Origin of the sequence: Vogesella alkaliphila, assembly GCF_014652475.1 — a bacterium.
Taxonomy (GTDB): domain Bacteria; phylum Pseudomonadota; class Gammaproteobacteria; order Burkholderiales; family Chromobacteriaceae; genus Vogesella; species Vogesella alkaliphila.
On sequence record NZ_BMYW01000003.1, the window covers coordinates 147,648 to 203,459 of the forward strand.

A 55,812-nucleotide genomic window follows, 5' to 3' on the forward strand; every position below is an offset into this window, starting at 1 on the left:
AAGGTTGGCCGCAACGCGCCGGGCGCTACCTTATGGCGGCGGTTGACGCATGAAAAAACGGCCGTGACGGCCGTTGTCTGCGGGGGCTGGGCTGTGCCGCCTCAGGCGACTTCGTGGCCCTGCGCCGCCTGCAGCAGCGCGAACCAGTCCTCGCGTGCCAGCGTCAGCCGGCAGGCGGTGGCCGCGTCGTCCAGCGCGGTCAGCTTGCGCGAGCCGACGATGGGCAGCGGCCGGCACGGGTGGCGCAGCAGCCAGGCCAGCGCGACGGTGGCGGCGCTGACCGCGTACACCCCGGCCAGCCGTGCCAGTTCCGCCGCCAGCGCCGGCTTGGCCGCCGCATCGAACAGGCGGCCGCCGGCCAGCGGCGACCACAGCATCGGGCGCACGCCGGCTTGCTGGCACTGGTCGAACGTGCCGTCGATGAGCGGATCGAGATGCAGCAGTGAGGCTTCGATCTGGTTGGTCACCAGCGTGGTGCGCGACGCCAGCAGCGCGTACTGCGCCGGGCTGAAGTTGGACACGCCGAAGTGCAGTACCTTGCCGGCCGCCCGCAGGCGGGCGAAGGTTTCCGCCACCTCGTCGGCGTCCAGCAGCGGGTCCGGGCGGTGGATCAGCAACAGGTCCAGGTGGTCGGTGCCCAGGTTCTGCAGCGAGGCGTGCACGCTGGCGGTGATGTGCTCGGCGCTGGTGTCGTAATGCTTCACCCGCCAGCCGCGCGCCGCATCCGGCGGCTTGATGCCGCACTTGCTGACCAGCTGGATGGCGTCGCGCCGCGACGGGTTGGCCTTCAGCCAGCGGCCGAACAGCGCCTCGCAGCGAAAGCCGCCGTACAGGTCGGCGTGGTCGAAGCTGGTGACGCCGAGACTGATGGCATGCTCCACCCACGCCGCCAGCGCCGCATCGTCAAAACCCCACTCGTCCAGGCGCCAGACGCCGGCCGCCACCGGCGACAGCAGCGGCCCGTCCGCGGCCAACCCTTGCAAGGTCAGCCGGCTCATTAAACGATCCTCGCCTCGGTTTTAGGGTCGAACAGCACCGCCTTGGACACGTCGAACACCAGTTCCATGCTCTCGCCCGGGTACTTGGCCTCGGTCGGGTGGGTGCGGCAGCACACCTTGGTGTTGTTCAGCGACACGAACACCAGGGTGTCGGGGCCGGTCGGCTCGATCACGTCGATGTGGCAGGCCATCACCGGCAGGCCATCGCGGTAGGCGGTGCGCGCGTCGGTGATCTGTTCCGGGCGGATGCCGAAGATCACCTCCTTGCCCACCCAGTTCGCGAGTTTCGCCTGGTCGTGCGGCAGCGGCAGCACCACGCAGCCCCGGTCGTCGCACACCTTCACGCCGATGTCGTTGCCGGACTGCACCACGGTGGCCGGGATGAAGTTCATCGACGGCGAGCCGATGAAGCCGGCGACGAACAGGTTGGCCGGGTTGTCGTAGATCTCCTGCGGGCTACCGAACTGCTGCACGATGCCGTCCTTCATCACCGCGATCTTGTCGCCCAGCGTCATCGCTTCAATTTGATCGTGGGTCACGTAGACGATGGTGGACTTCAGGCGCTGGTGCATCAGCTTGATCTCGGTGCGCATCTCCACGCGCAGCTTGGCGTCGAGGTTGGACAGCGGCTCGTCGAACAGGAAGATCGCGGGGTTGCGCGCCAGCGCGCGCCCCATCGCCACCCGCTGGCGCTGGCCGCCGGACATCTGCCCCGGCTTGCGCTCCAGGAGGTGGGTGATCTGCAGCATCTCGGCCACGCGCTTGACGGTGGCGTCGATCTCGGCCCTGGGCGTCTTGCGGATTTCCAGGCCGAAGCTGATGTTCTCGCGCACGGTCATCGACGGGTACAGCGCGTAGCTCTGGAACACCATCGCGATGTCGCGGTCCTTGGGCGACAGCTCGTTCACCCGCTTGTTGCCGATGGCGATGTCGCCGCTGGAGATGTCGTCCAGGCCGGCGATCATGTTCAGGAGCGTGGACTTGCCGCAGCCGGACGGGCCGACCAGGATCAGGAACTCGCCGTCCTCGATCGCGATGTTGATGCCTTTCAGCACGTCGGTGCCGTTGGCGTAGGTCTTGCACACGTTATTGATGGAAAGCGCTGCCATTTCTTAACCTTTCACGGCACCGGCTGTCAGGCCACGCACGAAGTAGCGGCCGGCAACCATGTAAACGAACAGGGTAGGCAGCGCGGCGATGATCGCCGCGGCCATGTCCACGTTGTATTCCTTCACCCCGGTGGAGGTGTTGACCAGATTGTTCAGCGCCACCGTGATCGGCTGCGATTCGCCGGCGGCGAACACCACGCCGAACAGGAAGTCGTTCCAGATCTGGGTGAACTGCCAGATGATGCAGACCACGAAGATCGGGCCGGAGATCGGCAGCAGGATGCGGAAGAAGATGGTCCAGAAGCCGGCGCCGTCGATGCGCGCCGCCTTCACCAGCTCGTCCGGCACCGTGATGTAGAAGTTGCGGAAGAACAGGGTGGTGAACGCGGTGCCGTACACCACGTGCACCAGCACCAGGCCGGCGGTGGTGTTGGCGAGGCCGAGGTAGCCCAGCAGTTGCGCCATCGGCAGCAGCACCACCTGGAACGGGATGAAACAACCCACCAGCAGCATGGTGAACAGCGCGTCCGAGCCCTTGAAGCGCCACATCGACACCACGTAGCCGTTCACCGCCCCCAGCAGGGTGGAGATCGCCACCGCCGGCAGCGTCATCTTGATCGAGTTCCAGAAGAAGCCCTGCATGCCGTTGCACTCGACGCCGGTGCAGGCTTCCGCCCACGCCTTGCTCCAGGCGCCGCCCTGCCACAGCTGCGGCAGCGCCAGCATATTGCCCTCGCGGATGTCGTCCAGCGACTTGAACGAGGTGGTCAGCATCACGTACAGCGGCAGCAGGTAGTAGATGGCCATCAGGAGCAGCGCGGCGTACACCAGCGCGCGGCCAACGGTGAGGTTCTTAAACACGTTTGGCACTCCTTGTTTCCATATACATCAGCGGTACCAGCACGGCGACGATGGTGAACAGCATCATCATGGCGGAGGCGGCACCGACCCCCAGCTGGCCACGGGTAAAGGCGAACTGGTACATGAAGATCGCCGGCACGTCGGACGAGTTGCCGGGGCCGCCGCCGGTCAGCGCCATCACCAGGTCGAAGCTCTTGATGGCGATGTGCGACAGGATCAAGAGCACACTGAAGAACACCGGGCGCAGGCTGGGGATCAGGATGCGGCGGTAAATGGTGGGCAGGCTGGCGCCGTCGACCTGCGCCGCCTTGATGATGGAGTCGTCGATGCCGCGCAGGCCGGCCAGGAACAGCGCCATCACGAAGCCGGAGCTCTGCCACACGCCGGCAATCACCACGGTGTAGATGGACATGTCCGGATTGACCAGCCAGTCGAAGGTGAAGTCGGTGAAGCCGAGGTCGACCACCACCTTCTGCAGCCCCATATCGGGGTTGAGCATCCACTTCCACGCGGTGCCGGTGACCACGAAGGACAGCGCCATCGGGTACAGGTACACGGTGCGCAGTGCGCCTTCGGCGCGGATTTTCTGGTCCAGCAGCACCGCCATCAAGAGGCCGACCAGCAGGCAGAACAGGATGAACAGGCCGCCGAAGAGGCCAAGGTTGGCCGCAGCGGTCCACCAGCGCTCGTTTTCGAACAGCGCCTGGTATTGCACGACGCCGGCCCACTCGTAGCGCGGCATCAGGCGGGACTCGGTAAACGAGAGCCAGCCGGTCCAGGCGATGAAGCCGTAGACGAAGATCAGGCTGGCCGCCAGCGTCGGCGACAGCACCAGCTTGGGCAGCCAGCGGTCGGCCAGCGCACTGAGGCGGCCTCGGGATGAAGATCCGGACATGATGATTCCTTGCTGTCTCGGTACAAAAACACGGGGCCGGTCCGCCCGCCAGGGGCGGACCGGTCAGACCGGCGGCAGGGGCCGCCGGTGCCGCGGATCACACGCTGCTTAGCGCACGGCGCCGGCACGGGCCAGACGCTCGGTGGCCTGTTGCGCGGTCATGCTCGAGTTCATGAACTGCGAGATCACGTCCACCATCGCGCCTTCGGTGGCGGACGGCATCGCCATCTTGTGGGCGAAGCTCGGTACCAGCTTGTTGCCCTTGGAGGCGGCGCTCATGTCGAAGCTGGACTTCTTCGCGCAGTCGTCGAACTTGGCCATCGGCGTGTCGAGACGGGCAGGGATCGAGCCCTTGTTGAGGTTGAACACTTCCTGGAACGCCGGGCTCATCACGGTGGCGGCCAGCTTGGCCTGGGCCTGTACCGCGGCCGGGTTTTTCTGCTGGAACATGGCCAGGCTGTCGATGTTGAAGGTGAACGCGTTCTGGGTGCCCGGTGCGTCGGTGCAGATGAAGTCCTTGCCCGGCACCTTGCCGGCGGCGGTGAATTCACCCTTCGCCCAGTCGCCCATGAACTGCATGCCGGCCTTGCCGTTGATCACCATGGCGGTGGCCAGGTTCCAGTCGCGGCCGGCGGCGCCCTTGTCGATGTAGGTCTTCACCTTGCCCAGGGTCTCGAACACCTTGACGGTGGTCGGGCCGGCGAGGGTGGCCTTGTCCAGCTTCACGAACGCCTTGTTGTAGTAGTCGGCACCGCCAACGCCCAGCGCCACCGATTCGAACAGGGTGGCGTCCTGCCACGGCTGGCCGCCGTGGGCGATAGGCTGGATGCCGGCCTTCTTCAGCTTGTCGGCGGCGGCAAAGAACTCCGGCCAGGTCTTCGGCACCGTGGCGCCGGCCTTCTTGAACGCTTCCGGGTTGGCCCACAGCCAGTTCACGCGGTGCACGTTGACCGGCGCGGCCACGTACTTGCCCTTGTACTTCATCACGCGGCTGACCACCGGCGGCAACTGCTTGTCCCAGTTGCCAGCCTTGGCCACGGCGTCGATATCGGCCAGCACGCCTTCGGCACCCCACTCCTGGATTGCCGGGCCCTTGATCTGGGCGGCGGTCGGCGGGTTGCCGGACACCACGCGCGTCTTCAGCGCGGTCATCGCGTTGTCGCCGCCGCCACCGGCGACGGCAAAGTCCTTCCAGGTCACGCCCTGGGCGCTCATCATCTTCTTCAGTTCGGCGACGGATTTGGCTTCGCCACCGGAGGTCCACCAGTGCAGGACTTCCACGTCGGCGGCCTGGGCGGCAACAGGGAACAGGCTGGCTGCCAGCACGGCCGCGCTCAGACGTTTCAGTTTCATAACTCTCTCCTTCTGTAGTTGTGATGTCCGCAGGGATTTTTTTGTGATGCGGATGATCGTGTCCCGGCTGCCGCGCACCCAAAGCGGGGCGGCGCGCAGGATTGCTTGCACTATAGCGGGGAGTTAGTAAGTTTTGTGTAAGGATTGCGGGGGAATGGCGTAAGGAAACGGGGCGCGGATCGTGCACCGCGTCATGACATCGGCGAAAGGCTTGCCTTTGCTGGCAGGAGGGTTTGCTGCGATGCACCAAAAAACGGCGTTGTAGTGTGTCAACTACACACGCGGCCAATTGGCGGCGCCGTTTTAGTGCGGCAACAACGTGAAATCGACGCTGGCGACCAGGCCGTGCGGCGGGTTGTCGGACAGCACGATGCGGGTGTGATGGCGGCGCGCGATCTCCTGCACGATGGCGAGACCGAGGCCGCAGCCCTTGCCCTGGCCTTCGGCGCGGCCGCGGTAGAAGCGGGCGAACACCTGCTCGCGCTCGCTCTCGGGAATGCCGGGGCCGTTGTCGCACACCTGCAGCGTCACCGTGCCGGCACCGCGCCGCAGCCTGACGGTGACCTCGCCGCCGGGCGGCGTGTACTGGATGGCGTTGTCGATCAGGTTGGCCAGCAGCTCGCGCAGCAGGCCGCCGTGGCCGGCGACCGGCAGCGGGGCGTCTTCCGCCTCCAGCCCGAGGTCGATGTCGCGCGCCAGCGCCTGCGGCACCGCCTCGCTGGTGACCTCGCGCGCCAGCTGGCGCAGGTCCAGCGCCGCCAGCTGCAGCCCGGCCTCCGGCTCGGCGCGCGCCAGCGCCAAGAGCTGGTTGATCAGGCGGATGGAGCGCGCGACGCTGGTCTCCACCTGCTGCAGCTGGCGGCTGGCGCTGCTGACATCCGGCGGCGTGGCGGCCAGCTCGGCGCGCACCAGCTCGCTCTGCGACTTCAGCCCCGCCAGCGGCGTGCGCAGCTGGTGGGCGGCGTCGGCGATGAAGCGGCGCTGCTGCGCCACCTGGCCGTCGACCTCGTGCAGCAGCTCGTTGATGGCGCGCGCCAGCGCGCGCACCTCGGACGGCGCGTTGTCGATCTCGATCGGCGCCAGGTCGCGCGGCGAGCGGTTTTCCACGCTGCGGCGCAGGTGGCGCAGCGGCGACAGGCCGCGGCTGATGCCGGCCCACACCAGCACGCTGGTCAAGAGCATCACCGCCAGCAGCGGCAGGCCCATGTCGCGCAGGATCTTGCGCGCCAGCTCGGCGTTCAGCGCCCGGCTCTTCGCCACCTGCACCAGCATCAGCTCCGGCCGGTCCGGGGTGCCGGCCGGCAGGTACAGCGCGGCGACGCGCACCTCCAGCCGCTTGATGCGGCCATCGTAGAAGAAGGTTTCTCCCGCCTTGCGCGGCAAGCCGGCCGGCGGCTGCGGCATCGCCGGCTCACCGAGCAGGAAGGCCTCCGGCGGCGAGCTGACCATGTAGTAGATGCGGTCGTCCGGGTCCTGCTCCAGGATCTCGCGCGCCGCCTGCGGGAAGTCGATGTAGAAACCGTTGCCGAACGGTTTCACCTGCCGCGCCAGCGCACGCGAGGACTTGGCCAGCGAGCGGTCGATCACCTCGCCGGCGTAGCTCATCGCCATGCTGTGCGCGAGGAAGGCGGCGCCCAGCCACAGCACCAGCTGCGGCAGCAGCAGCCACAGCAGCAGCTGGCGGCGCAGCGACAGCTGGCGGGGGCGGGCGGCGGGCGGCGTCAGCATGCGGCCAACCTTCAGGCGCCGGCGTCGCTGACGGCCAGCAGGTAGCCCAGCCCGCGCACCGCGCGGATGCCGACGCCGCTGCCGTCCAGCTTCTTGCGCAGGCGGTGCACGTACACCTCCACCGCGTTGGCGCCGACCTCCTCGCCGTCGCCGGACAGCTCGGCGGCGATCTGCTCCTTGGTCACCACGCGGTCGGCGTGGGCCATCAGGATGTCGAGCAGCTGCAATTCGCGCGCCGACAACTCCAGCGCCTGCTGTCCGGACCACGCGCGCTGCCCGCCGCGGTCCAGCCGCAGGCGGCCGAAGTGCAGCTCGTCGCGCACGTTGTCGGCGACACGGTGGCGGCGCAGCAGCGCGCGGATGCGCGCCTCCAGCTCCGGGAATTCGAAGGGCTTGACCAGGTAGTCGTCGGCACCGGCGTCCAGCCCGGCGACGCGGTCTTCCATGCTGTCCAGCGCGGTCAGCAGCAGGATGGGCAGCGCCGGCTTGTGCACGCGCACGTTGCGCAGCACCTGCAGGCCGCTCTGGCCGGGCAGGCCGATATCGAGGATCACCGCGTCGAACGGCTCGGCTAGCAATTGCCGCTGCGCGGCGAGGCCGTCGGCGGCGTGGCTGACGCTGAAGCCGAGCTGGCCCAGGCGGGTGAGCAGGGCATCGGCGAGGACGGCGTCGTCTTCGGCTAGGAACAGTTTCATGGGGTATCCGGCTACGGACTGGGACAAGCCGTGATGTTAGAAGCTCGCGCCGGCTTTGGCGAGGGGAAAGGTTGGCCGCAAGGGTGGGAGGGGCAGGGCGGGAGGATGGCGGCGGGGTGGCTTGCCGGTGCCGCGGGGCGCGGCACCGGCAAACCGGGTGGGACTTCAGGGCCTTACATCATGCCCAGGGTCCTGGGCAGCCACAGCGAGATCAGCGGCACGTAGGTGACCAGCACCAGGAAGGCCAGCATGGTCAGCAGCCACGGCCACACCGCCACCGTCAGCTCGGTGATGCCCATCTTGGTGATGCCGGAGGCGACGTACAGGTTGAGGCCCACCGGCGGATGGCACATGCCGACTTCCATGTTCACCACGATCAGGATGCCGAAGTGCACCGGATCGATGCCCAGCGCTACCGCCACCGGGAACAGGATGGGCGCGAAGATCAGCACGATGGACGCCGGTTCCATCACGTTGCCCGCCAGCAGCAGGATGATGTTGACCACCAGCAGGAAGGCGATCGGGCCGAGGCCGGCGTCGATCAGCCAGCCGGCCATCGCCTGCGGGATGCCTTCGCTGGTCATCAGGAAGGAGAACAGCACCGCGTTGGTGATGATGTACAGCAGCATCGCCGACATGCTGGCCGAATCGAGCAGCACCTTGGGCACCTGCTTCAGCGTCAGGTCCTTGTACACGAACACGGCGACGATGAAGGCGTACACGGCCGACATCGCGGCGGCTTCGGTCGGGGTGAAGATGCCGGAGTAGATGCCGCCGATCACCACCACGATCAGGAACAGGCCCCACATCGATTCGCGGAACGCGCGCAGGCGCTGGCGGAGCGAAGCCTTGGGCAGGCGCGGATAGCCGAACTTGCGCGCGCGGTACCAGGTGGTGAGACCGAGGAAGGTGGCCAGCATCAGGCCGGGCACCACGCCGGCCATGAACAGCTGGCCGACCGAGGTGTTGGTGGCGACCGAGTACATCACCATCGCAATCGACGGCGGGATCAGGATGCCCAGCGCGCCGGAGGTGGTGATCACGCCGGCGCCGAAGTCACGCGGGAAGCCCTGCTTGACCATCGCCGGCAGCAGGATGGAACCGATGGCCACCACGCAGGCCGGGCTGGAGCCGGATACCGCGGCGAACAGCGCGCAGGCGATCACGCCGGCGAGGCCCAGGCCGCCGTGCCAGTGGCCGACCATGGACGAGGCGAAGTTGATCATGCGCCGCGCCACCCCGCCGTGGGTGAGGAAGTTGCCGGCGAGGATGAAGAACGGGATCGCCATGATCTCGAACTTCTCGATGCCGGTGAACAGCTTCAGCGCCACCGCCTCGATCGGCACCTCGGTCATGGTGAACAAAAAGGTCAGCACGGTGAGGCCGAGCGAGATGGAGATCGGCATGCCGGTCAGCATCAGCACCAGCAGCAGGGTGAAAATGATGAGGGCGCTCATTGCTTGCCTCCTTTGTGGCTGATGTCGTGCGGATGCAGGTTGTCGTCCAGGGCGTACCAGTTGCTGTCTTCGGCCACGTCGTCCATGCCTTCGACGTGGGTGTGGTCATGCTTGGGCAGCGTGCCGGTCTTGAGGAAGCCCACCATCACCTGCAGGAAGCGGAAGCACATCAGGTAGGAGCCGCAGGGCACCGCGAGGTAGACCAGCCACATCGGGATTTCCAGGTCCACCGAGGTCTGCTCGGTGTGGGCGATTTCCCAGACAAAGGTGGCGCCCAGGGTGCCGACGATGCCGGTGAACAGCGCGCCGGCCAAGAGGCCGATGACGATGAACTTGGCGCGGTTCTTGTCGGACAGCTTGTTGATCAGCACGTCGACGCCGACGTGGATGCCGGTGCGCACGCCGTAGGCGGCGCCGAACTTGGCCATCCACACGAACAGGTAGATGGTCAGCTCCTGTGCCCAGCTGGTATGGATGCTGCTGAGCAAGGGGTGAAGCAGCTCGATGCCGCTGCCGTAGCGGTGCACGACGGCGAAAAAGGTGATCAGCGTCGCCGCGGCCATCAGGGTGGCGATCAGCCACTCTTCAAGATGATCCAGAAATTTCACTTGAGTCTCCGCAAGGGTCGGGAATGAAAAGAGGGGCTGCGCCCCTCTTGCACGTAGGCGGTGGCGCCGCTTACTTGGCGACGGCTGCCTTGACCGAATTGATCATGGCCATGCCGATGCGGGGGGCAATCTCGTTCTGTACCGACTGCAAGGCGGTGACCCACTGCGTCTTCTCGGCCGCTGTCGGCTCGTAGAACTGGATCTTGCCCGAGGCCTTCATCTTGGCATAAGCCAGCGCCGTGTCTTTCTCGGCGACCTGGTCGTTGTAGATGGTGGCGTCTTTCATTGCCCCTTCCAGGATGGTGCGGATGTCGGCCGGCAGCTTGTCCCAGAACGGCTTGTTCACCACCACCGCGTAGCCGCTGTAGGAGTGCTTGGTGTTGACGGCGTACTTCTGCACCTCGTACTGCTTCTGCGTGTACAGGTTGGAGACGTTGCTGTCGCCGCCGTCCACCACGCCGGTCTGCATCGCCTGGTACACCTCGCCCAGCGACATGGTCTGCGGCATGGCGCCGACCGCCTGCACGATGGCCTGGTTGACCTTGGACGAATTGATGCGGATCTTCAGGCCCTTCATGTCGGTCGGGGTACGCAGCGGCTTGTTGGCACTGAACACGCGGAAGCCGTTGTCCCAGAAGGCCAGGCCTTTCATGCTGCGCGCCTCCAGCTTTTGCAGCAGGCTCTGGCCGACTGGGCCGCGGGTGACCTTGTGCACCTGGTCCTCGTTCATGAACAGGTAGGGCACGTCGAAGACCTCGAATTCCTTCAGCCCCATCGGGCCGAACTTGCTGGTGGTCGGCGCCAGCATCTGTACCGAGCCCATCTGCAGCGCTTCCAGCTCTTCCTTGTCCTTGTACAGCTGGCTGTTCGGGTAGATCACCACCTTGACGCGGCCCTTGGTGCGCTCTTCCGCCAGTTTCTTGAAGTACTCCGCCGCCTGGCCTTTCGGGGTGTCGGTGGCGACGACGTGGCTGAACTTGATCTGGATCGGATCGGCGGCGATGGCGGCGGTGGCGGTGCCCAGCAGTACGGCGGCGGCGATGGGGGTAAGCAGATGCTTCATGGTGTTCTCTCCTGTTGTGTCGGGATGGTCAGCTGGCTGGCGCCGCTTGCGGCATCGCGCCTGGCTGACGATCTGACTTTATTGTGGTGACGAATCGCTATTTTGTTAAATGCATTATTGTCTGCAATTAATTACTTTAGTGCATCAGTTGGAAGGGGCGCCGTGACGGTCAGCGTGGCGCACGGCAAAAAAATACGCCACCGGAACGGTGGCGTCCAAACTGGGAATCGGCTGCGGCAGTGGCCGGAGTGCCGGCACATACTGCAGCAGTGACGGCGCAGTTTGTGCCGCCGCCATTTTGCAGTAAAGTAAATTTATCTTGCTGATCTATGAGAATTTGTCATGAAAATCGACACCATCGGCGTGCAGGCCTTCATCGCCATCGCCGAAAGCGGCAGCTTCCAGACCGCGGCGGAAAGCCTGTTCCTGTCGCAGGCCGGCATCACCCGCCGGCTGCAGAACCTGGAGGACTACCTGGGGGTGAAGCTGATCGAGCGCACCACCCGTTCGGTGGCGCTGACCAAGGTCGGCGAGGAGTTCCTGCCGCACGCCAAGCGCCTGCTCGGCGAGCTGGCCGGCTCGCTGAGCGAAATCCGCGACACCGGCCGCCTCAAGCGCGGCAGCGTGACCATCGCCTGCGTGCCGACGGTGGGGGTGCGCTTCCTGCCGCGCATCATCCAGGCCTACTCCGCGCTGTACCCGGACAACCACATCAAGATCCTCGACCACACCTCGGCCGGCGTCTCCAGCGCCGTGCTGCAGCGTGAGGCCGAGTTCGGCATCACCATTGCCGATTCGCACCACGCCGAGCTGAACAGCGTGCCGCTGCTGCAGGACGAATTCGCGCTGGTGTGCCGCGACGATCACCCGCTGAGCCGGCACGAGGCCCTGCGCTGGAAAGACCTGGAGCCCTACCCGCTGATCTCCATCGGCCAGCTCAGCGGCAACCGCCCGCTGCTGGACCGCGCGCTGGAGGAGCAGGACGTGGTGATCCAGTCGCTGTACGAGGTGCAGCGGGTGTCCACCGCGCTGGGGCTGGTGGCGGAAGGCGTCGGCGCGGCGGTGTTGCCGCGCCTGGCGCTGCAAGGCGACGCCTACCCGCGCATCCGCGTGCTGCGCCTGACCGGGCCGGTGATCGCGCGCGGGCTGGTGCTGATCTCGCGCAAGACCGCGGAATTCTCGCCGGCGGCGGAGGCGCTGTACCAGATGGTGCGCAGCCATCAGCACCGCGACTGAAATGGCGATTGATGAACAAAGTGCAATAATTCGGGATATAAATTCATTTCTCTTGAGGGGAGCGGATGCACAGAATGGAAAGCGAGATCAATTTTCTGTTCGAGGCGTTCCATGCTGATTCCCATTCCCTGCGTCGTGATGCGCGGCGGTACCTCCAAGGGCCCGTTCTTCCTGATCGACGACTTGCCGCACGACGAAGCCACGCGCAACCGGGTGTTGCTGGCCGCGATGGGCTCGCCCGACCGGCGCCAGATTGACGGCCTCGGCGGCGGCGACAGCCTGACCAGCAAGGTGGTGATGGTCAGCAAGTCCGCCCGCCCCGACATCGACGTCGAGTACCTGTTCGCGCAGGTGTCGATCGACAGCGAAACGGTGGATACCTCGCCCAACTGCGGCAATATGCTGGCCGGGGTGGCGCCGTTTGCCATCGAGCACGGCCTGGTGGCCGCCGCGATGCCGACGACGCGGGTCCGCGTCTTCAACCGCAACACCGGCAAGGTGGTGGAGGCGGTGGTACAGACCCCCGGCGGCAAGGTCAACTACGAGGGCGACGTCCACATCGACGGCGTGCCCGGCAGCGGCGCGCCCATCCTGCTCAACTTCCTCGACGCTGCCGGTGCCAAGACCGGGCGCCTGCTGCCTACCGGCCGGGTGCAGGACGTGATCGACGGCGTGCCGGTGTCCTGCGTCGATTTCTCCTCGCCCATCGTGTTCATCGCCGCCGCCTCGCTCGGCAAGAGCGGCTACGAGAGCAAGGCGCAGCTGGACGAGGACAGTGCCATGCTGGCGCGGCTGGAGGCGATCCGCCTGCAGGCGGCGCAGCGGATGGGCATGGGCGATGTCCGCGGCAAGGTGCTGCCCAAGGTGGTGTTGCTGGCCAAGCCGGCGCACGGCGGCCAGATCAGCTCGCGCTACTTCGTGCCGTGGAACTGCCACGCCGCGCACGCGGTGACCGGCGCGCTGTGTGTCGCCGCCGCCTGCAGCATCCCCGGCACCATCGCCGCGGAACTGGTGCAGCCCGATGCCGCGCAGCCGGGGCTGATCGGCATCGAACACCCGTCCGGCCGGCTGGATACCCGGGTGCAGATCGACGGCCGCGACGGCGACGGCCTGCCGCTGATCCGCAGCGCCGGCGTGGTGCGCACCGCCAAGCCCATCGTGTCCGGCGTGGTGTACGTGCCGGGCAGCGCCTGGGAGGCCACCGCCTAGCGTCATCGTTTCCGCGCTCCCGCTCTCCTCTTGCCCCGCCAAGCCGCGGGGCTTTTTTCGTGGCGGCGCGCGCATAAAAAAAGGGCTTGCCGGGGAGAGGCGGCAAGCCCTTGTCAAAAACGGGAGTAAAGCCGTGCGTTAGCGCACCGCCAGCGCGCTGGCCTGTTGCGCCAGCGCGGTGATGCGTGCCCAGTCCTGGGCGGCGATGGCGTCGTCCGGGGTCAGCCAGCTGCCGCCGACGCACAGCACGTTGGGCAGCGCCAGGTAGTTCGGCGCGCTGTTGATGTCGATGCCGCCGGTCGGGCAGAAGCGCAGCTCCGGCAGCGGGCCGGCCAGCGCCTTCAGCAGCTTGATGCCGCCGACCGCCTCGGCCGGGAACAGCTTGAGGATGTTGAAGCCTTCGTCCTGCGCGTGCATCGCCTCGGATGGCGTGGCCACGCCGGGGATGAAGGGCACGCCGGACGCGCGCGCGGCGGCGGCCAGCTCCGGCGTCAGGCCGGGGCTGATGCCGAACTGGGCGCCGGCGTCGAGCGCGGCTTCCAGGTGGGCGCGGGTGCGCACGGTGCCGGCGCCGACGATGGCGTCCGGCACTTCGTCGCGGATGCGGCGCATCGCCGCCAGCGCGGCCTTGGTGCGCAGCGTGATTTCCAGCGTGCGGATGCCGCCGGCGACCAGCGCGCGGGCGAGGTCGACCGCGACCGCGGCGTCGTTGACCACGATCACCGGCATTACCGGGCCTTGGCGTAGCAGAGTCAGTGCGTCCATGTCTGTCCTTGTGTTGTCTGCGGCTGGCTGCGGCCAACCTTGGGGTGTCGTTACTGGCCGCGTGTCCACAGCGGATGGGCGAAGGTCATCGCGCCTTCCTCGGCGGTGGTGGCCTGCTGGCGCATGCCGGCGAACAGGTCGCGGCCGACGCCGTGCTGGTGCGCGTCAAGGTTGGCCGCAACGCGTTCGCGCGCCGCCCACTCGGTCGCCGCCACCAGGATGCTCAGCTCGCCGCGGTCGGCATCCAGCCGCACCAGGTCGCCGTTCTGCACCTTGCCGATGTCGCCGCCCAGCAGCGCCTCCGGCGACACGTGGATGGCGGCCGGCACCTTGCCGGAGGCGCCGGACATGCGGCCGTCGGTGACCAGCGCCACCTTGAAGCCGCGCTCCTGCAGCACGCCCAGCGGCGGCGTCAGCTTGTGCAGCTCCGGCATGCCGTTGGCGCGCGGACCCTGGAAGCGGATCACCGCGACGAAGTCCTTCTCCAGCTCGCCGCGCTTGAAGGCGGCCAAGAGTTCGTTTTGGTCGTGGAACACCACGGCCGGCGCTTCCACCACGCGGTGCTCGGCTTTCACCGCCGACACCTTGATCACCGCGCGGCCGATATTGCCGGTCAGCACCTTCAGGCCGCCGTCGGTGGAGAACGGGGTCGCGGCCGGGCGCAGCACGCTGTCGTCGCCGCTGGTCGCCGGCGCCGCGCGCCAGGCCAGCTTGCCGTCGTCGAGCCACGCTTCGCGGGTGTGCGCGCGCAGCCCACGGCCCATCACGGTGGTCACGTCGTCGTGCAGCAGGCCGGCGTCCAGCAGTTCGCGGATCACGAAGCCCATGCCGCCGGCGGCGTGGAAGTGGTTCACGTCGGCCTTGCCGTTGGGGTAGGCGCGCACGATCAGCGGTACTACGGCCGACAGTTCATCGAAATCGTCCCAGTTGACATCGATGCCGGCGGCGCGGGCGATGGCATTGATGTGCAGGGTGTGGTTGGTGGAGCCGCCGGTGGCGAGCAGGCCGACGATGCCGTTGACGATGGCCTTCTCGTCGATCACGTCGCAGATCGGGGTGAAACGACTGCCCTGCGCGCTGATCTCGGTGGCGACACGGGCGGCGTGGCGGGTCAGCGCCTCGCGCAGCGGGGTGTTCGGGTTGACGAAGGCGGCGCCCGGCAGGTGCAGGCCCATGATCTCCATCAGCATCTGGTTGCTGTTGGCGGTGCCGTAGAAGGTGCAGGTGCCGGGGCCGTGGTAGGACGCCGATTCCGATTCCAGCAGCGCGTCGCGGCCAACCTTGCCCTCGGCGAACAGCTGGCGCACCTTGGCCTTGTCGTCGTTGGAGATGCCGGTGGTCATCGGCCCGGCCGGCACGAACAGCGCCGGCAGGTGGCCGAAGGACAGCGCGCCGATCAACAGGCCCGGCACGATCTTGTCGCACACGCCCAGGTACAGCGCGGCGTCGAACATCTGGTGGGAGAGGGCGATGGCGGTGCTCATCGCGATCACGTCGCGCGAGAACAGTGACAGCTCCATGCCCTCGAAGCCCTGGGTCACGCCGTCGCACATCGCCGGCACGCCGCCGGCCACCTGCGCGGTGGCGCCGGCCTTCAGCGCCTCGTCCTTCAGCAGCGCCGGAAAGGTTTCCAGCGGCTGGTGCGCGGACAGCATGTCGTTGTAGGAGGTGACGATGGCGAGGTTAGGGCGTACCGACTCTTTCAGGTGAATCTTGATCCCGTCCGGCATCGCGGCGAACGCGTGCGCCTGGTTGGTACAGGACAGGTGGGCGCGCTCGACCTTGCCCTGGCGCACGGCGGCGCGGGCTTGGGCCAGATAAGTGGCGCGGGTGACGCGGCTACGCTCGATGATGCGCTGGGTCACGGCAGCAAGAACGGGATGCAGACTCATTGGTGTAGGCCCTGATTGGTGTGTCTGAATGGTAGTTTTACTACAGTTTGTTGGCAAGGTATTACGCGATAAAAATGCGCAACCGGCTGGTGGCTATGCTAGCAACCCTATGTAAATCAGCTGTTTGATGGGGTGTTGGTGATCGGCAACAGTGGTGTCGCCGAAATCTAATCGCGATGTTTACACATAGACAAGTCGCTGCCGTTTGGTAATATAACTACATCTGAACCTTGGGCGTAGAGAGAGAACAACAGGATGGAGAACACAAACCTGCACACCCCGGCCTTCGACATGGTGCTGTTCGGGGGCACCGGCGATCTGGTGATGCGCAAGCTGCTGCCGTCGCTGTACCAGGCGCACGCCGCCGGCCTGCTGCACGACGACGGCCGCCTGCTGGCGCTGGGCCGCCGCGACATGAGCCGCGACGACTACCTGGCGATGGTGGAAAAGAGCGCGCGCGTCCACATCAAGGAGCATTTCTCCGACACCGCCTGGCACAGCTTCCTCGCACGGGTGGAATACCTGAAGGTCGACGCCGCCACGCCGGAGCACTACCCGCTACTAGCCGACGCGCTGAACCGGCACGCCGGCCGCGTGGCGGTCTGTTATCTGGCCACCGCGCCGGACCTGTTCGAGGGCATCTGCGACAACCTCGCCGCCGTGGGCCTCAACCACGACAAGGTGCGCGTGGTGCTGGAGAAGCCGCTGGGCCACGACCTGGAGTCGTCGCACGAGATCAACGAAGCCGTCGCCCGCCACTTCCGCGAAGAGCAGCTGTACCGTATCGACCACTACCTGGGCAAGGAGTCGGTGCAGAACCTGCTGGCGATCCGCTTCGCCAACGCGCTGTTCGAGCCGCTGTGGCGCCGCGAGTGGATCCACGACGTGCAGATCACCATCGCCGAGGACCTCGGCGTCGGCACCCGCGGCGACTTCTACGACAACACCGGCGCGCTGCGCGACATGGTGCAGAACCACCTGCTGCAGCTGCTGTGCATCGTGGCGATGGAGCCGCCGGCCAACCTCGGCGCCGACGCGGTGCGCGACGAGAAGCTGAAGGTACTGAAGGCGCTGCGCCCGTTTACGGAGCAGGACGTGGCGAACAAGACCGTGCGCGCGCAGTACAAGGCCGGCGCGGTCGGCGGCCAGCCGGTGGTCGGCTACCTGCAGGAGCAGGGCATCCCCGCCGCCAGCCAGACCGAGACCTTCGTCGCCATCAAGGCCGAGATCGACAACTGGCGCTGGGCCGGCGTGCCGTTCTTCCTGCGCACCGGCAAGCGCATGCAGGAGCGCGTGGCCGAGATCGTGATCAATTTCCGCGACGTGCCGCACCAGCTGTTCCCCAGCCCGCTGGGCCTGAACACCGCCAACCGCCTGGTGATCCGCCTGCAGCCGGAGGAAAGCATCCGCCTGTACTTCCTGGCCAAGGAGCCGGGCGACACCCAGCGCCTGCAGCCGGTGCACCTGAACCTGGACTTCCACGAGTCGTTCAAGGTGCGCCGCGCCGACGCCTACGAGCGCCTGCTGCTGGACGTGATCCGCGGCAAGCTGGCGCTGTTCATGCGCCGCGACGAGCTGGTGGAGGCGTGGCGCTGGGTGGAGCCGATCATGGACAACTGGGCGCGCAGCACCACGCCGCCCAAGCAGTACACCGCCGGCAGCTGGGGCCCGGCCGCCTCCAGCGCGCTGCTGAGCCGCGACGGCATCAGCTGGCACGAGGAGTGCTGAAAACCGGCTGGCGGCCGGCCGCAAGGTTGGCCGCATCAACGGCGGCGACACCCCGCCGCCGGCGCGTTGAGACAACAAGACGCGCGGCAACACAGCCGCGCGCAGGCAACGGAGACACAGAGATGATGTTCCACGCTTTCGAATCGCAAGCGGCGGCGGCCGAGGTGCTCGCCCGCCGCGTCGCTTCCGACCTCGCCGCCGTCATCGGCCGCCGCGGTCACGCGGTGCTGGCGGTGTCCGGCGGCCGCTCGCCGGTGCCCTTCCTGCAGGCGCTGTCCGCCGAGGTGCTGGACTGGTCGCGCGTCTGCGTCACCCTGGTCGACGAACGCGTGGTCGCGCCCGATCACGCCGACAGCAACGCGGCGCTGGTGCGCGACCACCTGCTGCAGGGCGGCGCCGCCGACGCCGCGTTCCGGCCGCTGGTGAGCACCGCGGCCAACGTCGACGCCGAGCTGGCGCAGGCCGCCGCACAGTGGCAGACCCCGGACGTGGTGGTGCTGGGCATGGGCGACGACGGCCATACCGCGTCGCTGTTCCCCGATGCGGCCAACCTCGCCGAGGGCCTGGACCCGGCCAATCCGGCCGCGCTGCTGGCGGTGGTGCCGCCCGAGGCGCCGCACACCCGCATCAGCATGACGCTGGCCGAGATCCTGCGCAGCGGCAAGCTGTATCTGGCGATTGCCGGTGACAACAAGCGGCGGGTGCTGGAACATGCCAGCCGCACGCTGAGCGCGGCGCAGCCGGTCAGCCATCTACTGCAACAAACGGAGAACCCGCTTCATGTCTACTGGGCAGCCTAATCCTTTCCCGCGCCTGCTGGCCGACATCGGCGGCACCAACGCCCGCTTCGCACTGGAAACCGCCCCCGGGGTGCTGGAAGACATCGACGTGTTGCCGTGCCGGGACTACCCGACGCTGGTCGACGCCATCCGCAGCTATCTGGAGCGCGCCGCCAGCCGCGCGGTGCACCACGCCGCCATCGGCATCGCCAACCCGGTGACCGGCGACTGGGTGCAGATGACCAACCACCACTGGGCGTTCTCGATCGAGGCCACCCGCCAGGAGCTGGGCTTTGCCACGCTGCTGCTGCTCAACGACTTCACCGCGCTGGCGATGTCGCTGCCCTTCCTGCCGGCCGCCGAGCTGGTGCAGGTCGGCGGCGGCGAGCCGCGCCACGGCGCCAAGGCGCTGATCGGCGCCGGCACCGGCCTCGGCGTCTCCGGCCTGCTGCCGCACGCCGGCGGCTGGGTGGCGATCGCCGGCGAGGGCGGCCACGTCGCCTTCGCCCCCGGCAACGAGGAAGAGGTGGCGCTGTGGCGCTACGCGCAGCGCCGTTTCGGCGAGCACGTGTCCGCCGAGCGCTTCCTGTCCGGCCCCGGGCTGGAGCTGATCTTCGACGCGCTGGCCGAGGCCGACGGCGAAGCCGCCGGCCAGCTGCCGGCGGCGGCGATCAGCGAGCGCGGCCTGTCCGGCACCTGCCCGCGCTGCGTGAAGGTGCTGGCGCTGTTCTGCGGCATGCTCGGCAACGCCGCGGCCAACCTGGCGGTGACGCTGGGCGCGGTCGGCGGCGTCTACATCGGCGGCGGCATCGTGCCGCGCTTCGGCGAGCTGTTCGCGCGCTCGCCGTTCCGCGAGCGCTTCGAGGCCAAGGGCCGCTTCCGCGACTACACCCGCGCGCTGCCGGTGTACGTGATCCACAGCGCCTACCCGGCGCTGACCGGGGTACAGGCCGCGCTGCGCGACCATCTGGGAGAGCGCAATGCTTGAGAAAATCCGTGCCGAGCTGGACACCCTGTCCGGCGCCGAACGCCGCGTCGCCGAGCAGGTGCTGGCGCAGCCGTATACCGTGATGCAGTCGGCGGTGTCCGACATCGCCGCCAGCGCCGGCGTCAGCCAGCCGACGGTGATCCGCTTCTGCCGCAGCATGGGCTTTTCCGGCCTGTCCGACTTCAAGCTCAAGCTGGCCGGCACCCTGGTCGGCGGCGTGCCCTTTGTTCACTCCAGCGTGCGCCCGGAAGACCCGGTGTCGGAGATCACCGCCAAGGTGTTCGACAACACCGTCACCGCGCTGCTCAAGTGCCGCAACGAGGTCAACCCGCAGGCGGTGGACGAGGCGGTGGAGCTGCTGGCCCACGCCCGCCGCATCGAGTTCTACGGCCTCGGCAACTCCGGCATCATCGCCGCCGACGCGCAGCACAAGTTCTTCCGTTTCGGCATCCCCACCGTCGCCTACGCCGACAGCCACATCCAGATCATGGCCGCCTCGGTGCTGACCCCGGACGACGTGCTGGTGACCATCTCCAGCTCCGGCCGCTCGCGCGAGCTGATGGACGCGGTGGACGTGGCGCTGGCCAATGGCGCCAAGGTGATCGCCATCACCGTGCCGGACACGCCGCTGGCGGCGCGTGCCACGGTGACGCTGGCGGTGGATGCACCGGAAGACAGCGAGACCTACAGCCCGATGCTGTCGCGCATCCTGCACCTGGTGATCATTGACATCCTGACGGTCGGCGTCGCGCTCAAGCGCGGCCCCGGCCTGGTGACGCAACTGGAAAAAGCCAAGCGCAGCCTGAAGCAGAAGCGCCTGCGCGGCGACGAAGACCATGACTAGCGCTGCCGCCAACCGCCCGCGCGGCCGGCGCAAACCAGCCAGCCCGCCAGAGGTTGGCCGCAACAAGACGACAAAGAGACCCGGAGCCATCATGAGCAAACTGACCCAGCTTCCCGCCTGGCACGCCCTGTGGGACCACTTCAACGACGCCAAGAACCTGCACATGCGCGAGCTGTTCGACAGCGATCCTGCGCGTGCCGAACGCTACTCGCTGGAAGTCGGCGGCCTGTTCCTGGACTACTCCAAGAACCGCATCACCGATGCCACGCTGCAGGGGCTGATGCAGCTTGCGCGCGAGGCCGGCCTGCCGGCACGCATCAAGGCGATGTTCAAGGGAGAGAAGATCAACAGCACCGAACACCGCGCCGCGCTGCACGTGGCGCTGCGCAACCGCACCAACTCGCCGATCCTGGTCGACGGCGAGGACGTGATGCCCAAGGTGAACTCGGTGCTGTCGCGCATGGGCAAGTTCGCGCACGCGGTGCGTTCCGGCGAGTGGCTGGGCTACACCCACCAGCCGATCACCGACATCGTCAACATCGGCATCGGCGGCTCCGACCTCGGCTCGCTGATGGTCTGTAGCGCGCTCAAGCCCTTCGGCCACCCGCGCATGAACATGCACTTCGTGTCCAACGTCGACGGCGCGCAGCTGAAGGAAACGCTGAAGAAGGTGCACCCGGAGACCACGCTGTTCGTGGTGGAATCCAAGACCTTCACCACCCAGGAAACCCTGACCAACGCGCTGACCGCGCGCGACTGGTTCGTGGCGCGCGCCCGCGACGAGAAGGCCGTGGCCAAGCACTTTGTGGCGGTGTCCACCAACAAGAAGGCCGTCGCCGACTTCGGCATCGACCCGGCGAACATGTTCGAGTTCTGGGACTGGGTCGGCGGCCGCTACAGCCTGTGGTCGGCCATCGGCCTGCCCATCATGCTGTACCTGGGCGAGGAGAACTTCACCGAGCTGCTCAACGGCGCCCACATCATGGACCAGCACTTCGCCAACGCGCCGTTCGAGCAGAACATGCCGGTGCTCTTGGCGATGATCGGCGTGTGGTACATCAACTACTACGGCGGCGGCTCGCACGTGATTGCGCCGTACGACCAGTACCTGCACCGCCTGCCGGCCTTCATCCAGCAGCTGGACATGGAGTCCAACGGCAAGCAGACCATGCTCGACGGTGCGCCGGTGGACTTCGAGACCGCGCCCATCATCTGGGGCGAGACCGGCATCAACGGCCAGCACGCGTTCTTCCAGCTCTTGCACCAGGGCACCCACATCTCGCCGATCGACCTGATCTGCTCGCTGCAGAACAGCTCCAGCCTGCCCGGCCACCACGAGATCCTGCTCGCCAACGTGTTCGCGCAGGCGGAGGCCTTCATGCGCGGCAAGACCGCGGACGAGGCGCGCAGCGAACTGGAGGCGCAGGGGCTGACGGGTGAGGCGCTGGAGGCGCTGGTGCCGCACAAGGTGTTCGCCGGCAACCGCCCGACCAACACCCTGCTGATGGACAGGCTCGACCCGCGCAACCTGGGCAGCCTGATCGCCGCCTACGAGCACAAGATCTTCGTGCAGGGCGTGATCTGGCACATCAACAGCTTCGACCAGTGGGGGGTGGAGCTCGGCAAGCAGCTGGCCAAGACCATCCACGCCGAGCTGGCCGGCAAGCTGAAATCGGCGCCGCACGACAGCTCGACCAAGGCGCTGATCGAGCGCTACCGCCGCGCCAACGCGCAGTAAGGCGTCGCCATCCCCCACCCCGACCGGAGCCTCGTGCTCCGGTTTTTTTATGGCCGCGGCGGGGGCGAACTAGGGAAAACCGCAGTGAGGAACTCCCCAATGGTGGGGCCGCCAGGCGCGGCACTAGCATGGTCTTGCCGTCGTCGCCGCCATGACGGCCTTGTTTCATGACAATGGCTGGCTATGCTGAACCAAGGTTATGACGTTGGCCGCAAAGGGCCGCGCGCGGCGGCCGGCAAGCCGCAATATTACCGGGCCGTTGTCAGCGCTTTGTAAGCCCGCGCTGCTAGAGTTGGCCGCGAGTTGTCGGCACGGGCCGCCTGCCGGCCTGTCTTTCTGTCCCCGTTTGCAAGGAAATCATCATGCGCGTTTCTACCCGGCTGGCCGTCATCATCCTGGCCAGCTTTATCGGATTGCTGCTGCTGGCCGGGCTGTCGCTGCACAGCATCCGCCAGTCGCTGTACGAGGAAAAACAGGCCTTCATCGTCAACCAGCTGCGCATGGCGGAAGGCGTGCTCGGCCACTACGCCGCCGCGGCGCAGCAGGGGCGGCTGAGCCAGGCCGACGCGCAGCAGCAGGCGCGGCAGGCGCTGGCGATGCTGACGGTGGACGACGTGTACTTCTTCGCCCGCGACAAGGACAACGTGATGCAGGTGCACATCAAGGCCGACCGCATCGGCAAGGTCGACCTCGGCTCCAAGCTGCCGGACGGGCGCACCACGGTGGACGCCTACAACGAGGCACTGCGCACGGCCAAGTACGGCCTCACCGAGATCTACACCACGCGCAAGGGCTCCGACGAGCAGGTGCCCAAGCTCAACGGCGTGGTGCGTTTCGAGCCCTGGGGCTGGATGGTGGGCACCGGCATCTTCGTCGACGACATCGCCGCCACCTTCTGGCGCAATGCCTCGCTGCTGCTGGCGCTGGCGGCCGTGGTGCTGGTGGTGCTGGCGGCGCTGGCGCTGACCATGTCGCGCCGCATCATCGGCTCGCTCGGCGGCGAGCCGGCCTACGCGGTGGCGGTGGTGGAGGCGATCGCCGCCGGCGACCTCAACCAGACCATCCGCCACAACGGCAAGCCGCACAGCCTGCTGTTCGTGATGGCGGCGATGCAGCAGAAGCTGCGCGAGATGATCGCGCAGATCAGCGACTCCGCCGCGCAGCTGGGCAATACCGCCGCCGCGCTGGGCGAGCAGATGCAGCGTCTGGACACGGTGTCCGCTACCGCCAACGACTCCACCACCGCGGCGGCGGCGGCGATCGAGCAGCTGTCGGTGAGCATCGACCACGTGTCCGACAGCGCGCGCCAGACCGAGGTCGATTCGCGCGGCGTGGCACAGCTGGCGCAGCAGGGGCTGGGGGTGGCGCAAGGCGTGGTGTCCAGCATCCGCGGCATTGCCGGCGAGGTCAGCGACGCCTCCGGCCGCGTGCTGTCGCTGAGCGAACGCACGCGCAGCATCAGCGGCATCGCCGACACCATCCGCGACATCGCCGACCAGACCAATCTGCTGGCGCTGAACGCGGCGATCGAGGCGGCGCGGGCCGGCGAGCTGGGGCGCGGCTTCGCGGTGGTGGCGGACGAGGTGCGCAAGCTGGCGGAGCGCACCGCGCAGGCCACCAGCGAGATTTCCACCATCATCCACAGCGTGGTGCAGGAGACCGCCGGGGTATCCGGCGCGATGGAACAGATCGCGCCGCTGGTGGAGGACGGCGTGCAGCAGGTGACGCAGCTGGCCGGTGCGCTGGGCCAGATCGACGACAAGGCCGGCCACACGCTGGAACGCTTCCGCAACGTGGCGCTGGCGATGAGCGAGCAGAGCCAGGCCGGGGTCAGCATCGCCGGCAGCGTGGAGCAGGTGGTGCAGGTGGTGGAGGAAACGCAGTCCTCGGTACGCTTCACCACCGGCGCCTCGGCGCGGCTGCAAACGTTGGCCGCAGACCTGCAGCAGGCGGTGTCGCGCTTCCGCGTGTAGGGTGGCGGCGACCGTTGCCGGTCGCCGGGGGGCTTAGTACTTGCTGCTTTCGCTCATGCACTTTTTCACGAAGCTGTTCTTGGCGGCGCCGGCCAGTTTCTTCTCGGCGGCCTTGCCGTCGCACATGGCTTGCGCGTTGCCTGGCTGTTCGCGTTCGCACTTCTTCATGAAGCTGTTCTTGGCGGCGCCGGCGAGCTTCTTCTCGGCAGCCATTTTTTCGCAGGCCGGATTGGCGGCCAGCAGCGGGCCGGAGAACAGCGAGAGGGTCAGCAGCAGGATCAGTTGACGCATGGTGTGTCCTTTCGGGAGGGGGAGTCGGGGCTGGGCGCCGTCACGGCGCCTGGCTTCACTATGGTTGCTGCCGGTCAAAAATGAAATGCCGCTTGTTGCGCTATGCTGGTCATGGCATTGTCACGCGGCAATGCCATCATCACTGGCTAGGCGAGGGCAGACACGGGATGCGACAGGGAATGAGCGGGAGAGGGATTGGCGGATGGCTGGCGCTGCTGTGCGCCCTGCCGCTGGCGGCGCTGGCGGCAAGCGAACGGCCGCAGCTGAGCATCGTCGCCATGGACCAGGCGTCGCCGCCCTACGTCATCGGCGAGGGCAGCGGCTTCGCGCCGCAGCCCGGCCTCGCCGTCGAGCTGGCGCAGCGGGCGGCGAAGGCCTGCGGCGTCGAGCTGCAGTTGCTGCGCCAGCCGGGGCTGCGCATGCTGCAGAGCCTCAAGAGCGGCAGCGCCGACGCCGCGCTGCTGCTGTCCTACAACGAGGAGCGCGCGCAGTTCGCCGTCTATCCGCTGCGCGACGGCCAGCCCGACGGCCGCCGGCGCATGAGCACGCTGAGTTACGTGCTGCTCGTGCGCCACGACAGCCAGCTTGCGTGGGATGGCGAGCGGCTGAACCCGCCGCAGGCGGTGGTGGGCAGCAATATCGGCTGGTCGGTGATCAAGGACCTGGAACGCCTCCAGATCAAGGTGGAAACCGCGCTCAACGTCGACAGCAACTTCAACAAGCTGCAGGCCGGGCGCATCGACGCCTACGCGATCCAGGACCTGCTGGCTGCCGGCTACCTGTCCACGCATCCGAAGCTCGCGGTGCGCGCGCTGCCGCAGCCGCTGGTGAGCAAGGACTACTTCATGCCGTTCAGCCGCCAGTTCGCCGCCCGCCAGCCGCAGCTGGTGCAGTGCATGTGGCAGCAGGTGGCGCGCCAGCGCGACGCGCTGCTGAAGCGGCGCATGGCGGCCTACCTCCATCACTGACGCGGCCAGGGTTGGCCGCAAGAAAAGCCGACGCCCGCGCGTCGGCTTTCTGTCGTGGCCAGCGGTGGCGGGCGGCCTGTCCTGACGTCCCCGCCGGTTGCAAGGCCTTGCTTGCCACCGCTGCCGGTACGCGCTGCGCCTTTCCCGCGATCACCGGCCGGCTTGTTGGCGCGGCGTGGCCGTCAACAGGGTAATTTCGTTCAATACCGGTCACACCGGATTTCTTACGCTGCAGGCTCTTTCATCCACGGGGAGCAACCCATGAGCCTGTATCTGTCGATGTCCTTGTTTGCGCTGGCGGCCTCCATTTCTCCGGGGCCGGTGAATCTGCTGGGCCTGGCCCACGGCGTGCAGTACGGTTTTCGTGCCAGCTTGCGGCATGTCACCGGCGCGACCATGGGATTTACCCTGTTACTGCTGTTGATCGGCCTCGGCCTGCACGAGCTGCTGACCCGCTGGCCCTTGGTGACCGTCGTCATCAAGTGGGCCGGTGCCGCCTTCCTGCTGTACATGGCCTGGAAGTTGTTCCGCGCGGATGGCGCACTGGGAGAGCGGCGTGCCGGGCAGGCGCCGTCGTACTGGCAGGGCGCGCTGATGCAGTGGCTGAACCCGAAGGCCTGGCTGGCGTCGGTGGCCGGCATGGGGGCCTTTGCCGGCGGCGACAGCCTGCTGGTCTGGCAATTCAGCGCGCTGTACTGGGCGATCTGCTATCTCTCGCTGGCGTGCTGGGCTTATGCCGGCGCGGCGCTGGGGCAATACCTGCACTCTGCCGCCCGTATCCGGCTGCTGAACCGCGTGCTGGCGGTCTTACTGCTGCTGAGCACGGCCTTGCTGTTCTGATCAGCGCCGGTAATGCCCCGGCGTGACGGCGGTGAGGCGCTTGAACACGCGCTGGAAATGCGCCTGGTCGGCAAAGCCGCTGGCGTGGGCGACTTCCGCCAGTGGCTGGCGGCCACGCAGCAGACGTCTGGCATGCTGGATGCGGCAGTTGAGCAGATAGGCGTGCGGCGTCATGTGGTAGTGCTGGCTGAAGGCACGGATCAGGTAGGACGGCGACAGCGAGGCCGCCGCGCAGATCTGCTGCAGCGTCAGGGACTCGGTAGCGTGGCTGTGGATGAAGTCGACGGCCCGCGCCAGCCGGTCCGGCGCGCCAGGCGCTGGCAGCCTGCCAGACGACAAGGCGGGCAAGACCTCGCTGAAAAACTGCACGGCGACGCTTTCCTTCAGTAGCGGTTCGCTATCGGCGGCGGTCAGCACGGCGTGAAAACGGGTAAAGGCGGCGTACAGGCGCGGGTCGGTACTGAGCTGGCAGGCCAGCGGCTGGAAGTCGCCATGCGGCGACAGCCCCAGCTCGGCCTGCCGGGCGCCCAGCCAGTCCTGGTCCACATACAGCATGCGATACGCCCAGCCGGCGCCGCGAACCGGCGCGCAGGCGTGCACCTCGCCCGGGTTCATCGTCAGCACGCTGCCGGCGGCGATCTCGTGCCGCTGGCTGCCGTTCAGGTAGTGGCTGTGGCCGCCATCAATCACGCCCAGCGAGAACGTCTCGTGCGAGTGTTTTTCGTAGCAGACCTTGCGGCCGTCCGTGACGGTGCGGGACTCGATGAAAGGCAGCGCGTCATCACGCCAGAAGCGGGATGCTTGCTGCGGGGCCGGGCGTGCTTGCGCCATGGTTGTGTCACTTCTGTCGGGCATTGAACACGAACAGCATAGCCTGCCCCGGCACGAAAACAAAAGAACCGTCACCCGGTGCCGCATCGGTTGTCGCGTGGTGTGGCACCGGTTACTGGTCGGCTCCGTGAGGCAGCACCGGCTCAGCCCGCGCTGGCATTGGCCGGCAAGGCGGTTTTGCAAGCGGGGTGGAAAACAACAAGGCCGGGATGATCCCGGCCTTGTCGTGCAAGCTGGCGGCGCAAGGTTGGCCGCAAGCCGCTTAGCCAGCCAGACGCGCGCGGTGGCGGGCGATCTGCGCGCGCACCTGGTTCGGCGCGGTGCCGCCGACGTGGTCGCGCTGTGCCAGCGAACCTTCCGGCGTCAGCACGGTGAACACGTCCTGCTCGATCAGCGTGCTGAACTCGCGCAGCTTTTCCAGGCTGAGGTCGGCAATGTCCACGCCCTGCAGCTCGGCATGGCGCACGGTCAGTGCCACCACTTCGTGGCTGTCGCGGAACGGCATGCCTTTTTTCACCAGATAGTCGGCCAGATCGGTGGCGGTGGCGAAGCCCTGCAGCACCGCGGCGCGCATCGCTGCCGGCTTCACGGTGATGCCGCGCATCATGTCGGCGTAGATGCGCAGGGTGTCGATCAGCGTGTCGGCGGTATCGAACAGCGGTTCCTTGTCTTCCTGGTTGTCTTTGTTGTAGGCCAGCGGCTGTGCCTTCATCAAGGTAACCAGCGCGATCAGGTGGCCCACCACGCGGCCGGATTTGCCGCGTACCAGCTCCGGCACGTCCGGGTTTTTCTTCTGCGGCATGATGGAGCTGCCGGTGCAGAAGCGGTCGGCGATGTCGATGAAGCCGACGCGCGGGCTCATCCACAGGATCAGCTCTTCCGACAGGCGGCTCAAATGCACCATCACCAGGCTGGCGGCGGCGGTGAATTCGATGGCGAAGTCACGGTCGGACACCGCGTCCAGCGAGTTGTGGCACACGTCGTCGAAGCCCAACAGCTGCGCGGTGTAGAAGCGGTCGATGGGGAAGGTGGTGCCGGCCAGTGCGGCGGCGCCCAGAGGCAGGCGGTTCACCCGCTTGCGGCAGTCGGTCATGCGCTCGGCGTCGCGGCCCAGCATCTCCACGTAGGCCAGCATGTGGTGGCCGAAGGTTACCGGCTGGGCCACCTGCAGGTGGGTGAAGCCCGGCATCACGGTGTCGGCGTTGGCTTCGGCCAGGTCCAAGAGGCTGCTCTGCAGCTCGGCGATCAGTACCACGATGGCGTCGATCTGCGCGCGCAGCCACAGGCGGATGTCGGTGGCCACCTGGTCGTTGCGCGAACGGCCGGTGTGCAGGCGCTTGCCGGCGTCGCCGATCTTGTCGGTGAGGCGGCGCTCGACGTTCATGTGCACGTCTTCCAGGTCCACGCTCCACTCGAAGTTGCCGGCGCGGATGTCGGCGATGATCTCGCCCATGCCGTCGCGGATGGCGGCGAGATCGGCATCGGACAGCACGCCGGATTTGTTCAGCATCGCGGCGTGGGCCAGCGAGCCTTCGATGTCGAATTCGGCCAGACGCTTATCGAAGGTGACCGAAGCGGTGTATTTCTTGACCAGCTCGGAGACCGGCTCGGAGAAGCGGCCAGACCAGGCGTGCGTGTCTTGCATGGTGATGATGTCCCGGGGTTGTACGTGGAGGGCGTGTCTGGCCAACGATTATAAGGAAAGCCCGCCATCAGGGCGAGGGCGGGCTGGTTTCAAGCGTTCGATTACGCGTTTAGAGCGTGTTCACGATCTCGCGCGCTCACGCGAGACAAGGCGAAAACGGCTGAGGAAGCGGAGTTTACAAGTGGTAAATACGCATATCTCAATCGTACTTAACGCTGTATCGCCCCAGTTGAAATCAAATCGCAGCAGATCGTGTACAGGCTCTCAGCGTGGCGTGGTGCGCCGCGCCGCCATGCGCTGGCCGGCGTCGCGCAGCTCGTCCTCGCCGATCAGCTGGCCGGCGACCGGGAACAGCCAGTCCTCCTCGCGCTGCGCGTGCTCGCGGTACAGGCGGGTGAACTCGGCGATGGCGGCGGCATCGAGGTCGGCCAGCTCGCCGCGGCCGAAGGCCTGCAGTTGGTCGTGGATGGCGCGCCAGCGTGCATTCAGGTAGCCGTGCTCGGCCAGCAGCTGTTCGATCTTGGCGGCGGCGTCCGGCTGCCGTGCCACGATCAGCGGGAACAGCTCCTGCTCCTCGTCCTGGTGGTGCGCCGGGCCGGCGATCTCGAAATAGCGCACGATGCCGGCGATGGTGTTCAGCACCGCGTGGCTGTGGCCGTGCTCGGCGATGTAGCCGGGCAGCGCGTCCAGCTGCCCGCAAAAGTGGCGCACCTTGTCGTGACAGGCGTACAGCATGTCCAGCGGTTCGTCGAAGGAAGGCGCGGGGATCGCGCTGGTGAGGGCGTCCAGGCTCAGCATGGCGTGCTCCGGAAAACGGTGGGTGGTTTCAGAACCTGTTCACAATCTGCTGCGCCTTCGTGATCCTGAGTTGGGATTGGCCAAAAAATGCTCATTGACCCCGTGTCAACTGCGCTTTTTTGGCCAATCCCGCCTTGTCTGACTTTGGCTCGCGAGATCGTGAACACGTTCTCAGTATGGTGCATGGCGGCGGCGCTGCCCATGATCCGTCTCAAGCGGCGGGCGGGGATTTGCATTACAGTCTCGGCTGGTATTTTTTTGCTGCAGACGAGTGATGACTGTCCCGTTCCTGATCCGTGAACTGTGCCGCGACGATGCGGCCAACCTGGCCGCCGCGCTGGCGCTGCACGACGCCGCCCATGCGCTGGAAGTGGCGTGGCTGGCGGGCTACCCGCTGCCGCGACTGTGGCACGGCACCGCCGACATCGCCGCCAGTCCGCTGAACATCCTTGCCGGCTACGACGAAACGATGCAGCTGTGCGCCTTGCTGGCCTGCGGCCGGGCCGACGACGGCAGCCTCGACATCGTGCGCCTGCTGGTGGCGCCGGCGCGCCTGGGCGAGGGCTGGGCCGGGCGCCTGCTCACCGCCGCGCTGGCCGGCGAAACGGCGGCCACGGTCAGCAGCGCGCAGGCCAACCGCGCTGCGCTGCGCTGCTACCACAAGGCCGGCTTCGTGCGCCAGCGCGACTTCGCCACCGCGGACGGGCTGGCGCTGACCACGCTGCGCTGGCAGCGCGACGACAGCGAACTGCCGCTGACGCTGGACGCCGACGGCTGGGTCAACGAGGCAGAGCGGCTGCCGTCGCCCAATTGCGACAGTTATCCACAGCCGGAGGTGCCGCTGCTGGTTATCCACAATATCAGCCTGCCGCCGTACCGCTACGGCGGCGACGGCGTGGCGCAGCTGTTCGGCAATCGCCTCGATCCGGCGGCCGATCCCTACTACGCCACCATCGCCCACCTGCGGGTGTCGGCACACTTCTTCATCCGTCGCGACGGCAGCCTGCTGCAGTTCGTGTCCACCCGCCAGCGCGCGTGGCACGCCGGGGTGTCGCAGTGGCGCGGCCGCGAGCGCTGCAACGACTTCGCGCTGGGCATCGAGCTGGAAGGCTGCGATTTCGAGCCGTTCTGCCACGCGCAGTACCGCACGCTGGCGGCACTGGCGCGCCTGCTGCAGCGCGAGTGCGGCATCGAGGCCATCACCGGCCACCAGCACATCGCGCCGGGGCGCAAGACCGATCCGGGGCCGTACTTCGACTGGCCAAGGTTGGCCGCAGCGGTGGGGCGGGCATTGCCGGAGAACTGAGCCGGTGGCACGAGGATGAGGGGGCAGAAGTCACGCCAGGAGGCGGTCGGCTGGCGGCAAGCGCGGTCCTGATGTCGCACTAAAAAGGGCAAGCCCTCCGGCTTGCCCTTGTCGTGACGGCTGGCGGCCAACCTTGGCCGCCGCGCGGTTTACAGCTCGACCTGCGCACCCATCTCCACCACGCGGTTGGTCGGGATCTGGAAGAAGTCGGTGGCGCGCAGCGCGTTGCGGCTCATCCACACGAACAGCGTCTCGCGCCACGGCGGCAGGCCTTCGCGCTCGGTCTGGATCAGCGTCTCGCGCGACAGGAAGAATGAGGTGTCCATCAGCTCGAAAACCAGGCCCTGCGCCGCGCACAGGTCGAGGATCTGCTGCACGTCCGGCGTTTCCTTGAAGCCGTAGTAGGCCATCACCCGCCAGAAGCTGTCGGACAGCTGCAGGACTTCCACCCGCTCGTCCTCGTCGACGTAGGGGATGTCCTCGCCGCGGATGGTCATCAGCACCACCCGCTCGTGCAGCACCTTGTTGTGCTTCAGGTTGTGCAGCAGCGCGTGCGGTACGCCGTGGGTGGTGCTGGTGAGGAATACCGCGGTGCCCTGCACCCGCTCCGGCGGGTAGGCTTCCATGTTCTCGACGAAGCCGTCCAGCGGGATCGCCATCTCGTTCAGGCGCTGCATCAGCAGGCGGCGGCCCTGTTTCCAGGTGGTCATCAGGATGAAGGCGCCGATGCCGATCAGCAGCGGCAGCCAGCCGCCGGCGAAGATCTTCACCACGTTGGCGAGGAACAGCGGCAGGTCGATCACCAGCAGCGCGACCAGCAGCGGTGCCACCAGCGCCCGCGGCCAGCTCCAGCCGCGCCAGGCGACGGTGCATACCAGGATGGAGGTGATCACCATGGTGCCGGTCACGGCGATGCCGTAGGCGCCGGCCAGCGCGCTGGAGTTCTGGAACATCCCCACCACCGCGATCACCGCCAGCAGCAGGCCCCAGTTGATCAGCGGGATGTAGATCTGGCCGATCTCGTTGTCCGAGGTGTGGGTGATCTCCATGCGCGGCAGGTAGCCCAGCTGCACCGCCTGGCGGGTCAGCGAGAACACGCCGGAGATCACCGCCTGCGACGCGATCACCGTGGCGCAGGTGGACAGGATCACCAGCGGCAGCAGCGCCCACTGCGGCGCCAGGTGGAAGAACGGGTTGGCGCGCGCCTCCGGGCTGGCGAGGATCTCGGCGCCCTGGCCGAAGTAGTTCAGCAGCAGCGCCGGCAGCACGTAGAAGAACCAGGCCAGGCGGATCGGCCTGGCGCCGAAGTGGCCCATGTCGGCGTACAGCGCCTCGGCGCCGGTCAGCGCCAGCACCACCGAGCCCAGCGCCAGGAAGCCGATGGTGCCGTGGCTGAACAGGAAGTCGATGCCCCACAGCGGGTTCAGCGCCGCCAGCACCTGCGGATTGCGCAGGATGCCGAGCACGCCGAGCGTGGCCAGCGCCGCGAACCACAGCATCATCACCGGGCCGAACAGCTTGCCGACACTGGCGGTGCCGTGCTTCTGGATCAGGAACAGGCCGATCAGCACCGCCAGCGCCAGCGGCAGCACGTAGGGCTTGAACGCCGGGGTGATCACCTCCAGCCCTTCCACCGCCGACAGCACCGAAATGGCCGGCGTGATCACCACCTCGCCGTAGAAGAAGCCGCCGCCCATCAGGCCGATGGCGGCCAGTATCCAGCCGCGCGGGCCGACGCAACGCCGCGCCAGCGCCATCAGCGTCAGGATGCCGCCCTCGCCGCGGTTGTCGGCGCGCAGCACGAAGCTGAGGTATTTCAGCGACACGACCAGGATCAGGCCCCAGACGATCAGCGACAGGATGCCCAGCACGTTGGCCGGCGTGACCGCCAGGCCCAGGTGGGGGCCGAAGCATTCTTTCAGGGTGTAGAGGGGGCTGGTGCCGATGTCCCCGTACACGACCCCCAGCGCCGCCAGCGTGATACCGGCGAGCGCCTGTTTGTTTTGAGCCTGCATGATTTTGTGTATTTTTTGGTGGGTGGCGCCGCCACGGATGTTGCAGCGCAGTATTGCGAATCTCGGGTGAGCGCGAAGCTTACTCTTGTGCCCTGCAATGTGCCATGCGGCGCCCGCTTTTGTAGCGCAATTGCGGGCGCAGTGTAGAGCCGATGCGACAGGTGGTGCGCCGGCGCGGCTAAATGCCGCCTTCTTCCTCCAGCCAGGCGCAGAAATCGGCGCACAGCGGGTCTTCCGCCAGCGTCAGCGGCAGCACCCAGGAGTAGCCGCGCGCCTTCACCCGCGGCCCGTCCAGCGGCGCCACCAGCTTGCCGCTGGCGATCAGCGCGTCGGTCACCGGCTGCGCGCCGAGCACCACCCCCAGGCCGTCGACCGCCGCCTGCAGCGCCAGATAGTAGTGGTCGAAGTGCTGGTGCGCCGCCGCCTGCAGCGCCGGGCTGCCGGCCGCCGCCAGCCAGCGCTCCCACGACACCGGCCGCGTTTCCGAGTGCAGCAGCGTGTGCCGCGCGAGGTCGGCCACCGTCGCCAGCGGCCTGCTCGCCAGCAGCGCCGGGCTCAGCAGCGGCTGTTCGTGCTCGGTGAGGAACAGGTGCGACACGAAGCCGTGCCAGTGGTCATGGCCGCGGCGGATGGCGATGTCGAAATCGGCGTGCTGGTCGTGGATGATGGTGTCCGAGGTCGCCAGCCGCAGCTCGACGCCGGGATGGCGCAGCTGGAAGCGTGTCAGCCGTGGCAGCAGCCAGTGCATCGCCAGCGTCGGCGTGGCGTTGATGCGCAGCTGCCGCGTGCGATCCTGGGTCAGGCGCTCGGTGGCGGTGGCGATGCTGTCGAAGGCGGTCTGCAGCACCGGCAGGTACTGGCGACCGTTGTCGGTGAGCAGCACGCGCTTGCCGACGCGGTCGAACAGCGCCAGCCCCAGCCAGTCCTCCAGCTGCCGGATCTGGCGGCTGATGGCGCCGTGGGTCACATGCAGCTGTTCCGCCGCGGCGCTGAAACTGCCGCAGCGTGCCGCGGCTTCAAAGGCGCGCAGGGCGTTGAGTGGGGGGAGTCGCCGGTTCATGCTTGTGAGCATAACGCACAAGCGAAGTCGGAAAAACTCGTTTGTCGCCACCCCCGCTTCCGCACTACGCTACAGGCCATGGAAACCCGAAACATTCCCACCCGCCGCGAGCTGTTCACCGGCTTCTTCGGCATCGGCATCGTCGGCTTCGGCGGCGTGCTGCCGCTGGTGCACCACATGCTGGTGCTGCGCAAGGGCTGGCTGACCGACGCCGAATTCACCGAGCTGCTCGGCCTGGGCCAGATCCTGCCCGGCCCCAACGTCGTCAACCTCAGCGTCGCCGTCGGCGGCCGCTTTCACGGTGCCAGCGGCGCGCTGCTGGCGTTCAGCGGCCTGCTGCTGGCGCCGTTCTGCATCGCCATGCTGCTGGTGTCGCTGTACCAGCAGTACCGCGGCCTGCCGGCGCTGCAGCAGGTGCTGGCCGGGCTGGCGCCGGCGGCCACCGGCCTGATCTTCGGCATGGGGCTGCGGCTGGCCGCCAAGCTGGAGCGCAGCAGCTGGTGCATCGCGCTGGCGGTGGCCACCTTTGTCGCCATCGGCCTGCTGCACTGGCCGCTGCTGCCGCTGTTGCTGGTGATGGTGCCGCTGGCGGTGACGCTGGCCTGGCACCTGCAGCAGAAGGAGCCGGCATGAGCGCGATGCTGCTTGCCCTGTTCCTGGTGTTCGGCCAGCTGTCGCTGATGGCGGTCGGCGGCGCCAACGCGGTGGTGCCGGAGATGCTGCGCATGGTGGTCAACGAGCACGGCTGGATGACGGCGGCTGAATTCACCGCGCTGTTCGCCATCGCGCAGTCGGCGCCGGGGCCGAACGTGCTGGTCGCCAGCCTGGTCGGCTGGCAGATGGCCAGCCTGCCCGGCGCCGCCATCAGCCTGCTCGGCATCTGCGGCCCGTCCTCGGTGCTCAGCTTCTACGTCGCCAGACTGTGGCAGCGCTTCCGCGATTACAAGCTGTGCCACGCCATCCAGCGCGGCTTCGCGCCGCTGTCGATCGGGCTGGTGCTGGGCGGCGCCTGGCTGCTGGCCGGCATCGCCAACACCGGCTGGAGCGCGTGGCTGCTGTGCGCGGTCAGCGCGCTGATCGCCTGGCGCACCAGCCTGCACCCGCTGTGGCTGCTGGGCGCCGGCGCCGTGGCCGGGCTGCTGGGCTGGGTGTAACCGTCCGGCGCATCGCCGGTAGCATGATTGCAAGGTTGGCCGCCGCTGCGGCCAACCTTTCCGCCGTCTGCCCTAAACGGCTACAATCAGCGCTATTTCGCCGAAATCTCAAGGATAACCAACACCATGCGCGCCTCGCAGTTTTTCATCTCCACCCAGAAAGAAGCCCCCGCCGACGCGGATATCGTGAGCCAGAAGCTGATGCTGCGTGCCGGCTTCATCCGCAAGGTCGCCGCCGGTGTCTACTCGTGGATGCCGATGGGCCTGCGTTCGCTGAAGAAGGTCGAGAACATCGTGCGCGAGGAAATGAACCGCGCCGGCGCCATCGAGATGGTGATGCCGGTGGTGCAGCCGGCCGGCCTGTGGCAGGAAACCGGCCGCTTCGACAGCATGGGTGCCGAGCTGCTGCGCTTCAAGGACCGCCACGACCGTGATTTCGTGATCCAGCCGACCTCGGAGGAAGTGGTCACCGACATCGCCCGCGCCGAGCTGCGCAGCTACCGCGCGCTGCCGAAGAACTTCTACCAGATCCAGACCAAGTTCCGCGACGAGCGCCGTCCGCGCTTCGGCGTGATGCGCGGTCGCGAGTTCACCATGAAGGATGCCTACTCCTTCGACCGCAGCGCCGAAGACGCCGGCAAGAGCTACGACAACATGTTCGCCGCCTACTGCCGCATCTTCGACCGCCTGGGCCTGACCTACCGCGCGGTGGCGGCCGACACCGGCGCCATCGGCGGCGACCGCTCGCACGAATTCCAGGTGATCGCCGAAACCGGCGAAGACGCCATCGTCTACTGCCCGACCTCCGACTACGCGGCCAACATCGAGCTGGCTGAAGCGGTGGCCCCGACCGGCGAGCGCCCGGCCGCGGCGGCCACGCTTGAGAAGGTGCACACCCCGAAGGTGAAGACCATCGCCGAGCTGGTGGATTTCCTGAAGGTCGACATCACCGCGACCGTGAAGGCGGTGGTGGTGGAAGGCGAAAAGGGCGAGGCGGTGCTGATGCTGGTGCGCGGCGACCACGAGCTGAACGAGGTGAAAGCGGAGAAGATCGCCGGCATCAAGAAGCCGCTGACCTTCGCCGCGCCGGCCGTGATCAAGGACGCCTTCGGCGCCAACCCCGGCTCGCTGGGCCCGGTGGGCTTTAGCGGCCGCGTGATCGCCGACCGTACCGTGGCCAAGATGGCCGACTTCGTGATCGGTGCCAACGAGGACGACCAGCACTACACCGGCGCCAACTTCGGCCGCGACTGCGCGGAACCGGAAGTGGCCGACCTGCGCAACGTGGTGGTCGGCGACGTGTCGCCGTGCGGCAACGGCGTGCTCGACATCCAGCGCGGCATCGAGGTCGGCCACGTGTTCTACCTCGGCACCAAGTATTCCAAGGCGATGAACGCCACCTTCCTCGACGAGGACGGCAAGCCGAAGCACTTCGAGATGGGCTGCTACGGCATCGGCGTGAGCCGCATCCTCGGCGCCGCCATCGAGCAGAACTACGACGACAAGGGCATGATCTGGCCGGACGCGATCGCGCCGTTTGCCGTGGTGATCTGCCCGGTCGGCTACGACCGCTCCGAGGGCGTGAAGGCCGCCGCCGACGCGCTGTATGCCGGCCTGCAGGACAAGGGCGTGGACGTGATCATCGACGACCGCGGCGAGCGCCCGGGCGCGATGTTCGCCGACTGGGAGCTGATCGGCGCGCCGCACCGCGTCACCATCGGCGACCGCGGCCTGAAGGAAGGCAAGGTCGAGTACCAGCACCGCCGCGATGCGGAATCCACGCCTGTGGCGCCGGACGCGGTGCTGGACTTCGTGCTGGGCAAGCTGGCCTGATTGCGGCCATGAACGCGCCGCGCCTTGCCTGCCTGCTGCTGGCGGCGGCCCTCTGGGCGGCACCGGCGTGGGCCGGGGCGCAGCGCGAAGAGGCGCTGGCGGCCAACGTGGCCAGCGCCATGTCGCGCAGCATCGCCGACGTCAACGCGCCGCGGCTGGTGTTCGACAACCCGCACGAGGGCGCGGCGTGGCTGGCGGAGATGTCGCGGCGGCTGCAAAAACGCATCCCGGACCAGTGGCTGCGCGAGCGGCTGCTGACCGCGGTGCAGTACGAGGCGACCCGCGCCGGGCTGGACCCGCAGCTGGTGCTGGGGCTGATCCAGGTCGAGAGCGGCTTCAAGAAGTACGCGATCTCGCCGGTCGGTGCGCGCGGCCTGATGCAGGTGATGCCGTTCTGGGTGCGCAGCATCGGCGCCAGCGGCCACAACCTGTTCGACCTCACGCTGAACCTGCGCTACGGCTGCACCATCCTGCGCCATTACCTCGACATCGAGCGCGGCAACCTGTTCCGCGCGCTGGGGCGCTACAACGGCAGCCTCGGCCGCGCCGAGTATCCCAATCTGGTGGTCGGCGCCTGGCGCAGCCACTGGCAGTGGACGCCGCCGGCCGGCCTGCAGCAAACCGCCGGCCACTGACGCTTGTCGCACCGGCGCCATGCTTCCGGCCGCAAGCCCGTGCTTGCGGCCAACCTTTTTATACGGACACCGCGATGAGCCTGATCCCCGAAATCAAACCGCAGCAGTCCATCGAACTGCTGAAAGAGCTGCACATCCTGACCCGCGACGGCAAGATCAACCAGGACACCCGCCGCAAGCTGAAGCAGGTGTACCACCTGTACCAGTTCATCGAGCCGTTGATGGCCGACGTGCTGGCGGAAAAAGGCAGCCTGACGCTGGCCGACCACGGCGCCGGCAAGTCCTACCTCGGCTTCATCCTCTACGACCTGTTCCTGAAGGACAAACCATCCGCCCACGTCTACGGCGTGGAAACGCGGCAGGACCTGGTGGACAAGTCGGTGGATCTCGCGCAGCGGCTGGGTTTTGCCGGCATGAGCTTCCTCAATCTCACCGTCGAGCAGTCCATCACCTCCGACGCGCTGCCGCCGCAGGTGGACATCATCACCGCGCTGCACGCCTGCAATACCGCCACCGACGACGCCATCCGCTTCGCGCTGGCCAAGGACGCCAAGTACATCGTGCTGGTACCGTGCTGCCAGGCCGAAGTGGCCGCAGTGCTGCGGCAGAAGAAGAACGAGACCTTCGGCAAGACGCCGCTGTCCGAGCTGTGGCGCCACCCGATCCATACCCGAGAGTTCGGCAGCCAGCTCACCAACGTGCTGCGCTGCCTGCAGCTGGAGGCGCGCGGCTACCAGGTCACCGTCACCGAACTGGTGGGCTGGGAGCACTCGATGAAGAACGAGCTGATCATCGCCAAGAAGGTCGGCGGCGCGAAAAAGAGCGCGCGCGAACGCCAGGAAAGCATCCTGCGCGAGCTGAACCTGGAAGAACTGCGCGAGCGCTTCGCCTACTGAGGCCGTGAACATGCCGCGCCGCCTCGACGCCACCCTGCTGGCCGACCTGTGGTTTTTCCACGCGGTGGCGCAGTGCGGCGGCTTTCGCCGCGCCGCCGAACAGCTGGCGGTGACCCAGGGCGCGGTCAGCCAGCGCGTGCAGCGGCTGGAAGCGCGGCTGCAGATCAGCCTGTTGCAGCGCGGCGGCCGCAGCCTGCAACTCACCCCCGCCGGCCAGCAGCTGTTTGCCGCCTGTGACAGTGGCTTCGATACCGTGGCCGCAACGTTGGCCGCCTTGCAGCGCGAGGCCGCACCGGCCAGCGTGCGGCTGGCGGCGCCGCCATCGCTGGCGCTGGAGTGGCTGCTGCCACGGCTGGGGCGTTTCGCCCGCCTGCAGCCGGCCATCAGCGTCGACCTGCTGGCCGACAACCAGCCCTACAGCCAAGCCGCCATGCGCCAGTCCGGCATTGATCTGGCGCTGCGCTACCTGCCGCAGGCGCCGCAGGATGCCGCCTTCGTGTTGCCCGAGTACGGCTTCCCGGTCGCCGCCCCTGCGTTCGACCCCGCCGGCCACGGCGGCCGCCTGCTGCACGATGACGCGCCGTGGAGCACGCCGGCGCCGGCCGGCAGTGAGTGGGCGCTGTGGCTGGCCGCCCACGGCCGCCCGCCCGGCTGCGATGCCGGCGAGCGCCACTTCAACCAGGCGCAGCTCGCCTACCGCAGCGCGCAGGCCGGCGAAGGTGTGGCGCTGGGCCGCCAGCTGCTGGTGGCGCGCTACCTGCAGGACGGCAGCCTGTGCCGGCTGGACGAGCATCCGCCGCTGCTGCTGGGCTATTACGCGTTGTACTTGGTAAGCGGTAGCGAGGCGGCGCAGATACTGAGTGAATGGCTGTGCGGGGAGATGCAGCTGCAGTGATGGTGGTGTGCAGGGCTGCTGTGCAATGAGGATGTGAGCGTGTGGTCAAGGTTGGCCGCAATGAAATAAGCAAGGGCAAGCCGAGTGGCTTGCCCTTTCGTTATTCCGGTATGGGCCGTGGCGTGTGACAGGCTCGGCGGCATTACCGTGATCGGGACATGAAGCGTCGGTTGTCTGCAGCCGCAGGCGTGGTTGGCTGTGAATTTATTTGTCATTTTGATAGCATGGCAACCTCTTTCTGGAGGCTGCTCATGATCCGCTCCTTGTTCGATAGTCGCCGCAAGCGGGGCTTCTTTGCCCTGCAGTTGCTTTGCTCGCTGCTGTTCCAGCAGTCCACATGGTTGTGGACGGTTTTCAGCTGGCCTGTGCTCATGGGCATGCTGCTATCCAGTCTGATTTACGCCCTTGTCATGCAGGGTTTTTTTGCAGGCGCCCTCCATCGCCACACTGTGGTGCGGGAGCAGCAAACCCTGACACTGCCTATGGCCTTGCCCTTGGTGCGTGAGCGGGTGTGGCAGGAGCTGCAAGCGCGTTATGGTCGCCGGGCGCGGGTGCAGGACGAGTGCCATTTCGAGGTACGTACCGCTTGGTCCGTGAAAAGCTGGGGTGAGCGTCTCAGTGTCGAACTGGCCGAGGCGGGCGGGGAGGCAACCCGGGTGCATCTTGGCAGCCAGCCGCGGTTCCGGTTAACGCTGATGGATTGGGGCAAGAATCGCGACAATGTAGACGACTTGCTCAGGGCATTGGCACAACGTGGTCAGTCGGGCTGGTAAGCTGGTGCCGGGCTTGCGAAGTCCGGCGTTTACCGTGATGGAATGACCAAGGTTGGCCGCAAGCCATTATGGCTTTGCGGCCAACCTTGTTTTTTCTGGGGTATCCGCTGCGCGGATGTCTTTATCTGCCGCTGTCCGCGCGGCGGCGGGGAAGGGGGATACCGCATCCCCCTTTCCAATCCCTGCTCTCCCGAAGACGCAAGAATTCCCGTACCAACGGCCGCCAGCCCGGCGCCGCCCATACGCTGCGCTCAAAAGAGGGCGGCTTGTTTCCGGGCTGGCAGCCGTTGGCACGGCTTGCGCCCACGGGACGGGGCGAGCCGGTGCGGTTTTGGCGGTTGAGCGTTTGTGAAGTCACTCCGCCAGCAGCGGAAAAAACACTTCGTCCGGCAGGCCGTTGCCGCCGGTGGTCCACACTACCGGGATGATGTCACCCGGCCATTGCTCGCTGGCCAGCAGGTGGGCGACGAAGCCGGCGGCGGCGGAGGGCTCCAGCCGCAGGCCGTGCTGCTGCCACTGCCGGCGCACTTCGGCCAGCAGGCTGGCGTCGCTCACGGTAATCACCGCGTCGATCAGCGGGCTGACGATGCCGGCCACGGTGGCGGAGGCGCGCGGCACTGCCAGGCCGTCGGCCACGGTTTGGTTGTCGAGGCCGATGTCGTACACCGACAGCGTGTCGTCACCGCTGGCGAGACGCAGCAGGAAGCAGGGCGAGGCCACCGGTTCCACCAGCACGCACTGCACCGCGTCGCCGAACAGGCATTTCAGGCCGAAGGCCACGCCACCGGGGGCACCGCCCACGCCGCACGGCAGGTAGACGCGCAGCGGCTGCTCGGGCGTTGGCCGCAGGCCGGCAGCGGCCAGCTGCGGCGCCAGGTCCCAGGCTGCGGCGGCATAGCCGAAGAACAGCAGCAGCGAGCTTTCGTCGTCGATGAAATAGGCGTGCGGGTCGGCGGCGGCGATGTCGCGCGCGGCGGCCACCGCCAGCGCGTAGTCGCCCTGGTGCTCCACCACGCCGGCGCCCAGCGCGCGCAGGCGCTGTTTTTTCCACTCCTTGGCATCGTGCGACATGTGCACTTCCACCTGCAGGCCCAGCGCGCGCGCCATCACGCCCACGCTGTAGCCCAGGTTGCCGGTGCTGCCGACCAGGATGCGGTGTTGCGCGAACAACTCGCGTGCCGGCGCTTCGGCCAGCACGGTGTAGCTGCTGCCTGCCGGCAGCAGGCCGGCTGCCTGCGCTAGTTCCTCGGCGTGGCACAGCACCTCGTACACGCCGCCGCGCGCCTTGATGCAGGCGGTGATCGGCAGCGCGTGGTCGGCCTTTACCCACAAGGGTTGGCCGCAGGCATCGGGCTGGCTCAGCAGCGGTGAGTCGATGCGACCGTCGGCGGCGACGCTGTCCGGAAACAGTCGCGCCAGCAGCGGCGCAAAGCGTTGCCAGCGGGCGATGGCGGCTTCGATATCGGAACGGCCGTAGGCGCAGGCGGCCAGTGCATCGGCAGCGGGCAGCAGGGAAGGGTTGTGCCACAACAGCGGCTGCGCCAGGCGCAGGGCGGCGGGCAGGGTGTCGAGGTGAGACATGGCGGACTCCGGTTCGGCAATGGCTGGCAGTGTGGGCTGCTGCCGTGCCGGCGGCAAGCCAGCATTACTACGCTGTCTGATTAGCCAGACTAATCAGGGCACCTCGAAAAACTCCAGCTTTCGTCGCGCCACTGCGTTGCTCACGAAAAATTTCTCCTTACATATCAAATATATGCTGCGTCAAAATTTTTCGTTCGCGCCTTGTTTCGCTTAGAAATCCGGGTTTTTAGAGGCGCCCATCAGTTGTTGCGCCAGCCAGGCGCGCTTCTGCGCCGCGCTCATCGCCTTTACCGCCAGCTCGGCGCGCAGCGCGGCGCTCTTGTCGGCAAACGGCAGCACCAGCGCGATGCGCTCGGGCGGAAAGCTGCGGGTGTAGCGCGCGCCCTTGCCGGCGGCATGGGCGGCATAGCGTTTTTCGACATTGTTGCTGATGCCGGTGTACAGGCTGCCGCCGCGGCATTCCAGCACGTACAGGAACCAGCTCATGCGCTGCGGCCAAGCCTGGCGCTCATTCCGCCAGCGCCTGCTGCAGGTCGGCGATGATGTCGCGGATGTCCTCGATACCCACCGAACAGCGCACCAGCCCGGCGGGAATGCCCAGCGCCACGCGCTCTTCTGCGCTGCATTCCACGTGGCTGGTGGTGCTGGGCACGCCCAGCAGGGTATCCACCGTACCCAGGGTGGCGGCGCGCAGCAGCAGCTGGCAGCGCGACAGCAGGCGGCGCACCGCGGCATCGCCGCCGGCCAGCTCGAAGCTGAGTACGCCGCCAAAGCCTTGCATCTGCTCGCGGGCAATGGTGTGTTGCGGGTGCTGCGGCAGGCCGGGGTAGTTCACCTGTGTCACGGCGGGGTGCTGCTGCAGCCACTGTGCCAGTGCCAGCGCGTTGTCGTTGTGCTGGCGCATGCGCAGCGCCAGGGTCTTGATGCCGCGCAGGATCAGGAAGGCGCTCATCGGGTCCAGGCAGGCGCCGTGGATTTCGCGGTAGTGGCGAATGCGGTCGGTCAGCGGCTGGCTGCCGCAGACGATGCCACCCATGGCGTCGGCGTGGCCGCCCAGGAACTTGGTGGCGCTGTGCAGCACCAGGTCGGCGCCCAGCGCCAGCGGGTTCTGGTTTACCGGGGTGGCAAAGGTGTTGTCGATCACCACCACCGCGCCGGCGGCATGGCCGGCGGCGGCCAGGCGGCGGATGTCCTGCACCTTGAGCATCGGGTTGGTGGGCGATTCCAGGTACAGCAGCTCGCAGCCGCCAGCCAGCGCGGCGTCGAAGGCGGCGGCATCGGTGGTATCGCACAGGGTGACCTGCACCCCCCATTGCGGCAGGGTGTGCTGGAACAGGTAGTGGCTGCCGCCGTAGGTGTCCTTGCCGGCCACCACGCGGGCGCCTGGCTGCAGCAGGGCCAGCAGCGTGCTGCTGATGGCGGCCATGCCGCTGCCGAAGCTCACCGCTGCCGCCGCGCCTTCCAGTGCGGCCAGCTTGGCTTCCAGCGCCAGGCTGGTGGGGTGGGCGGTATTGCGCGCATACAGCGGGCCGGCCACCTCGCCGCGGGCTACCTGTTCCCAGCTATCCATGTCCGGGTAGCCGTGGGCGATGCCGAACTCGATCGGCACGGCCAGCGCAGCGTGCGGGCGGTAATCGTCTTCGCCGGCGCGGACGGCCAGCGTGGCAGGGTGCAGGGTGGGGGTTGTCATGGCGGCTCCAGAGAAGGACTGAGCCGCATGCTGGTTGGCTGCCGCCGGGCTGTCAAGCCGCGGCGGCCGTGGCCGGCGCTTAGCGGCCGTAGGTTGCGGTCAGGCTGGCCTTGCCCAGGCTGTTGGCGTTGAGCATATAGCCCACCAGCGCCGGCATGGCGTCGGCGCCCAGTTCCAGCTTGTCCACCTTCAGCGCGTGCACGGTGAAGATGTAGCGGTGCGGCTTGTCGCCTTGCGGTGGGCAGGCGCCGCCAAAGCCCGGTGCGCCGTAGTCGGTGCGGCTTTGCACGCTGCCTGGCGGCAGGGCGCCACCGGGGTTGCCGGCGCTGGCAGGCAGACCGGCGGTGCCGGCCGGCAGGTTGAACAGCACCCAGTGCCACCAGCCGCTGCCGGTAGGGGCGTCCGGGTCATAGACGGTAACGGCAAGGCTCTTGGTACCGGCCGGTACGTGCTGCCAGGCCAGTGCCGGCGACACATTGCCGCCGTTGCAGCCAAAGCCGCTGTATTCCTGCGCCTTGGCCATCGGCTGGCCGGCTTGCAGCTGCGGGCTGCTCAGTTCGAAAGCCATGGCCGGCAGGGCGGCCAGCAGCAGGGTGGTAAGCAGTAGCGATTTCATGGTGTGGCTCCTGTGCGGTAGGGACAGCCACAGTATGGTTGGCCGCATGGCGCCTGGCGCGCCGCCAGGGTGCAGCCACTGTGCGCAAATGCTCAGGCGTGGCCGTCGCGCTGCTGGCGCAGCTGGCTGGGGCTGACACCGAAGCGCTGGCGGAAGGCGGCGGCAAAGCGCGATGGCGACTGGTAGCCGCAGGCGGCGGCCACCTGGGTCAGCGGCTGCTCGCCGGCATTCACCATGCCCAGCGCGCGTTCCATGCGCACTTCGTTCAGCAGGGTGGAAAACGAGGTGGCTTCTGCGGCCAGCCTGCGGCGCAGGGTGGCGCTGCTCATGGCCAGACCGCTGGCAATGTCGCCGGCCTGCCAGTCGCGTGCCGGGTCGAAGGCCAGCAGGCTCTGCACCTTGGCGCGCACGTCCTGGCGTGGCTGGCGGAACAGCTCCGCCCCCTGGCGTGCCGCCGCCAGCGCCAGCATCAGCCCTTGCCAGGCATGCTCGGCCTGCGCCGCGCCCAGCGTGCCGGCTTGGGCCGCCGGTAGCAGTGCCTGCAGCCGGAGCAGTGCCTGCCGCGCATCATCGGCTGGCTGGAACACTGGCCCGCTGGTCGGCCACGGTAACGTGGGCAGTTGCGGGCCGTACTGCGCCAGCAAGCGTTGCAGCCAGTGCTGAGGCTGCAACAGGGTCCAGGCGCGGTAGCCGGCGCCGTTATCCGGCTGGTTCACGATCTCCACCGTCTGCCCGCCGGGGATCACCAGCCAGCTGCCCGCCGGGCAGTGCCAGCTGCCGCTGCGGGTGATCAACTGTTTTTCGCCGTGCTCCACCGCGATCAGCAGCGTGGACAACACCGGCACCTGCGCCAGGCGCTGGCGTTGCAGGCTGCGGAAGATGAACAGGGGCAGGTCGGACATGGGGTAGCCTTGCAAATAGACGCGGCTATGTTGCCGCAGCGGCGCCGGAGAGGCCAGCGGGGTGAGCGTTTGCGGGCCGTGCTTGCGCGTTGCAGGGGCTTGTCCCGCCTGGTCGGTCAGCAATGGGCGCTCATCGCGTGCAATACGCGACGGGCCAGCCGGCACCGTGTCCAACAAAGCCGTGCTGCTCAAACCGGTCCGCCGGAGGGTAAGGCGGCCGGTTGAAATCGGACGGCTGGATCATCTGGTGCTGACGGTATACGCCTGAGCGGAAAACGCCACGACCCGGCGCAGGGCCGGGTCGTGGTGACATGGTTGGCCGCATGCGGCCAACCCTGGGTATTACAGCGCGCCGTAGGAGTGCAGGCCGGACAGGAACATGTTGACGCCGATGAAGGCGAACGAGGTGACCAAGAGGCCGACCACCGCCCACCACGCCAGCGGCTCGCCGCGCCAGCCCTTGACCAGACGCATGTGCAGCCAGGCGGCGTAGTTCAGCCACACGATCAGCGCCCAGGTCTCTTTCGGGTCCCAGCTCCAGTAGCCGCCCCAGGCATCCGCCGCCCACATCGCGCCGAGGATGGTGGCGATGGTGAAGAACAGGAAGCCGACGGCGATGGCCTTGTACATCACCTCGTCCAGCACTTCGGCCGAGGGCAGGCGGCTGGCGAGGATGCCGCGGCGGATCAGCAGCTGCGCCACGCCGATCATCGCCGACATCGCGAACGCGCCGTAGCCGACGAAGTTGGCCGGCACGTGGATCTTCATCCACCACGATTGCAGCGCCGGGATCAGCGGCTGGATCTCGTGCGCCTGGCGGTCGAAGGTGTACCACAGGATGAAGCCGACCGCGGCGCTGATCACCAGCAGCACGAAGGCGCCGACCTGGCGCACCGCGAACTTGGCCTCGTAGTACAGGTACATCAGCGCGGTGATGAGGCAGAACAGGATGAACACTTCGTACAGGTTGGAGACCGGGATGCGGCCAACGTCCGGCGCGATCAGGTAGCTCTCGTACCAGCGGGTGAACAGGCCGGCCAGCGCGAACACCGCCGCCGCCCAGGTCAGGCCGCTGCCCATGCGCATCAGCAGGCCGGCGCGGCTGAGGGTGCCGGCCCAGTACAGCACGGTGGCGAGGAAGAACAGCGTGCACATCCACATGAACGACGACTGGCTGGACAGCAGGTACTTCAGGCCGAAGCTTTCCGCCGCGCGCGCCAGGTTGTGGTCGTACAGCTGGATCGCCAGCAGCGACACGCCGCCGGCCAGCGGGAAGAACCAGCGCCAGCTCGGCCAGAACCAGCCCAGCGCCACCAGCCCGATGCTGCTGCCCACCAGGATCAGCTGCTCGTAGTAGTCCATCGCGCTGCCGTACAGGCTGAAGCTGTAGCCGGCCGCGACGATGATCAGCAGCGCGTACAGCCAGTCACCGGCGGCCAGACGCTTGTACAGCGGTTGTTGCAACACCATCTCCATCATGCTTCTCCAGCCTGTTTGTTCAGATAGCCGACCATGCGCTCGAAGTCCTGGTCCAGATCGCGGTTGTGGCGGTTGGATGTCATCGCCAGACGGGTGCCGTCGCGCTGCAGCAGCAGCCAGACGCGCACTTCGCGCACGTAGAACATCAGGATGATGCCGATCACCAGCAGCAGCGAGCCAAGATACACCACGTTCTTGCCCGGCGAGCGCGTCATCTGCAGGCCGGAGGCCTGCACCTGGTCAAAGCCGCTCATTTCCAGGTAGACCGGCGCCGCGTAGTCCTGCAGCGCGCTGACGCTGACCAGGCTGTCGAGCAGGAAGCGGTAGTGCTTGGCGTCCTGCGGCCACGCTGGCAGGCCGGCGCGGGCCTGCGCCACGTCCATCACGTCGACCACCGCGCCCTGCAGGATCTTGATGTAGGTCTGCGCGATCGCCTGGCGCTTGTCGGCCGGCACCTTGTCGTCGAGGAACTGCTCCAGCGCGCCAAAGCCGCCCTGGGCAAAGCGCGACAGCACCCAGCGCACGCTGTCGGAGAACTGCTGCTGCATCGCCGGGCTGATCGCCTGGCCCTGCATCGCCTTGGCGGTGGTGCGCGCGCGGATCTCGTCGTACAGCGCCGGGTTCTTCAGCGCCGCGTACAGGCGCATGAAGCTGGCGATGCTCATGTCCTTGTCGAGCGGAATGCGCAGGTACTGGAACGGCTGCGCCACGTCGCTGCGCACGCCGGCCACCTGGTACCACTCGCCGTCCTGCTGCATCGGCGCCATGTAGTGCTGGTATTCGCGCGCCTGGCCGTGCTGGTCGCGCAGCTTGAAGCTGATCGACGGGCCGATGTTCTTCAGCGCCTTGGTGTCCTGCCGTACCGAGCGCGCGTCGTTGAGGCGTTGTGCCAGCGACTTGTCGTCGCTGCCCGGCGTGCCGGTATTTTCCACGTTGAACACGCGCAGTTCGCCGAATTCCAGCTTGTAGTCGCGGCCGTTGACCTTCAGCGGCTGCGCGCCCAGCGAATTGCCCTTGATCTCGGTCGGCGCCGCCTGCGGCGTCTGCAGGTTCCACGCCTTCAGCTGCAGCGGCGAGCCGCCGTCGCCGAAGCTGGCCTGGTAGATGGCCACGCCGTCGACCACCAGCGGGTGGTTGACCTTGATGGTGTGTTCGGAGGTCTTGCCGCTGCCCTTGTCGGTGATGACCAGGTCGCTGGCGAACAGCTTGGGCATGCCGTTGCTGTAGTAGTCGACATGGAATTTCTTCAGCGTGACGATGAAGGGCAGCTCCTGCACCAGGTAGCCGTTGCCGCTGTTCAAGAAGATCACGTCGGCGCTCTTGCCTTCCGGCACCGTCACGCTGCCGCGGAACGAAAGGTTGCCGGTGCCAAGGCGGCTCTGTTCCGGAATCTGTGCCTGCGGCAGGTCGCGCGTTTCCGGCTTGATGCTGCCGGTCAGCTCGCCGAGCTTGAGCGGCAGGTTGCCGTCCATCAGGCCGCCGATGCAGATCACCACCATCGCGATGTGGGCGAAGAAGTAGCCCAGCTTGTTGGCGCTGCCCTTCTTGGCCGCCAAGAGCACGCTGCCGTCGTCGCGCGCCGCGCGCTTCACGCGCAGGCCGTGGCCCTGCAGCAGGCGCGTCGCCCGTTCCTCGTCCAGCGTCAGCGCCAGCTGCTGGCTGTGGCGCATCGCGCGCAGCGAGTTGTCGGTGGCGCGCTCGCGGAAGCCCTTCATGTCGCGCAGGAAGGCGGGGCCGTTGCGGATGATGCACAGCGTGGTGGACAGCACCAGGAAGGCGAGGATCAGCAGGAACCACGACGAGTGGTAGACGTCGTACAGGCCCAGCTTCTCGAAGGCGACAAACCAGAACTGGCCGAACTCGAAGGCGTAGTTGGGGTAGGGTTCGTTCTGCTTGAGCACGGTGCCGATGATCGAGGCGATGGCCAGGATGGTCAGCAAACCGATGGCGAAGCGCATCGAACTGAACAGCTCGTACGCGCGGTGAAGATTCGATGCTGAAGGCTTATTGGGTTTCATGTGTTTTCGAAGCACGACAAAGGGGGGCGTGAAGGCCCCCCTTTGGAACGTGTCAGCAGCAAAAAGTTGCGCTTAACGCAGGCCGGAAATGTATTCTGCGACCGCTTTCATGTCGGCGTCAGACATGCGCATGGCCACGTCGGCCATGATCGAGTTCTTGCGGTCCGTGCCGGCCTTGAAGTCGTTCAGCTGCTTGACGATGTAGGCGGCGTGCTGGCTGCCCAGTGCCGGGTACTGGGCCGGGAAGCCCTTGCCGGCGGCACCGTGGCAGGCCATACAGGCCGGAACGCGGGTCACCGGGTTGCCTGCCTTGTACAGCTTCTGGCCGGCCGGCAGCAGGGCCTTGTCGTTGGCCTGGCGTGCTTTCAGCTTCTGTTCGCTGAAGTACTCGGCCACGTTCTTCATGTCGGCGTCGGACAGGCTGGCAGCCATGCCCAGCATGATCGGGTTCTTGCGTTCGCCACTCTTGAAGGCCTTGAGCTGGCTTTCCAGGTATTTGGCGTGCTGGCCAGCCAGCGACGGGTTGGCGGAGGCCACGCTGTTGCCGTCCGCACCGTGACAGGCGGCACACACTTGCTCGGCAATCACTTTGCCTTTGGCGACATCGCCACGGGTCACAGCTGGGGTGGCGGCCAGTGCACTACCGGCGAGGGTAGCGGCAGCGATCGCCAACAGCATCTTACGTTTCATGGTCACTCCTCGAGAGAGATTGCGTAAATATCTGTAAAGGTGGCAATTTCAAACCTGCTATTCTATACCAACTGACTTTACACTTACTACTATGACGATCTTTCAGAACGCCCGCTTCTTTACCACCGTAAATCATCTTAAGGATTTGCCGCCGACCCGCGCCGAGATCGCCTTTGTCGGGCGCTCCAACGCCGGCAAGTCCAGCGCCATCAATACCCTGTGCAACCGCACCCGCCTGGCCTTCGTGTCCAAGACGCCGGGGCGCACGCAGCACATCAACTTCTTCGATCTGGGCCAGGAGCGCTACCTGGTCGACCTGCCCGGCTACGGCTACGCCGAGGTGCCGGAGGCGGTGCGCGCGCACTGGGTGGAGCTGCTGGGGCAGTACCTGCAGTCGCGTACCAGCCTGATCGGCCTGTTGCTGATCATGGATTCGCGCCGGCCGCTGCGCGATCTGGACTGGAAGATGATCGAGTTCTTCCGCGAGACCAAGCGTCCGGTGCACATCCTGCTGTCCAAAGCCGACAAATTATCGCGTCAGGAGCAGCAGAAAGTCTTGGCCTCGGTCAAAAAAGAACTGCACGACTACCCGCAAATCAGCATCCAGCTGTTCTCCAGCTCGAAGAAGACCGGCACCGCCGAAGTCGAGCAGCAGGTACAGGACTGGTTCGCCGCGGTGGAGGAGGACGACTTCGGTGGCGAAGAAAATCCCGGTGCCGCCGGAACTTTGCCCGAGTAAGCCGTCAAAGTAAGCAGGTGTTCACACCTTCCTGCTTCACCTCCCTGAGCAGGAGCCTGCAAAGGTGTTGACCCCGGCCCGTGCCGGGGTTTTTTCTTGCCTGCACGGTGACCGCAGCATGAAAAAAAGCCCGCCAGAGGCGGGCAAGCAGACAACAGGGTATTCGTGAGGCGGATTCAGCCGGCGTTGGCCGCCGCCAGCGTGCTGCTGCTGTGGCGCCAGTTGGTGCCCAGCAGGCGCGAGCGGATCCAGCCGACCAGCAACAGCAGCACGGTCAGCGCGGCGGTGCTCAGCACCTCGATCTGGTGGTCGGGGCGGAAGGCCATGATCACCAGCACCGCGGCGATGAACAGGATCACCGCCCAGGTCAGCCACGGGAACAGCCACATCTTGAAGGCCGGGGTCTCGCCGCGCGCGATCATGTGCTGACGCATGCGCAGCTGGGAGATGGCGATCGCCATGTAGACCAGCAGCGCGATGGCGCCGGAGGTGGCCAGCAGCACGTTGAACACCGCTTCCGGTACCAGATAGTTGGCGATCACCATCATGAAGCCCACCACCATCGAACCCAGCACCGCGTTCTGCGGCGTGCCGTTGCCGGCGGTCTTGTTGAACACCTGCATCGCGTCGCGACGGGTGGACAGCGAGTACAGCATGCGCGAGGCGGTATACAGCGCCGAGTTCAGGCAGCTGGCCACCGAGATCAGCACCACCACGTCGACGATGGCCTTGGCGTTGGGGATGCCGATCAGCTCCAGCGTGCGCTGGTAGGAGCCCAGTGCGGCCAACTGCGGGTCGTTCCACGCCACCAGCGAGGTCACCACGAAGATGGAGCCGAGGTAGAACAGGCTGATGCGCCATACCACCGAGTTGGTGGCCTTGGTGATCTGCTGTTGCGGGTTGTCGGATTCGGCCGCGGCGATGGTGACGATCTCGGTGCCGAGGAAGGTGAACATGGTGGTCAGCATCGCCCCCAGCACCGCGCCGAAGCCGTTGGGCATGAAGCCGCCGTGGTCGAACAGCTTGGACACGCCGCTGGTCTGGCTGCCCGGAATCAGGCCCATGATGGCGGCACCGGCAATGGCCAGGAAGGCGACGATGGCGACTACTTTCACCAGCGCGAACCAGAACTCGAATTCACCGTAGTTTTTCACGCTGAACAGGTTGGTGATGGTCAGCAGCACGGTGATGCCCAGCGCAAAGGCCCACAGCGGCACGCCGGCAAACCAGGTGTGCAGGATGGTGGCGGCGGCGGTGGCCTCCAGCGGGATGACCAGCACCCAGAACCACCAGTACAGCCAGCCGATCAGGTAGCCGGCCCAGTGGCCGATGGCGCGGTCGGCGTAGGTGGAAAACGAGCCGGTGTCCGGCGAGGCGACGGCCATTTCGCCGAGCATGCGCATCACCAGCACCACCAGCAGGCCGGCGATGGCGTAGGCGATCAGCACGGCCGGGCCGGCTTCGGCGATGGCGTGGCCGGAGCCGACAAACAGGCCGGCGCCGATCACGCCGGCGATGGACAGCATGGTGACGTGGCGTTCCTTGAGCCCGTGGCTCAGTCCAGCGGAGGAAGTACTCATTGGGGTCGGATTCTCCATTAACGCGGCTGCCTGGTGCCCGTGCGCGGACGCGCCGGGACCGTTATTGGGTTGCTGGGGAGTGCAGGGCAGCAGCGATTGTGATTGCAAGCAAAAGCCGGCGGCAGTGTACGGGCTGATTGGTGATAAAATTAGACCCAATCGTGTTTTTTTAATAGAACCAATCTGCGCGGGTTTCCTGCCATGGCCTCCCCTTCCTCGCCCCAGATCGCGCTGCAGCAAATGCTGGCGGATCTCTTGCTGCAACACTTCCGCCGCGACAGTGCCGAATCCAACACCCTGCAGCTGTATCGCCTGCTGCGTGACGGCATCCTGCAGGAGGTGCTGCCGCCAGGGTTGCGCCTGCCGTCGTCGCGGCAGCTGGCGCAGGAGCTGGGCATCGCGCGCAATACCGTGATCCACGTCTACGAACGGCTGGTGGTGGAGGGCTATCTGGCGGCCGGGGTTGGCCGCGGCACCTTCGTGCTGGACACCGGGCCGGAGCGGCTGCCCGGGCGGGAACCGGCGGCGGCCAGGGCCGGCGCCGACAGCCAGGCCGAGATCTCGCGGCGCGGCACGCAGCTGGTGGCGCAGGCCGGTGCCGGTGAGAAGCAGTGGGGCGCCTTCATGCCGGGGGTGCCGGAGGTGCGTACCTTTCCGTCGCGCACCTGGATGCGCCTGCACAACCGCCAGTGGCGCAAGCCGCAGCCGGACCTGCTGACCTACTCCGTCGGCCCCGGCCTGCCGGCGCTGCGTAGCGCGCTGGCCGACTACCTGCGCAGCTCGCGCGGCGTGATCTGCACCCCGGAGCAGATCATCGTCACCAACGGCTCGCACGCGGCGTTGCAGCTGATCGCGCTGCTGCTGGGCGACGTCGGTGACACGGCATGGGTGGAGAATCCGGGCTACTGGGGCGTGCACAGCGTGTGGCGCAGCAGCGGGCTCGACACGCAGCCGGTGGCGGTCGACGGCGATGGCCTGCAGGTGGAGGAGGGCGCACGGCTGGGGGCGCCGAAGCTGATCTACGTGTCGCCGTCGCACCAGTACCCGCTGGGCGCGGTGATGAGCCTGGCTCGGCGGCGGCGCTTGCTGGCCTACGCGCGGCGCCATAACAGCTGGATCGTGGAGGATGACTACGACAGCGAATTCCGCTACGGCCGCTCGCCGCTGCCGTCGCTGCAGGGGCTGGACCGCCACGGCAGGGTGATCTACCTCGCCACCTTTTCCAAGGTGATCTACCCGGGGCTGCGGCTGGCCTACATGGTGGTGCCGGAAGCGCTGGTGGCCAGCTTCCAGACCGGGCTGTCGGAGCTGTTCCGCGGCGGACAGTACCTGACGCAGGCGGTGCTGGCGGATTTCATCGCCGAGGGCCACTTCGTGTCGCACATCCGCCGCATGCGCCATCTCTATGCGCTACGGCGCGAGACGCTGCTGGCGGCGATCGCCGCGCATTTTGGCGCGCGGCTGCCTATCCATGACGGCGCCGCCGGCCTGCACCTGGTGCTGGGCCTGCCCGATGGCTGCGACGATCACGCCATTGCCGAGGCCGCGTTGCAGCGGGGCATCCTCACCCGGCCGCTGAGTGCCTACTACCGCGGCGCGGCACCGGCCCAGCAGGGCCTGCTGCTGGGCTATGCCCACGTGCACGAGCAGGATATCGCCGGCCTCTTCGCCACCCTGGCCGAGGTGATCAAGGCGGCCGGCATCGGCCTGGCGCCGCCACCATGAAAAAACCGCCTGGCTACGCGGAGGTAGGCAGGCGGTGCTGATACTGGTGCAGCGGGCTTAGCGGGTGATCACCGGTGCCACGCTGAGCGCGTTGGCGACGGCCAGCGCTTCGTGGTCGCCCTGGAACGGACCCATGCGGATGCTGTAGATACCGTCATGATTGACGATGGCCAGCTTGTCGTCGTGCAGGCTGTCGTCGGCCAGCAGCTTTTTCAGCTCGGCCTCGGCACGGGCCAGGCGCGAGAAGTTGCCCAGCTGCAGGTACAGCGGATCGCTGGCGGCAGCCTGCATCGCCGGCGGCTTGGTGGCGATGCGCTCGCTGCCCTTGACCGGGAACACGCGCTCGATCAGCACCTCGGCCGAGCCGCGGTTGACGTAGCCCAGGCGGTGGGCGGCGGCGTAGCTGAGGTCCATCAGCCGGCTCTTGTGGAACGGGCCGCGGTCATTGATGCGCACGATCACCGATTCGCCATTGCTGACATTGGTGACGCGGGCATAGCTCGGGATCGGCAGCGTCGGATGCGCCGCGGTCATCGCGAACATGTCGTAGCGCTCGCCGGAGCTGGTCTTGCGACCGTGGAACTGCTTGCCGTACCAGGAGGCGCGGCCGGTCTTGCGGTAAGGCTTGGCGCTCTTGTCCGGGCGGAAGCTCATGCCCAGCGCGGTGTAGGGCAGGTTGGCCGCAGCGATCAGCGGTTCTGCCTGGGGAACGGCGTCCGGAACCAGGTCCAGGTTAACCGGGATGTTGCTGCCCGGGCCGTCATTCTGAAAGTAGGCGCCCGTTTTGGCAGGCGATTTTTTGGTCGTGACCTTGGCTGTCTGGGTGGCAGTTGCCGGTCTGACGGTGGTACAGGCCACCAGTACAGCACTGATGAACGCAAGCCACAGCCATCGGTAAAAAGGTCGCATGAACCTCTCCTATGCTGTTGCGCCAACTCAGTGAACTGGCTCAGATCCCTCCGGCAAAACCGTGTTGACGCCAGGCCTCGAACACGAGGACAGCGACAGCATTAGAGAGATTGAGACTGCGTGATTCGGCCCGCATCGGCAACCGCACCCGCTGGTCAGTCGGGAGACTGTCCAGGACTTCCTGGGGCAAGCCGCGTGATTCAGGTCCGAACAGCAAAACATCGCCGGGTTGGAAGGCGATGCGGTCGTGCCGCGTGGCGCCCTTGGTGGTGGCCGCGAAGATGCGGCGCGGACCAAGGTGGGCCAGACAGGCTTCCCAGTTCTCGTGGACCACCATGCGGGCGTACTCGTGATAGTCGAGTCCGGCGCGTTTCAGTTTGGCGTCTTCGAGCGGAAAACCCAGCGGTTTGACCAAGTGCAGTTCACAGCCGGTGTTGGCACAGAGTCGAATAATATTGCCCGTATTGGGCGGTATTTCCGGCTGGTAGAGAACAACAGTAAACATCGTTGCGGGGTGAATAATCCGGTAAATCAACAGGTTGGTCAAATTTTGTGGTCGGAGGCCCTGGCAAGCACCCAGGCTTCGACCCGTTTTGCGCCCGCTTTTTGCAGTGCCTTGGCCAGCGCATCGAGGGTGGCGCCGGTGGTGGCGACGTCGTCGACGATGGCGATGGAAAGCCCGTCACAGCGGCGCTTTACGCAAAAAGCATCGCGCACGTTGCGCAGCCGATGACGACGGTCGAGCGCGGCCTGTGGCGCAGTGTTGCGTTTGCGCACACACAGGTCGTGGGCGAGGCGGCCGCCGATTGTAGCAGCGACTGCCTGCGCCAGGGCATCCGGCAGGTTGAAACCGCGTTCCGCCAGCCGTGCCGGCGCCAGCGGCACCGCGACCACTAGGTCGATTTCCGGCCGCTCACGCGTGCTTTGCAGCTGTCGCCGCAACAGGCTGGCGAGCGCGCCCTGCAGCGCCGGCTGAGGGCCGTACTTGCAGGCGCCGATCAGGCCGTCGAGCGGGTAGTCGTAGCCGTAGGCGGCGTGCAGGCGCGCAAACGCCGGCGGCCTGCGCAGGCAATGGCCGCAGGGCACCAGGCTGCTGGCCGCCGCCGCGGCGCACACCGGGCAACGGGTAGGGGTGGGCGGCGCCAGCGCGGCGGCACAGGCCGGACAGACGCCACCGGCACACGGACGTTGGCCGCACAGCTGGCAGTGCTGCTCAAAAATGAGGCAGTTGTTAAGCAGCGTTGCAATCGCGTTTGACAGCATGGTCGGCCCTCGCGCAAGATTCGCCCAGTTTTGACTCTCAGACAGTGACGATAGCCCACCATGACCCAGGCCACCATCCAATTCCAGCGTCCCGCCACCCCGCACCCCGAATCCGCGCTGTGGAGCCAGCAGGAAGTCGAGGCGCTGTACGACCTGCCGTTCATGGAGCTGGTGTTCCGTGCCGCGGAGGTCCACCGCCAGCACTTCGACCCCAGCCGCGTGCAGCTGTCGACGCTGGTGTCGATCAAGACCGGCGGCTGTCCGGAGGACTGCGGCTACTGCCCGCAGTCGGTGCACCATGAAACGGCGGTGGAAAACCAGCCGATGATGACGGTGGACGAGGTGGTGGAGGCCGCGCGCCACGCCAAGGCCAACGGCGCCGGCCGCTTCTGCATGGGCGCCGCCTGGCGCGGCCCCAAGGATGCCGACCTGGAAAAGACGCTGGACATGGTGCAGCAGGTGAAGGCGCTGGGCCTGCAGACCTGTGCCACCTTCGGCCTGCTGAAGGACGGCCAGGCCGAGAAGCTGAAGGATGCCGGCCTCGACTACTACAACCACAATCTGGACACCGCGCCGGACAAGTACGCCGACATCATCCAGACCCGCGAGTACGAAGACCGTCTCGCCACGCTGGGCAAGGTGCGCGGTGCCGGGCTGTCGGTGTGCTGTGGCGGCATCGTCGGCCTCAACGAGACCCGCGAGCAGCGCGCCGGCTTGATCCTGCAGCTGGCCAACCTCGACCCGCAGCCGGAATCGGTGCC

The 55,812-nt window shown here is 67.1% G+C and carries 51 protein-coding genes (1 of these 51 cut by a window edge); 21 read left to right on the top strand and 30 right to left on the bottom strand.

Annotation, left to right across the window (positions count from 1 at the left end; all coding sequences use genetic code 11):
• Positions 1 to 101: 101 nt before the first annotated feature.
• The 10 genes from IE100_RS06230 to IE100_RS06275 form a co-directional block, all read right to left on the bottom strand.
• Complete coding sequence (locus tag IE100_RS06230; protein ID WP_189373242.1) at positions 102 to 998, bottom strand: aldo/keto reductase; 897 nt, start codon at positions 996 to 998, stop codon at positions 102 to 104.
• On the bottom strand, positions 998 to 2,107 hold the full coding sequence (locus IE100_RS06235) for an ABC transporter ATP-binding protein (protein ID WP_189373243.1): 1,110 nt from the start codon (positions 2,105 to 2,107) through the stop codon (positions 998 to 1,000). The genes IE100_RS06230 and IE100_RS06235 overlap by 1 nt, the downstream gene beginning before the upstream one ends.
• A gap of 3 nt (positions 2,108 to 2,110) precedes the next feature.
• On the bottom strand, positions 2,111 to 2,968 hold the full coding sequence (locus tag IE100_RS06240) for a carbohydrate ABC transporter permease (RefSeq protein ID WP_229800259.1): 858 nt from the start codon (positions 2,966 to 2,968) through the stop codon (positions 2,111 to 2,113).
• The gene (locus tag IE100_RS06245; protein WP_189373244.1) at positions 2,961 to 3,863 is read right to left on the bottom strand and encodes a carbohydrate ABC transporter permease; all 903 of its coding nucleotides are present in this window, start codon (positions 3,861 to 3,863) and stop codon (positions 2,961 to 2,963) included. Before IE100_RS06245 ends, IE100_RS06240 begins: the two co-directional genes overlap by 8 nt.
• Before the next feature lie 108 nt (positions 3,864 to 3,971).
• Complete coding sequence (locus tag IE100_RS06250; RefSeq protein ID WP_189373245.1) at positions 3,972 to 5,216, bottom strand: ABC transporter substrate-binding protein; 1,245 nt, start codon at positions 5,214 to 5,216, stop codon at positions 3,972 to 3,974.
• Positions 5,217 to 5,519: 303 nt separating this feature from the next.
• Entirely contained in the window at positions 5,520 to 6,944 is a 1,425-nt protein-coding gene (locus IE100_RS06255) for a sensor histidine kinase (RefSeq protein WP_189373246.1), read from the bottom strand.
• Between the two features lie 11 nt (positions 6,945 to 6,955).
• Positions 6,956 to 7,639 carry a response regulator transcription factor gene (locus tag IE100_RS06260; protein ID WP_189373247.1) on the bottom strand — a complete coding sequence of 228 codons (684 nt, stop codon included), beginning with the start codon at positions 7,637 to 7,639 and terminating at the stop codon, positions 6,956 to 6,958.
• A gap of 173 nt (positions 7,640 to 7,812) precedes the next feature.
• On the bottom strand, positions 7,813 to 9,096 hold the full coding sequence (locus IE100_RS06265; protein WP_189373248.1) for a TRAP transporter large permease: 1,284 nt from the start codon (positions 9,094 to 9,096) through the stop codon (positions 7,813 to 7,815).
• A complete protein-coding gene (locus IE100_RS06270) occupies positions 9,093 to 9,704 on the bottom strand; it encodes a TRAP transporter small permease (protein WP_229800260.1) in 612 nt (203 codons plus the stop codon). Before IE100_RS06270 ends, IE100_RS06265 begins: the two co-directional genes overlap by 4 nt.
• A gap of 70 nt (positions 9,705 to 9,774) precedes the next feature.
• On the bottom strand, positions 9,775 to 10,767 hold the full coding sequence (locus IE100_RS06275; protein ID WP_189373249.1) for a DctP family TRAP transporter solute-binding subunit: 993 nt from the start codon (positions 10,765 to 10,767) through the stop codon (positions 9,775 to 9,777).
• Positions 10,768 to 11,109: 342 nt separating this feature from the next.
• Here IE100_RS06275 and IE100_RS06280 point away from each other — a divergent pair, with 342 nt between their 5' ends.
• On the top strand, positions 11,110 to 12,003 hold the full coding sequence (locus tag IE100_RS06280; RefSeq protein WP_189373250.1) for a LysR family transcriptional regulator: 894 nt from the start codon (positions 11,110 to 11,112) through the stop codon (positions 12,001 to 12,003).
• Positions 12,004 to 12,114: 111 nt separating this feature from the next.
• Complete coding sequence (locus tag IE100_RS06285) at positions 12,115 to 13,212, top strand: 4-oxalomesaconate tautomerase (RefSeq protein WP_189373251.1); 1,098 nt, start codon at positions 12,115 to 12,117, stop codon at positions 13,210 to 13,212.
• 138 nt (positions 13,213 to 13,350) lie between these two features.
• Here the strand turns inward: IE100_RS06285 and IE100_RS06290 are convergent, their stop codons facing one another.
• On the bottom strand, positions 13,351 to 13,977 hold the full coding sequence (locus tag IE100_RS06290; protein WP_120810283.1) for a bifunctional 4-hydroxy-2-oxoglutarate aldolase/2-dehydro-3-deoxy-phosphogluconate aldolase: 627 nt from the start codon (positions 13,975 to 13,977) through the stop codon (positions 13,351 to 13,353).
• A 50-nt stretch (positions 13,978 to 14,027) separates the two neighbouring features.
• Positions 14,028 to 15,869 (bottom strand): phosphogluconate dehydratase, encoded by a 1,842-nt coding sequence (gene edd / locus IE100_RS06295; protein WP_189373252.1) that lies wholly within the window; start codon positions 15,867 to 15,869, stop codon positions 14,028 to 14,030.
• A 255-nt stretch (positions 15,870 to 16,124) separates the two neighbouring features.
• Here edd and zwf point away from each other — a divergent pair, with 255 nt between their 5' ends.
• The 6 genes from zwf to IE100_RS06325 all read left to right on the top strand — a co-directional run bounded on the left by zwf (position 16,125) and on the right by IE100_RS06325 (position 23,919).
• On the top strand, positions 16,125 to 17,597 hold the full coding sequence (gene zwf / locus IE100_RS06300) for a glucose-6-phosphate dehydrogenase (protein ID WP_189373253.1): 1,473 nt from the start codon (positions 16,125 to 16,127) through the stop codon (positions 17,595 to 17,597).
• A gap of 122 nt (positions 17,598 to 17,719) precedes the next feature.
• Positions 17,720 to 18,397: a 6-phosphogluconolactonase gene (gene pgl, locus IE100_RS06305; protein ID WP_189373254.1), complete on the top strand. Its 678-nt coding sequence runs from the start codon at positions 17,720 to 17,722 to the stop codon at positions 18,395 to 18,397.
• Positions 18,378 to 19,364, top strand: a complete 987-nt coding sequence (locus tag IE100_RS06310) for a glucokinase (protein ID WP_189373255.1) — start codon at positions 18,378 to 18,380, stop codon at positions 19,362 to 19,364. The genes pgl and IE100_RS06310 overlap by 20 nt, the downstream gene beginning before the upstream one ends.
• Positions 19,357 to 20,208 (top strand): transcriptional regulator HexR, encoded by an 852-nt coding sequence (gene hexR / locus IE100_RS06315; protein ID WP_189353706.1) that lies wholly within the window; start codon positions 19,357 to 19,359, stop codon positions 20,206 to 20,208. Before IE100_RS06310 ends, hexR begins: the two co-directional genes overlap by 8 nt.
• A 91-nt stretch (positions 20,209 to 20,299) precedes the next feature.
• The gene (gene pgi / locus IE100_RS06320) at positions 20,300 to 21,946 is read left to right on the top strand and encodes a glucose-6-phosphate isomerase (RefSeq protein WP_189373256.1); all 1,647 of its coding nucleotides are present in this window, start codon (positions 20,300 to 20,302) and stop codon (positions 21,944 to 21,946) included.
• Between the two features lie 362 nt (positions 21,947 to 22,308).
• Positions 22,309 to 23,919 carry a methyl-accepting chemotaxis protein gene (locus tag IE100_RS06325; protein WP_189373257.1) on the top strand — a complete coding sequence of 537 codons (1,611 nt, stop codon included), beginning with the start codon at positions 22,309 to 22,311 and terminating at the stop codon, positions 23,917 to 23,919.
• A 33-nt stretch (positions 23,920 to 23,952) separates the two neighbouring features.
• On the opposite strand, the gene IE100_RS06330 is transcribed toward IE100_RS06325, so the two are convergent.
• Entirely contained in the window at positions 23,953 to 24,210 is a 258-nt protein-coding gene (locus IE100_RS06330; RefSeq protein WP_189373258.1) for a hypothetical protein, read from the bottom strand.
• Between the two features lie 179 nt (positions 24,211 to 24,389).
• Between IE100_RS06330 and IE100_RS06335 the strand changes: the two genes are divergently transcribed.
• The gene (locus IE100_RS06335; protein ID WP_229800261.1) at positions 24,390 to 25,178 is read left to right on the top strand and encodes a substrate-binding periplasmic protein; all 789 of its coding nucleotides are present in this window, start codon (positions 24,390 to 24,392) and stop codon (positions 25,176 to 25,178) included.
• 261 nt (positions 25,179 to 25,439) lie between these two features.
• Positions 25,440 to 26,018 (top strand): LysE family translocator, encoded by a 579-nt coding sequence (locus IE100_RS06340; protein WP_189373259.1) that lies wholly within the window; start codon positions 25,440 to 25,442, stop codon positions 26,016 to 26,018.
• On the opposite strand, the gene IE100_RS06345 is transcribed toward IE100_RS06340, so the two are convergent.
• From IE100_RS06345 to IE100_RS06355, 3 genes are all read right to left on the bottom strand, one after another.
• Positions 26,019 to 26,849 carry a helix-turn-helix transcriptional regulator gene (locus IE100_RS06345; RefSeq protein ID WP_189373260.1) on the bottom strand — a complete coding sequence of 277 codons (831 nt, stop codon included), beginning with the start codon at positions 26,847 to 26,849 and terminating at the stop codon, positions 26,019 to 26,021.
• Between the two features lie 262 nt (positions 26,850 to 27,111).
• Positions 27,112 to 28,494 (bottom strand): argininosuccinate lyase, encoded by a 1,383-nt coding sequence (gene argH / locus IE100_RS06350; RefSeq protein WP_189373261.1) that lies wholly within the window; start codon positions 28,492 to 28,494, stop codon positions 27,112 to 27,114.
• 264 nt (positions 28,495 to 28,758) lie between these two features.
• Positions 28,759 to 29,292, bottom strand: coding sequence for a hemerythrin domain-containing protein (locus tag IE100_RS06355; RefSeq protein ID WP_189373262.1), 534 nt, complete (start codon positions 29,290 to 29,292; stop codon positions 28,759 to 28,761).
• A gap of 754 nt (positions 29,293 to 30,046) precedes the next feature.
• On the opposite strand from IE100_RS06355, the gene ampD reads away from it, so the two are divergent.
• On the top strand, positions 30,047 to 30,598 hold the full coding sequence (ampD, locus tag IE100_RS16410) for a 1,6-anhydro-N-acetylmuramyl-L-alanine amidase AmpD (RefSeq protein ID WP_268245214.1): 552 nt from the start codon (positions 30,047 to 30,049) through the stop codon (positions 30,596 to 30,598).
• A gap of 149 nt (positions 30,599 to 30,747) precedes the next feature.
• On the opposite strand, the gene kup is transcribed toward ampD, so the two are convergent.
• A complete protein-coding gene (kup, locus tag IE100_RS06365) occupies positions 30,748 to 32,613 on the bottom strand; it encodes a low affinity potassium transporter Kup (RefSeq protein WP_189373264.1) in 1,866 nt (621 codons plus the stop codon).
• A 178-nt stretch (positions 32,614 to 32,791) separates the two neighbouring features.
• Complete coding sequence (gcvA, locus tag IE100_RS06370) at positions 32,792 to 33,673, bottom strand: transcriptional regulator GcvA (RefSeq protein ID WP_189373265.1); 882 nt, start codon at positions 33,671 to 33,673, stop codon at positions 32,792 to 32,794.
• Between the two features lie 78 nt (positions 33,674 to 33,751).
• Here gcvA and IE100_RS06375 point away from each other — a divergent pair, with 78 nt between their 5' ends.
• The 7 genes from IE100_RS06375 (at position 33,752) to IE100_RS06405 (ending at position 39,859) form a co-directional block, all read left to right on the top strand.
• Positions 33,752 to 34,306, top strand: coding sequence for a chromate transporter (locus IE100_RS06375; protein ID WP_189373266.1), 555 nt, complete (start codon positions 33,752 to 33,754; stop codon positions 34,304 to 34,306).
• Positions 34,303 to 34,827, top strand: a complete 525-nt coding sequence (locus IE100_RS06380; RefSeq protein ID WP_229800262.1) for a chromate transporter — start codon at positions 34,303 to 34,305, stop codon at positions 34,825 to 34,827. The genes IE100_RS06375 and IE100_RS06380 overlap by 4 nt, the downstream gene beginning before the upstream one ends.
• Positions 34,828 to 34,953: 126 nt before the next feature.
• On the top strand, positions 34,954 to 36,660 hold the full coding sequence (locus IE100_RS06385) for a proline--tRNA ligase (RefSeq protein WP_189373267.1): 1,707 nt from the start codon (positions 34,954 to 34,956) through the stop codon (positions 36,658 to 36,660).
• 8 nt (positions 36,661 to 36,668) lie between these two features.
• Positions 36,669 to 37,295 (top strand): lytic transglycosylase domain-containing protein, encoded by a 627-nt coding sequence (locus tag IE100_RS06390; protein WP_189373268.1) that lies wholly within the window; start codon positions 36,669 to 36,671, stop codon positions 37,293 to 37,295.
• Between the two features lie 74 nt (positions 37,296 to 37,369).
• A complete protein-coding gene (locus IE100_RS06395; RefSeq protein WP_189373269.1) occupies positions 37,370 to 38,191 on the top strand; it encodes a class I SAM-dependent methyltransferase in 822 nt (273 codons plus the stop codon).
• A gap of 10 nt (positions 38,192 to 38,201) precedes the next feature.
• Positions 38,202 to 39,086 (top strand): LysR family transcriptional regulator, encoded by an 885-nt coding sequence (locus IE100_RS06400; RefSeq protein ID WP_189373270.1) that lies wholly within the window; start codon positions 38,202 to 38,204, stop codon positions 39,084 to 39,086.
• Between the two features lie 251 nt (positions 39,087 to 39,337).
• The gene (locus tag IE100_RS06405) at positions 39,338 to 39,859 is read left to right on the top strand and encodes a hypothetical protein (protein WP_189373271.1); all 522 of its coding nucleotides are present in this window, start codon (positions 39,338 to 39,340) and stop codon (positions 39,857 to 39,859) included.
• A gap of 354 nt (positions 39,860 to 40,213) precedes the next feature.
• Here IE100_RS06405 and dsdA read toward each other — a convergent pair whose 3' ends face one another.
• From dsdA to IE100_RS06445, 8 genes are all read right to left on the bottom strand, one after another.
• Positions 40,214 to 41,440, bottom strand: coding sequence for a D-serine ammonia-lyase (gene dsdA / locus IE100_RS06410; RefSeq protein ID WP_189373272.1), 1,227 nt, complete (start codon positions 41,438 to 41,440; stop codon positions 40,214 to 40,216).
• Between the two features lie 210 nt (positions 41,441 to 41,650).
• The gene (locus IE100_RS06415; protein WP_189373273.1) at positions 41,651 to 41,926 is read right to left on the bottom strand and encodes a GIY-YIG nuclease family protein; all 276 of its coding nucleotides are present in this window, start codon (positions 41,924 to 41,926) and stop codon (positions 41,651 to 41,653) included.
• A gap of 22 nt (positions 41,927 to 41,948) precedes the next feature.
• A complete protein-coding gene (locus IE100_RS06420) occupies positions 41,949 to 43,130 on the bottom strand; it encodes an aminotransferase class I/II-fold pyridoxal phosphate-dependent enzyme (protein WP_189373274.1) in 1,182 nt (393 codons plus the stop codon).
• A gap of 79 nt (positions 43,131 to 43,209) precedes the next feature.
• On the bottom strand, positions 43,210 to 43,746 hold the full coding sequence (locus tag IE100_RS06425; protein WP_189373275.1) for a YbhB/YbcL family Raf kinase inhibitor-like protein: 537 nt from the start codon (positions 43,744 to 43,746) through the stop codon (positions 43,210 to 43,212).
• 92 nt (positions 43,747 to 43,838) lie between these two features.
• Positions 43,839 to 44,648 (bottom strand): helix-turn-helix transcriptional regulator, encoded by an 810-nt coding sequence (locus IE100_RS06430; RefSeq protein WP_189373276.1) that lies wholly within the window; start codon positions 44,646 to 44,648, stop codon positions 43,839 to 43,841.
• A gap of 342 nt (positions 44,649 to 44,990) precedes the next feature.
• Positions 44,991 to 46,124 (bottom strand): c-type cytochrome biogenesis protein CcsB, encoded by a 1,134-nt coding sequence (gene ccsB / locus IE100_RS06435; RefSeq protein ID WP_189373437.1) that lies wholly within the window; start codon positions 46,122 to 46,124, stop codon positions 44,991 to 44,993.
• The gene (locus IE100_RS06440; protein ID WP_189373277.1) at positions 46,124 to 48,145 is read right to left on the bottom strand and encodes a cytochrome c biogenesis protein ResB; all 2,022 of its coding nucleotides are present in this window, start codon (positions 48,143 to 48,145) and stop codon (positions 46,124 to 46,126) included. The genes ccsB and IE100_RS06440 overlap by 1 nt, the downstream gene beginning before the upstream one ends.
• A gap of 72 nt (positions 48,146 to 48,217) precedes the next feature.
• A complete protein-coding gene (locus tag IE100_RS06445; protein ID WP_189373278.1) occupies positions 48,218 to 48,835 on the bottom strand; it encodes a c-type cytochrome in 618 nt (205 codons plus the stop codon).
• 91 nt (positions 48,836 to 48,926) lie between these two features.
• Between IE100_RS06445 and yihA the strand changes: the two genes are divergently transcribed.
• Entirely contained in the window at positions 48,927 to 49,574 is a 648-nt protein-coding gene (gene yihA, locus IE100_RS06450) for a ribosome biogenesis GTP-binding protein YihA/YsxC (RefSeq protein ID WP_189373279.1), read from the top strand.
• A 176-nt stretch (positions 49,575 to 49,750) separates the two neighbouring features.
• On the opposite strand, the gene gabP is transcribed toward yihA, so the two are convergent.
• Complete coding sequence (gene gabP / locus IE100_RS06455) at positions 49,751 to 51,154, bottom strand: GABA permease (RefSeq protein ID WP_189373280.1); 1,404 nt, start codon at positions 51,152 to 51,154, stop codon at positions 49,751 to 49,753.
• A gap of 201 nt (positions 51,155 to 51,355) precedes the next feature.
• On the opposite strand from gabP, the gene pdxR reads away from it, so the two are divergent.
• Positions 51,356 to 52,879, top strand: a complete 1,524-nt coding sequence (gene pdxR, locus IE100_RS06460) for a MocR-like pyridoxine biosynthesis transcription factor PdxR (protein WP_229800263.1) — start codon at positions 51,356 to 51,358, stop codon at positions 52,877 to 52,879.
• Between the two features lie 57 nt (positions 52,880 to 52,936).
• Here the strand turns inward: pdxR and IE100_RS06465 are convergent, their stop codons facing one another.
• From IE100_RS06465 to IE100_RS06475, 3 genes are read right to left on the bottom strand one after another with little or no spacing between them, the layout of a single operon-like run.
• Positions 52,937 to 53,788 (bottom strand): septal ring lytic transglycosylase RlpA family protein, encoded by an 852-nt coding sequence (locus IE100_RS06465; RefSeq protein WP_189373281.1) that lies wholly within the window; start codon positions 53,786 to 53,788, stop codon positions 52,937 to 52,939.
• Positions 53,789 to 53,828: 40 nt separating this feature from the next.
• Entirely contained in the window at positions 53,829 to 54,293 is a 465-nt protein-coding gene (gene trmL / locus IE100_RS06470; protein ID WP_047965962.1) for a tRNA (uridine(34)/cytosine(34)/5-carboxymethylaminomethyluridine(34)-2'-O)-methyltransferase TrmL, read from the bottom strand.
• 38 nt (positions 54,294 to 54,331) lie between these two features.
• Positions 54,332 to 54,874, bottom strand: a complete 543-nt coding sequence (locus tag IE100_RS06475) for a ComF family protein (protein WP_229800264.1) — start codon at positions 54,872 to 54,874, stop codon at positions 54,332 to 54,334.
• 237 nt (positions 54,875 to 55,111) lie between these two features.
• Here IE100_RS06475 and bioB point away from each other — a divergent pair, with 237 nt between their 5' ends.
• A protein-coding gene (gene bioB, locus IE100_RS06480) for a biotin synthase BioB (RefSeq protein WP_189373282.1) crosses the window boundary here: on the top strand, positions 55,112 to 55,812 show its 5' portion. 283 nt of this gene lie beyond the right edge of the window; the window shows 701 of its 984 coding nt (coding positions 1-701); its start codon is at positions 55,112 to 55,114; its stop codon lies off the right edge, out of view.

Excerpts from the sequence above, each read along its gene's own strand:
- IE100_RS06230 (WP_189373242.1), bottom strand. The coding sequence starts at position 998 with ATGAGCCGGCTGACCTTGCAAGGGTTGGCCGCGGACGGGCCGCTGCTG.
- IE100_RS06235 (WP_189373243.1), bottom strand. The coding sequence starts at position 2,107 with ATGGCAGCGCTTTCCATCAATAACGTGTGCAAGACCTACGCCAACGGC.
- IE100_RS06245 (WP_189373244.1), bottom strand. The coding sequence starts at position 3,863 with ATGTCCGGATCTTCATCCCGAGGCCGCCTCAGTGCGCTGGCCGACCGC.
- IE100_RS06250 (WP_189373245.1), bottom strand. The coding sequence starts at position 5,216 with ATGAAACTGAAACGTCTGAGCGCGGCCGTGCTGGCAGCCAGCCTGTTC.
- IE100_RS06255 (WP_189373246.1), bottom strand. The coding sequence starts at position 6,944 with ATGCTGACGCCGCCCGCCGCCCGCCCCCGCCAGCTGTCGCTGCGCCGC.
- IE100_RS06260 (WP_189373247.1), bottom strand. The coding sequence starts at position 7,639 with ATGAAACTGTTCCTAGCCGAAGACGACGCCGTCCTCGCCGATGCCCTG.
- IE100_RS06265 (WP_189373248.1), bottom strand. The coding sequence starts at position 9,096 with ATGAGCGCCCTCATCATTTTCACCCTGCTGCTGGTGCTGATGCTGACC.
- IE100_RS06275 (WP_189373249.1), bottom strand. The coding sequence starts at position 10,767 with ATGAAGCATCTGCTTACCCCCATCGCCGCCGCCGTACTGCTGGGCACC.
- IE100_RS06280 (WP_189373250.1), top strand. The coding sequence starts at position 11,110 with ATGAAAATCGACACCATCGGCGTGCAGGCCTTCATCGCCATCGCCGAA.
- IE100_RS06285 (WP_189373251.1), top strand. The coding sequence starts at position 12,115 with ATGCTGATTCCCATTCCCTGCGTCGTGATGCGCGGCGGTACCTCCAAG.
- IE100_RS06290 (WP_120810283.1), bottom strand. The coding sequence starts at position 13,977 with ATGGACGCACTGACTCTGCTACGCCAAGGCCCGGTAATGCCGGTGATC.
- edd (WP_189373252.1), bottom strand. The coding sequence starts at position 15,869 with ATGAGTCTGCATCCCGTTCTTGCTGCCGTGACCCAGCGCATCATCGAG.
- zwf (WP_189373253.1), top strand. The coding sequence starts at position 16,125 with ATGGAGAACACAAACCTGCACACCCCGGCCTTCGACATGGTGCTGTTC.
- pgl (WP_189373254.1), top strand. The coding sequence starts at position 17,720 with ATGATGTTCCACGCTTTCGAATCGCAAGCGGCGGCGGCCGAGGTGCTC.
- IE100_RS06310 (WP_189373255.1), top strand. The coding sequence starts at position 18,378 with ATGTCTACTGGGCAGCCTAATCCTTTCCCGCGCCTGCTGGCCGACATC.
- hexR (WP_189353706.1), top strand. The coding sequence starts at position 19,357 with ATGCTTGAGAAAATCCGTGCCGAGCTGGACACCCTGTCCGGCGCCGAA.
- pgi (WP_189373256.1), top strand. The coding sequence starts at position 20,300 with ATGAGCAAACTGACCCAGCTTCCCGCCTGGCACGCCCTGTGGGACCAC.
- IE100_RS06325 (WP_189373257.1), top strand. The coding sequence starts at position 22,309 with ATGCGCGTTTCTACCCGGCTGGCCGTCATCATCCTGGCCAGCTTTATC.
- IE100_RS06330 (WP_189373258.1), bottom strand. The coding sequence starts at position 24,210 with ATGCGTCAACTGATCCTGCTGCTGACCCTCTCGCTGTTCTCCGGCCCG.
- IE100_RS06335 (WP_229800261.1), top strand. The coding sequence starts at position 24,390 with ATGAGCGGGAGAGGGATTGGCGGATGGCTGGCGCTGCTGTGCGCCCTG.
- IE100_RS06340 (WP_189373259.1), top strand. The coding sequence starts at position 25,440 with ATGAGCCTGTATCTGTCGATGTCCTTGTTTGCGCTGGCGGCCTCCATT.
- IE100_RS06345 (WP_189373260.1), bottom strand. The coding sequence starts at position 26,849 with ATGGCGCAAGCACGCCCGGCCCCGCAGCAAGCATCCCGCTTCTGGCGT.
- argH (WP_189373261.1), bottom strand. The coding sequence starts at position 28,494 with ATGCAAGACACGCACGCCTGGTCTGGCCGCTTCTCCGAGCCGGTCTCC.
- IE100_RS06355 (WP_189373262.1), bottom strand. The coding sequence starts at position 29,292 with ATGCTGAGCCTGGACGCCCTCACCAGCGCGATCCCCGCGCCTTCCTTC.
- kup (WP_189373264.1), bottom strand. The coding sequence starts at position 32,613 with ATGCAGGCTCAAAACAAACAGGCGCTCGCCGGTATCACGCTGGCGGCG.
- gcvA (WP_189373265.1), bottom strand. The coding sequence starts at position 33,673 with ATGAACCGGCGACTCCCCCCACTCAACGCCCTGCGCGCCTTTGAAGCC.
- IE100_RS06375 (WP_189373266.1), top strand. The coding sequence starts at position 33,752 with ATGGAAACCCGAAACATTCCCACCCGCCGCGAGCTGTTCACCGGCTTC.
- IE100_RS06380 (WP_229800262.1), top strand. The coding sequence starts at position 34,303 with ATGAGCGCGATGCTGCTTGCCCTGTTCCTGGTGTTCGGCCAGCTGTCG.
- IE100_RS06385 (WP_189373267.1), top strand. The coding sequence starts at position 34,954 with ATGCGCGCCTCGCAGTTTTTCATCTCCACCCAGAAAGAAGCCCCCGCC.
- IE100_RS06390 (WP_189373268.1), top strand. The coding sequence starts at position 36,669 with ATGAACGCGCCGCGCCTTGCCTGCCTGCTGCTGGCGGCGGCCCTCTGG.
- IE100_RS06395 (WP_189373269.1), top strand. The coding sequence starts at position 37,370 with ATGAGCCTGATCCCCGAAATCAAACCGCAGCAGTCCATCGAACTGCTG.
- IE100_RS06400 (WP_189373270.1), top strand. The coding sequence starts at position 38,202 with ATGCCGCGCCGCCTCGACGCCACCCTGCTGGCCGACCTGTGGTTTTTC.
- IE100_RS06405 (WP_189373271.1), top strand. The coding sequence starts at position 39,338 with ATGATCCGCTCCTTGTTCGATAGTCGCCGCAAGCGGGGCTTCTTTGCC.
- dsdA (WP_189373272.1), bottom strand. The coding sequence starts at position 41,440 with ATGTCTCACCTCGACACCCTGCCCGCCGCCCTGCGCCTGGCGCAGCCG.
- IE100_RS06415 (WP_189373273.1), bottom strand. The coding sequence starts at position 41,926 with ATGAGCTGGTTCCTGTACGTGCTGGAATGCCGCGGCGGCAGCCTGTAC.
- IE100_RS06420 (WP_189373274.1), bottom strand. The coding sequence starts at position 43,130 with ATGACAACCCCCACCCTGCACCCTGCCACGCTGGCCGTCCGCGCCGGC.
- IE100_RS06425 (WP_189373275.1), bottom strand. The coding sequence starts at position 43,746 with ATGAAATCGCTACTGCTTACCACCCTGCTGCTGGCCGCCCTGCCGGCC.
- IE100_RS06430 (WP_189373276.1), bottom strand. The coding sequence starts at position 44,648 with ATGTCCGACCTGCCCCTGTTCATCTTCCGCAGCCTGCAACGCCAGCGC.
- ccsB (WP_189373437.1), bottom strand. The coding sequence starts at position 46,124 with ATGGAGATGGTGTTGCAACAACCGCTGTACAAGCGTCTGGCCGCCGGT.
- IE100_RS06440 (WP_189373277.1), bottom strand. The coding sequence starts at position 48,145 with ATGAAACCCAATAAGCCTTCAGCATCGAATCTTCACCGCGCGTACGAG.
- IE100_RS06445 (WP_189373278.1), bottom strand. The coding sequence starts at position 48,835 with ATGAAACGTAAGATGCTGTTGGCGATCGCTGCCGCTACCCTCGCCGGT.
- yihA (WP_189373279.1), top strand. The coding sequence starts at position 48,927 with ATGACGATCTTTCAGAACGCCCGCTTCTTTACCACCGTAAATCATCTT.
- gabP (WP_189373280.1), bottom strand. The coding sequence starts at position 51,154 with ATGAGTACTTCCTCCGCTGGACTGAGCCACGGGCTCAAGGAACGCCAC.
- pdxR (WP_229800263.1), top strand. The coding sequence starts at position 51,356 with ATGGCCTCCCCTTCCTCGCCCCAGATCGCGCTGCAGCAAATGCTGGCG.
- IE100_RS06465 (WP_189373281.1), bottom strand. The coding sequence starts at position 53,788 with ATGCGACCTTTTTACCGATGGCTGTGGCTTGCGTTCATCAGTGCTGTA.
- trmL (WP_047965962.1), bottom strand. The coding sequence starts at position 54,293 with ATGTTTACTGTTGTTCTCTACCAGCCGGAAATACCGCCCAATACGGGC.